Source organism: Streptomyces sp. NPDC001890, assembly GCF_042891445.1.
Lineage (GTDB): Bacteria > Actinomycetota > Actinomycetes > Streptomycetales > Streptomycetaceae > Streptomyces.
Genome location: NZ_JBIATE010000001.1, coordinates 340,620 through 398,290, shown reverse-complemented (window position 1 = coordinate 398,290; position 57,671 = coordinate 340,620). Strand labels below are relative to the sequence as shown.

Below are 57,671 nucleotides of genomic sequence, written 5' to 3'. Positions count from 1 at the left end.
GACCGGTGGCGCGGGCTGTACGACGCGCTTCCCGGGTACCGGGGCGAGCTGACCGCGCTGCTCGCCGAGCAGCCGACGCCCCTGGGGTCCGGTGACGCGCTCCGGGCGCCCGCGCCCCGCAGCGTCCACGCCACGCTCGGGCTGCTCCTGGAGCACGCCGAGCCGGGCGACGCCGCCGCCGCGCTGGCCGCGCTGCCCGAGCGGTTGACGGCGGACCTGCTCGCCGGCGGGGCACCGCCCGCGCCCGCTCTCGTGGCCGCCGTGCTCGGCCACGGCGACAGCCGTTCCCGTACCGCGCTGGCCGGACATCCCCGGCTCGATGCCCGGGTGCTCGCCCGGCTGGCCGCGATCGGCGACGCCCGGGTCTCGGCCGCCGTCTACCGCAACCCGCGCACCACCTCGTCCCTGCGCCGCACCATCGCGCACGGAACCGACACCGTTCCCCTCGACGACGCGCTGCTCGCCGAGCTGACGGCGCCGCACGGCGATGTGCCGCTCTCCTGGCTGGCGCCGCTGCTCGGCTCCGGCGACCCGCAGCTCGTGGGCCTCGCGCTGCGGGTCGGGTTCCGTCAGGTCGCGCAGCAGTACGCGCTGTTGCGGGTCTGGGAGCGGAGCGGCCCGGACGCCGTACGCGCACTGCTCGACGACCCCGCCGCCGCCTGGCTGAGCCAGGCCGTCGTGACCACGGTGACCGAGGCACTGGCCGATGCGGGCGGCGGCGCCCCGCACCGCCTGCGCGCGGAGTGCGAACCGTACGAGGACCCGGCCCGGCTGCCCGCACTGCTGGCCACCGCGCGGGGCACCAGCACCCTGCGCGATCTGCTGGCCGAGCCGTACGCGCACGATCTCGACGCTCTGGCCGCGGCCCATGCCGCGACCCCGTTCATGCCCAAGGCCTGCGAGGAACTGGCCCGCCACGAGGCGGCCGACGACACCCAGCGTCTGGCGTTCCGGCTGAGCGTCCTCAACGAGCCGTGGCGGGCCGGCGGACGCCGTGCGGGCAACAGCACCCCACCCGCGCGACGCCTGGCCGAAGAAGCGCTCGACGACAGCGCGACCCGCTGGGCGGAGGGCATGGCGGGTGCGGGGCTCCTCGATCCCGTCGAGCTGATCCGCACCGCGCGGCCCGCCGTCCACGCCGTGGACGCGCTCGCCCGGCTCGCCGAACGGAACCTGCTGGGCGCGGCGTCCGCCGCCGAGCTCCGCGCGCTGGCCGCGGCCCACCTGGGCGAACGGCCGGACGCCTGGGCGGCGCTCGACACCCTGCTGCCCGAACACGAGGGAACCGTCGCCGAGTTGATCGCCGAGGCGGGCACGGCCGCCGCCAGGGAAACCGAGGAAGCCGGGGAAGCCGGGGAGGCCGTCGAGCCCCGCCCGTCGGCCGCGGTGCCGCCGCCCCGGGCACCCCTGTACCGGATCGACCGGGTCCACGCCCTGCCCGCCCTCGACCTGCTGTACTCCGTCGCCCCCGCCGGCGCACCACGGCCCACGTCCCCCGACGTGCTGCGCGCGCTGTCCGTGTACGACTGGAACGACGCGCCCGGCCTCGCCACCCCGGACTGGTTCGCCGACGCCTGCGCCGCCGAAGGCATCCCCGCGTCCGAGGACGGCTACGTGTACGCCGCGCCCAGCCTCGCCGAGATACGCGCGAAGCTCCCGGAGTCGTACGGATCGAGCACGCACCTCACCGAACACGCTTACCGCCAGGGCGTGTTGCCTGCGGACGAACTGCTCACCATGCTGCCCGCGCACCGACTGCTCCGGCTCCCCCACGACTGGCGGCGGCTGGCGTTCGCGGAGGCATGGCGCTCCGCGCTCGCCCGGCGACTGCGCTCCGAGCTCGGCACCGACGCCGACGCCTGGCTCCGCCTGGCCGCGACGGTGACGGCGTCCGAAGCCGCCGAGGAGGGGCTGAGCTGGGCCCGGTTGCTGGGGCGCGCGCAGTCGCGGACCGGCGGAGTCGCCCCGGCGGCGGGCGGCGGGCCACTCGTGCCGAAGCCCGGACCGGGCACACCCGACGAGGCGATCCACCTCCTGGAGCGCGGCAACCATTTGTGGGCGTGGCCGGTGGGCACCCTGCTCTGCCTGGCCGACGCCGAGGTCGTCGACGCCGTGCTGCCCCGGCTCGGCCCCGACGGGCCCTGGCTCCTGGCCGCGTACCTGCTGCGGTACGACCGCACGCCGCTGCGGGTCCTCGACCGGCTGCTCGCCGGACGCGACCGCGACGCGCTGCGCGTCCTCGCCGCGCAGTCCCGCTGGATGAAGAGGAGCGGAGCGGTGGAGCGCCTCGTCGACCTCGACGACCCCGATGTGGATCTCGCCCTGCTGCGGCACTGGAACCCCCGGCCCCTCGTCCACCGGATCGTGACCCGCTCACGGCCCGTCGCCGGGAGGACGTCGCCGGGCGCCGGGAGGACGTCGCTGGGCGGCCGGGTGCTGGCCGACTGGCGCGCCCGCGGCTCCGCCTACCCGGCCGGGGGCTCGGCGTGGCTCTGCTCCGCCGAGCCCGACCTCGTCGAGGAACTGCTCGCCAAGGAAGGAAAGAAGCTCGGCCTCGGCCATCAACTCCTGGGCTGCCTGAGGCTGTTCGAGCACGGCGGCGCCGACCGGCTGGCCCGCGTCGCGGGCGCGGACCTGCTGGGTCGGGCCGCCACCACCGTGTGCGCGAAGGCCCTGGCCGCCGCCGACCCCGCCGCCGTGCTCCGCGCCCGGCTCGACCGCGAACTGGCTCCGGGCAAGCTCGTCACGAAGCTGCGGCGCGCCCAGCACGCCGCGCAGACGCGTGCGGTCCTCGCGGCGCTCCCGCCGGGCGAGGCCGTGGACTGGGCGGCTCTCGAAGCCGCCCACGCCGAGGACCCGATCCCGTACTGGTCCGACGTGGTCCGCCTCGACGAGGCGCCCGAGGAGCTCCGGCTGCGGCACGCGGCACTGCTGGGCGAGCCGGGTCCCGACGGACTGTCCGGGAACGCGCGGCTGACCCGGGCGCGGGCCCGGCACGGGCTCGGCGGCCTGTACCACTGCACGCCGACCACCCAGCTGGACGGCCTGCTCGCGGCGGGCCTGCTGACCGGCGCGGACCTGCTGAGCCAGGCGGCCCCGGCCGCGCGCATCCTCGCCTACCTCAGCGGCACCGCCCGCCGCGCCGACGCCCCGCCCGAGGCCGCCGCCGCCCGGACGGGCCTCGCCGAGCTCGTACGCTCCCGGCTCGGCACGGACGAGCGGGCCTGGGCCCGCGTCGCCGAGCGGCTGACCGGGCTGGACCCCGCATGGGAGCCCATGTCACCGGTGGCCGCGCTGCTGGACATGGCCGGGCCCGGATGACGCGCCGCTGCGGCGGGCGGTGTGCGGTGTGCGGTCAGTCGAAGATCGGGCCCTGCGTACGGGTCCGCTTGATCTCGTAGAAGCCGGGGATCGACGCCACCAGCAGCGTGCCGTCCCACAGCTTCGCCGCGTCCTCGCCCTTCGGGGCGGGGGTGACGACCGGGCCGAAGAAGGCGATCTGCTCGCCGTCCGCGCCCGGGACGGCGATGACCGGGGTGCCGACGTCCTGGCCGACCTTGTCGATGCCCTCCTTGTGGGAGGCGCGCAGCTCGGTGTCGTACATGTCCGAGTCCACGAAGTCCGCCAGCTCGGCCGGCAGGCCGACGTCCTGGAGCGCGCCCTCGATCGCCTCGCGGGTGGGGCCCTCGCCCTGGTTGTGGAAGCGGGTGCCGAGCGCGGTGTACAGCGGGCCGACGATCTCGTCGCCATGCTTCTGCTGGGCGGCGACGACGACGCGGACCGGGCCCCAGCCCTTCTCCAGCAGCTCGCGGTACTCCTCCGGCAGCTCGTCGATCCGGTCCTCGTTGAGGACGGACAGGCTCATCACGTGCCAGCGGACCTCGACGTCGCGGACCTTCTCCACCTCCAGCATCCAGCGGGAGGTCATCCAGGCCCAGGGGCAGAGCGGGTCGAACCAGAAGTCGACGGGGGTCTTTCCGGTCGTCGCCGTGCTGTTGTCAGACATGTCTCTCCTCATGAGGGCGTTCGCACCTGCTGCGCAGAACGCCCACGGACGCACCCGTCATTCCCGCCTGCCGGGCCGGGTGACGGCATGGGAGGATCAAAGTATTCGAACGTGACACAAAGGAGTGCACCCGTGCCCGGTGAGAACCTGTCCCGCGACGAGGCCCGTGAGCGGGCCGAGCTGCTCAGCGTCGACGGCTACGAGGTCGATCTCGATCTGCGTTCCGCCGTCGGCGGGACCGACGGGGACGGGGACGCCGCCTCCGGTCCGCGGACCTTCCGCTCGGTGACCACGATCCGGTTCCGCAACGCGCGGGCGGGGGCGTCGACCTTCGCGGATCTCGTGGCGCCCGCCGTGAACGCGGTGACGCTCAACGGGCGGCCGCTCGACCCCGCCACCGTCTTCGACGGCACCCGGGTGGCGCTGGACGAGCTGCCGGAGGGCGAGAACGTCCTGGTGGTCGACGCGCAGTGCGCGTACAGCCGGACCGGCGAGGGCATGCACCGGTTCGTGGACCCGGAGGACGGCGAGGTCTACCTCTACACGCAGTACGAGCCGGCCGACTCGCGGCGGGTCTTCACGAACTTCGAGCAGCCCGACCTGAAGGCCCCCTTCCGTTTCCAGGTGACGGCGCCCGAGGGCTGGACGGTCTGGAGCAACGGGGCCGAGGAGTCGCGGGACGGAGAGGTCCGGCGGTTCGCCGAGACGAAGCCGATCTCCACGTACATCACGGCGATCGTCGCCGGCCCGTACCACTACGTGACGGACTCCTACAGCCGCACCTTCGAGGACGGCACGACGCTGGAGATCCCGCTCGGCGCGATGTGCCGCAAGGGACTCGCCCGGCACTTCGACGCGGACGACATCTTCCTGATCACCAAGCAGGGTCTGGACTTCTTCCACGACAACTTCGACTACCCGTACCCGTTCGGGAAGTACGACCAGGCGTTCGTGCCGGAGTACAACCTCGGCGCGATGGAGAACCCGGGCTGTGTCACGTTCCGCGAGGAGTACATCTTCCGCGGCAAGGTGACGCAGGCCGCGTACGAGGGCCGGGCCAACGTCATCCTGCACGAGATGGCGCACATGTGGTTCGGCGACCTCGTCACCATGCAGTGGTGGGACGACCTGTGGCTGAAGGAGTCGTTCGCCGACTTCATGGGCGCGTTCTCCATGGTGGAGTCGACCCGCTTCAAGAACGGCTGGATCACCTTCGCCAACAACCGCAAGTCCTGGGCGTACCGCGCCGATCAGCTGCCCTCCACGCACCCGATCACGGCCGACATCCGTGACCTGGAGGACGCCAAGCTGAACTTCGACGGCATCACGTACGCCAAGGGCGCCTCGGTGCTGAAGCAGCTGGTGGCGTACGTGGGGCGGGACGCGTTCCTGGAGGGAGCCCGGCGCTACTTCAAGAAGCACGCCTACGGCAACACGCAGCTGGGCGATCTGCTGTCGGTGCTGGCCGAGACGTCCGGGCGCGACATGACCGCCTGGTCGCGCTCCTGGCTGCAGACGGCGGGCGTCAACTCGCTGACCCCGGTGGCCACGTACGACGCAGCGGACCGGATCACGGAGCTGGCGGTCCTCCAGGAGGCGGCCGAGTCCCACCCGGAGCTGCGGCCGCACCGGGTCGCGGTCGGCCTGTACCGACGCGCCGCCGACGGCGACCTGGTGCGGTACGCCCGCGCCGAGGTCGACGTGGCCGGGCCGCGCACGGTGGTCGGGGAGCTGGCGGGGGCCGAGCGGCCCGAGCTGATCCTGGTCAACGACGACGACCTCACGTACTGCAAGGTCCGCTTCGACGAGGTGTCCCTGGCCACACTGCGGGCGCACCTCGGCGACATGACCGACCCCCTGGCACGGGCACTGTGCTGGTCCGCGCTGTGGAACATGACCCGGGACGCGCTGATGCCCGCCCGCGACTTCGTCTCCCTGGTGCTGGCCTTCGCCGGCCGGGAGTCCGACATCGGTGTGCTCCAGATGCTGCACGCCTGGACCCGGACCGCGCTCACGCAGTACGCGGCGCACGGGTGGCGCGAGGAGGGCGGCCGGGCGCTGGCCGAGGGCGCGCTGCGGGAGCTGCGGGTCGCCGAGCCGGGCAGCGAGCACCAGTTGGCGTGGGCGCGGTTCTTCGCGTCGGTCGCCGACTCGGAGGCGGACCTCCGGCTGCTGTCGGGGCTGCTGGACGGCTCGGCCCGGATCGACGGACTCGACGTCGACCAGGAGCTGCGGTGGGCGCTGCTGTCCCCGCTCGCCTCGCACGGGGTGGCCGACGAGTCGGTCATCGATGCCGAACTGGCCCGCGACGACACGGCGTCCGGCAAGCGGCACCAGGTGCGGTGCCTGGCGTCGCGGCCCTCCGCCGCGGTCAAGGCGCAGGCGTGGGCGGGCGTGGTGGAGTCGGACGCGCTGTCCAACGCGCTGGTCGAGGCGACGATCGCGGGCTTCGCCCCGTCGTCGCAGCGGGAGCTGCTGGCGCCGTACACGGGCAAGTACTTCGACGCGATCGAGCGGGTCTGGGCCGAGCGGTCGATCCAGATCGGAGTGATCGTGGTCAAGGGCCTGTTCCCGGCGCTCCAGGACGACCCGTCGACGCTGGCCGCGACGGACGCCTGGCTGACCTCCCACGAGGACGCGGCGCCGGCGCTGCGCAGGCTGGTGCTGGAGGCGCGGGACGACCTGGCGCGGGCACTGCGGGCGCAGGCGTGCGACGCGGGCGCGGCGGAGGCCGGGGCCGGGATCTGACGAGTGCGGGGCGGGGCGGGGCGGTGCGTCCGGCCTCGCCCCGCCCCTGCTCGTGCGGCTGCCGGAGGGACACCCCCAGGGGCTGTCCCGCAGTCGGTCGTCGAACGTGCGTACTTTAGGACGGCGTTGTCCCGAATTGCCGACGAGCGTGTAACAGGGGTTAGCGCCGCGCCGGCTTGCGGGATACCCCGGAACATGACCCAGAACACGCCGCTCTCCCCCTGTCACCCCCGCACCACCGGCGACGTCCGCCGATGCGTGCTGTCCGCAGCGCAGTTGAGGGCGCGGGGGGTGCCCGCGTCCGTGGCCGCCGCGCGTTGCGGGGACGGCGGGCCGTGGCAGCAGCCGCTGCCCGGCGTGTACGTACTGCACCCGGAGCCGCCCACCGGCGAGGAGCGGTTGGTCTCCGCACTGCTGTACGCCGGCCGGCCACCGGCCTCCGGCCGTCGGGACGTACCGGCGCAGCCGGGGCGGGAGGCCGGGCCGGAACCCGGGTACGGGGAGGCCATGGTCACCGGGCTCGCCGCACTCGCCCTGCACGGGTTCACCGCCGCCCCGGCGTCCGATTCGGCGGCCGCCATCGACGTACTGGTGCCGCGCACCCGGCGACTGCGTTCGGTCGGGTACGTGCGGCTGGTGCGCTCCGCCGGAACGCCCCGCGCCGAGCAGGTGGGCGGTCTGCCCGTGGCCCCTGTGGAGCGGGCGCTCTCGGACGCGATCGCCGGGCTCCAGGACCCCTTGGCCGTACGCGGGCTGCTCATCGAGGCGGTTCGCGGCGGGTACTGCGAACCGGCCGTCGTGGTACGTGAGTTGAGCCGCGCCAAGCTGCTGGGACGGCCCCAGGTGGTGGCGGCCGTCGACTCGTTCCTCGCCGAGGGGCGGGCGGTGGCGGAGGGCCGCCTCTACGACCTGGTGCGGACGTACGAACTGCCGGAGCCGCTGTGGAACGTGGAGCTGCGCCTGCCCGGCGGCCCCCGGCTCGGCGGCGTGGACGCCTACTGGCCCGAGCAGGCGGTCGCCGTGGAGCTGGACACCAGGGCGCCGCGGCTCGGCGGGTCCGGCGACGGCCGGCACCGGGAGGAGCCCGGGGTCCAGTGGTCCGCGTACGCCGCCCGGCGGGAGCACCTGGAGGGGCTGGGCATCACCGTCGTCCACCTCACGCCGGGGAAGCTCCGCGACGTGAGCGAGCAGCAGGCGGTCGTGGTCCGTACGGCGCTGATGGCGGCGGCCGACCGCGAACCGGCCGCGCAGGTGGTGGTCCTGCCCCGTTGAGAGCGGCAGGACGGGCCACAGGAGCCACTTATCGACCGTTTCGTCCCTGATGGCACATCAGTACCAGTGGCGGGATTCTGCCATGTCCACATCTCGCGCCCGCCAACTCTCCACAAACCCCTGTCATTTACGAAAGGGTGAGCGGTCATCCGGTACCGAATTCCGGACTCTCTCTTTCATATCCAGGGATGCTGATGACCTCCGAATCCCCCAGTTCCATACCCGGGGCGAGACGCGCGGCCCGAGTCGCGGCCGCTGCCGGTCTGGTGGCCGCACTGGCCGCCACCGGCGTCGCCCCCGTCTTCGCCGCCGACGCGCCCGACACCGCTCCCGTCAAGTCGGCCGCCGAGGGCGCCACGGCGAACAAGCTCGGCGCCAATGACGAGCAGTTGCTGGCCAAGGCGAAGACCAAGGGCCAGAAGAACATCACGATGATGGTCGCCACCGCTCCCGGTGCGACCGAGCAGGTCACCAAGCAGCTGGACGCCGTCAAGGGCTCCGTGCTGGGACGCACGTACGACAAGCTCGGCTACGTACGGGTCACCGTGCCCACCGCGACCGCCGACGCGACCATCAAGGCGGCGTCCAAGCTGTCGTCCGTCCAGGGCATCGATCTCAAGCAGGAGATCAAGCTGGACGACCCGACGCCCGCGGCCGACCGGGCCGCCGGCGCCGGGGTGAAGGCCAAGGCCACCGGCTCGTACCCGGCGCCCGGCAAGAAGACCCCGGCGAAGAACCCGTACAACCCGTCCTTCGAGACGGGCGCGGTCGACTTCGTCCAGCAGCACCCGAAGGCCGACGGCCGCGGCGTGACCATCGGCATCCTCGACTCGGGTGTCGACCTCGGCCACCCGGCGCTGCAGAAGACCACCACCGGTGCCCGCAAGATCGTCGACTGGGTGACCGCGACCGACCCGGTCAGCGACGGCGACGGCACCTGGCTGCAGATGACGGACGCCGTGTCCGGCCCGACGTTCACGTACGAGGGCCTCACGTACAAGGCGCCCGCGGGCGACTACCGGATCAAGCTGTTCGCCGAGGCCGCCACCAAGGGCGGCGACATGGCGGGCGACCTGAACCGCGACGGCGACACCACCGATGTCTGGGCCGTGCTCTACGACCCGGTCACCGGCACCACCCGGGTCGACCTGAACAGCAACGCGGACTTCTCCGACGACGCCGCTCTCAAGCCGTACAAGGAGAAGCACCAGGTCTCCTACTTCGGCAAGGACGACCCGCGGACCGAGGTCGCCGAGCGCATCCCGTTCGTCGTCGAGACCCGCAAGGACGTCGTCTACAACGCCGCCGGTGACACCTCCGACTTCGTCAACATCGGTGTCATCGAGAGCGAGCACGGCACCCACGTCGCGGGCATCACCGCCGCGAACGGCCTCTTCGGCGGCAAGATGAACGGTGCCGCGCCGGGCGCGAAGATCGTCTCCTCGCGTGCCTGCACCTGGTCGGGCGGCTGCACCAACATCGCGCTCGTCGAGGGCATGACGGACCTCGTCGTGAACCGCGGTGTCGACGTCGTCAACATGTCGATCGGTGGCCTGCCGCCGCTCAACGACGGCAACAACGCCCGCGCCGCGCTCTACAAGCGGCTCGTCGACATGTACGGCGTCCAGCTGGTCATCTCGGCCGGCAACGACGGTCCGGGCGTCAACACCATCGGTGACCCCGGCCTCGCCGACCACGTGATCTCCGTCGGCGCGTCGATCTCCAAGGAGACCTGGGCCGCCAACTACGGCTCCAACGTCACCAAGAAGTACGACATGCTGCCCTTCTCCTCGCGCGGTCCGCGTGAGGACGGCGGCTTCGCGCCGATCCTGACCGCCCCGGGCGCGTCCATCAACACCACCCAGACCTGGCTGCCCGGCGGCCCGGTCAAGGAGTCGGGCTACTCGCTCCCCGCGGGCTACTCCATGCTCCAGGGCACCTCGATGGCCTCGCCGCAGGCCGCGGGCGCGACCGCGCTGCTGCTGTCCGCCGCGAAGCAGAAGCACATCGAGCTGCCCCCGGCCGACCTGCGCACCGCGCTGACCAGCACCGCCACCCACATCAAGGACGTGCCCGCGCACGCCCAGGGCTCCGGTCTGATCAACATCGTCGGCGCCTGGAAGCAGATCGAGAAGCAGGGCACCCCGGCGCACGAGTACTCGGTGAAGGCGCCGGTCGACACCTCGATCGACTTCGCGCTGGAGACCCCCGGCTTCGGCACCGGCCTGTACGACCGCGAGGGCGGCCTGAAGGCCGGCCAGACCAAGTCGTACGACGTCACGGTCACCCGCACCACGGGCCCGGACAAGGCCGTCAAGCACAAGCTGTCGTGGAAGAACAACGACGGCACCTTCAAGCTGGCCGGTCCGAGCACCGTCTCGCTGCCGCTGGGCGAGCCGGTGACCGTCAAGGTCCAGGCGAAGCCGGGCAGCGCGGGCGTGCACAGCGCGATCCTGAAGGTCGACGACAGCAGGACCGTCGGTGTGGACCAGCAGATCCTCACCACGGTGGTCGTCTCCACGGAGCTCGTGAAGCCCGGCTACGCGTTCAAGGCGTCCGGCTCGGTGCAGCGCAACGGCACCACGTCGTACTTCCTGACCGTGCCGGAGGGCGCCAAGACCCTTGAGGTCGCGATGAGCGCGCTGCGCTCGGGCAGCCAGACCCGCTTCATCTCGCTCCACCCGTACGGGGTGCAGATGGAGGACAGCTCCACGATCTTCTGCTACCCGAACTACGAGAACCCGGCCAACACCTGCCGTCCGGACGTGCGCTCGTACAAGGACCCGCAGCCGGGCGTCTGGGAGATCGAGGTCGAGGCACGGCGTACGTCGCCGCTGCTGGACAACCCGTACAAGCTGGACGTCTCGCTGCTCGGCGCCACCTTCGACCCGGCGGTGCAGACCATCGCCGAGGCGAAGGTCGGCACGCCCGCCGCGGTGGACTGGACGGTCACCAACAACGCGGGCGACCTCCAGGGCACGCTCAAGGGCGGCTCGCTGGGCTCGGCCAAGGTCGACAAGCCGTCGATCAGGACGGGCGACCAGCAGGAGTACACGGTCACCATCGGTGAGGGCGTCGAGAAGCTGGACGTCGCCATCGGCGGCACGGCGGACGCCAACGCGGACCTGGACCTGTACGTCTACCGGGGCGACACCGAGGTCGGGAAGTCGACCACGGCGGGCTCCGAGGAGGCCGTCAGCCTGGCGAAGCCGGCCGCCGGTACGTACACCGTCGTGATCGACGGCTACGACGTCCCGGCCGGCATCACCACGTACGACTACCGCGACGTGTACTACGCACCGTCGCTCGGCACGATCAAGGTCGACGAGTCGAAGGCCGTGAACCTGGCCAACGGCGCCTCGGCGCAGATCGGTGCCGAGGTCTCGGTCGCCGGTGCGGCCCCCGAGGGCCGGCAGTTCTTCGGCGAGGTCCACCTGGTGAACAGCCGCGGCACCGCCGCGGGCACCGGCAGCGTCGTGATCGAGAAGGTCACGCCGTAACGGCCACCATGTGATCCGTACGACATGTACGGCAGTGGGGCGGGCGCTCGGACGAGCTCCCGCCCCACTGCCGTGTGCCCGGCCGGGCGGGGGCTGTCCGTACCCCGGACAATGGATTGGACAAGGAAGCCGTGGACATACGCATCATGGAGCGGCAACCGTGCCAGTTCGTACGTTCGAAGGAGTCCCTGTGAAGGTCGGAATCGTCGGCGCCACCGGTCAGGTCGGCACAGTCATGCGCAGGATCCTGGCCGAGCGGAAGTTCCCGGCCGACGAACTGCGGCTGTTCGCCTCCGCGCGCTCCGCGGGCTCGACGATCGAGTGGCAGGGCCGGGAGATCACCGTCGAGGACGCCTCGACGGCCGACTACACCGGGCTGGACATCGTGCTGTTCTCGGCCGGTGGCGCGACCTCGAAGGCGCTCGCCGAGAAGGTCGCCTCGCAGGGCGCCGTCGTGATCGACAACTCCTCCGCCTGGCGCAAGGACCCCGAGGTCCCGCTGGTCGTCTCCGAGGTCAACCCGCACGCGATCGCCGACCGGCCCAAGGGCATCATCGCCAATCCGAACTGCACCACGATGGCCGCCATGCCCGTGCTGCGCCCGCTGCACGACGAGGCCGGTCTCCAGACGCTGACCGTCGCCACCTACCAGGCGGTGTCCGGCTCCGGTCTGGCCGGTGTCGCCGAGCTGCACGGCCAGGCGTCCAAGGTCGTCGCCGAGGCCGACAGGCTCACCCACGACGGCGAGGCCGTCGAGTTCCCCGAGCCGAACGTCTACAAGCGCCCGATCGCCTTCAACGTGCTGCCGCTGGCCGGCGCGATCGTGGACGACGGCTCCTTCGAGACCGACGAGGAGCAGAAGCTCCGCAACGAGTCCCGCAAGATCCTGGAGATCCCGGAGCTGAAGGTGTCCGGCACCTGCGTCCGGGTCCCGGTCTTCTCCGGTCACTCGCTCCAGGTCAACGCCCGTTTCGCCCGCCCGATCAGCGTGGAGCGCGCGTACGAGCTGCTCAAGGACGCGCCGGGCGTCGAGATCTCCGAGATCCCCACCCCGCTCCAGGCGGCCGGCAAGGACGCCTCGTTCGTCGGCCGGATCCGGGTCGACGAGACCGTGGAGAACGGCCTCGCGCTCTTCGTCTCCAGCGACAACCTGCGCAAGGGCGCGGCGCTGAACGCGGTACAGATCGCGGAGCTGGTCGCGGCGGAGCTGAACGGCTGACGCCGGACGGACACGTACGGAAGGGCGGCCACCGAGGCTCGGTGGCCGCCCTTCCGTGTGCGTGCGGTGTCCGTCGGAGGGCGAGGTGGCGTCGCAGGGCGGCGTCGATCTCGGCCATGCGCCGGCGGGGGACGGTGCCGACGCGTTTCAGCACGCGCTCCGGGGTCACTGCCCGGACCTGCTCGCACTCGACGAGGTGGATGTCACCGCACCTCATCGCTCAGCCCGTCACCCGAGAACGCGTCCTCAGAACGCGGCGTCCTCGCTCGCGTCCCACTCCGCGAACGCCTCCGTGTACTCCGCCTCCAGGCCGGCGGTGCGCAGCAGCCGGCTACTCCGTTCCGGGGCGCGACGTGGAAGGATGACCGGAAACGTCACACACCAAGGAGATGACCGCGTGCCTGGCACGAATCTGACCCGCGAAGAGGCACAGGAGCGGGCGCGCCTGCTGACCGTGGACGCGTACGAGATCGATCTCGACCTCTCCGGAGCGCAGGAGGGCGGCACCTACCGGTCCGTGACCACCGTGCGCTTCGACTCCGCCGAAGCCGGTGCGGCGACCTTCATCGACCTGGTCGCCCCGGCCGTGCACGAGGTCGAGCTGAACGGCAAGTCGCTGGACGTCGCGGCCGTGTTCCGCGACTCGCGCATCGCGCTCCCGCACCTGGTCGCGGGTTCCAACGAGCTGAAGGTCGTCGCCGACTGCGCGTACACCAACACGGGCGAGGGCCTGCACCGCTTCGTCGACCCGGTCGACCAGCAGGCGTACCTCTACACCCAGTTCGAGGTGCCGGACGCCCGCCGCGTCTTCGCGAGCTTCGAGCAGCCGGACCTGAAGGCGACGTTCCGGTTCACCGTGAAGGCGCCGCAGGGCTGGACGGTCATCTCGAACTCGCCGACGCCCGAGCCGAAGGACGACGTCTGGTCCTTCGAGCCGACGCCGCGCATCTCGTCGTACATCACGGCCCTGATCGTCGGCCCGTACCACTCGGTGCACAGCAGCTACGAGAAGGACGGCCAGTCCGTCCCGCTCGGCATCTACTGCCGTCCGTCGCTGGCCGAGTTCCTCGACGCGGACGCGATCTTCGACGTCACGCGGCAGGGCTTCGACTGGTTCCAGGAGAAGTTCGACTACGACTACCCGTTCGCCAAGTACGACCAGCTGTTCGTCCCGGAGTTCAACGCCGGTGCGATGGAGAACGCGGGCGCGGTCACCATCCGCGACCAGTACGTGTTCCGGTCGAAGGTGACGGACGCGGCGTACGAGCGGCGTGCGGAGACCATCCTGCACGAGCTGGCGCACATGTGGTTCGGCGACCTCGTCACCATGGAGTGGTGGAACGACCTGTGGCTGAACGAGTCGTTCGCCACGTACACCTCGGTCGCCTGCCAGGCGTACGCCGAGGGCTCGAAGTGGCCGAACTCCTGGACCACGTTCGCCAACACCGAGAAGACCTGGGCCTACCGCCAGGACCAGCTGCCCTCCACGCACCCGATCATGGCGGACATCCGTGATCTGGACGACGTGCTGGTCAACTTCGACGGGATCACCTACGCCAAGGGCGCCTCGGTCCTGAAGCAGCTGGTGGCGTACGTCGGCATGGACGAGTTCTTCAAGGGTGTCCAGGCGTACTTCAAGGCGCACGCCTTCGGCAACACCCGGCTCCCTGACCTGCTGGGCGCCCTGGAGGAGACCTCCGGCCGCGATCTGAAGACCTGGTCGAAGGCATGGCTGGAGACGGCGGGCATCAACGTGCTGCGTCCCGAGCTCACCACGGACGAGAACGGCCACGTCACCTCGTTCACCGTGCTCCAGGAGGCCCCGGCCCTCCCCGCCGGCGCGAAGGGCGAGCCGACGCTGCGGCCGCACCGCATCGCCATCGGCTGCTACGACCTCGACGCCGCCGGCAAGCTGGTCCGTGCGAACCGCATCGAGCTGGACGTCGACGGCGCGCGCACGACCGTGCCGTTCCCGGCCGGTGCCGCCCGCCCCGCCGTGATCCTGCTCAACGACGACGACCTCTCGTACGCGAAGGTCCGGCTCGACGAGGAGTCGCTGCGCGTCGTCACCGAGCACCTCGGCGACTTCACCGAGTCGCTCCCCCGCGCCCTGTGCTGGGCCTCCGCCTGGGACATGACCCGCGACGGCGAGCTGGCGACCCGCGACTACCTGGCCCTGGTGCTCTCCGGCATCGGCAAGGAGTCGGACATCGGCGTCGTCCAGTCGCTGCACCGCCAGGTGAAGCTGGCGCTGGACCTGTACGCGGCGCCGGAGTGGCGCGAGGCCGGGCTGACCCAGTGGACCGAGGCCACCCTCGCGCACCTGCGCGCGGCGGAGCCGGGCAGCGACCACCAGCTGGCCTGGGCGCGCGCCTTCGCGGCGACGGCCCGTACCCCGCAGCAGACGGACCTGCTCCAGTCGCTGCTGGACGGCCGGGAGGTGATCGAGGGCCTGGCCGTCGACACCGAGCTGCGCTGGGCGTTCGTCGAGCGGCTCGCCGCGACCGGTCTCCTCGACGAGGACGAGATCGCCGGCGAGTACGAGCGGGACAAGACGGCGGCGGGCGAGCGCCACGCGGCGACCGCCCGCGCGGCACGGCCGACCGAGGAGGCGAAGGCGGAGGCGTGGGCCTCGGTCGTCGAGTCCGACAAGCTGCCGAACTCCCTCCAGGAGGCGGTCATCGCCGGCTTCGTCCAGACCGACCAGCGCGAACTGCTGGCCCCGTACACGGAGAAGTTCTTCGCCTCGGTCAAGGACGTCTGGGACTCGCGCAGCCACGAGATGGCCCAGCAGGTCGCGGTCGGCCTCTACCCGGCCCTCCAGGTCTCGCAGGACACCCTGGACGCCACGGACGCCTGGCTCTCCTCGGCGGACCCGAGCGCGGCCCTGCGCCGGCTGATGTCGGAGTCCCGTTCGGGCGTCGAGCGCGCCCTGACGGCCCGCGCCGCGGACGCGGCGGCGGCCACGGCGTAACGCGCCGGATCGGCCCAGCAGGAAGGGGCGCCTCCCGCCACGGCGGGGGGCGCCCCTTCTTCGTGTTCGTCGCGCTCCGGGCCGCGTGATGGGTTCTTCGCGCTCCGGGCCGGGTGACGTGGAAACCGCCCGTCGGACGGGCGCGGTCGCGCAGCCGTCCGACGGGCGGGAGCAGGGAGGTGACCGGCCCCGGTCCGGTTACGCGCCGGCCTCCTCGTAGCGGCGGGCCAGTTCGGCCGTGCCGGACTCCGTCAGGCTGCCGTGCAGGCGCATGCGGGCGACGCCGCCGTCCGGGAAGGCGTCGAGGCGGACGTGGGTGACGATCGCCTGGGCGCGGAGCGGGAAGCGGTGCAGGGCGTCGGGCTGGAGCCGGGTGCGGGGGATGATCTCGAACCACTCGCCGGTCTCGCCGTTGCGGCCCTGGAGGGCGATCCAGCCGGCCGAGTTGCCCTTGAGGTAGGCGGTGTCGATCTCGACCGCGCGGACCGCGCCCTGGGCGGGGAGGCGGAAGCGGACCCAGTCGTTCGTGTCGCGGACCCGGCGGCGGCGGTTCTCCCAGCCGTCGTCCATCTTGCGGGAGGTGCCCGGCAGGATGATCTGGGTCGGCGAGGAGTAGAAGCGGTCGGAGGCGTCCTCGTAGCTGCCGCCGTTCAGGACCGAGATCAGGTCGAACGTGCCGAGCGTGGCGAGCCAGGACGGGTCGGGGAGGACCTCGCCGTGGACACGGAGGCGGGCGATGCCGCCGTCGGGGTGCTGGCACAGGCGGATGTGGGTGTAGCGGCGGCCGTCGGTGATCTCGAAGCCGTTGGCGGCGTGGCCGCGCACGGGGGTCGGCGGGACGATCTCCTCCCACTTCACGTCGTCGGCGAGGAGGTCCTCGGGGCTGGGCGTGCCCTCGACCGCGGTGGCCTGGATCGATACGCGCTGCGGGTAGTTGCCGCGGAAGTGGGCCGTGTCGACGACGATGCCGCGGATGATGCCGGGGGCACCGAGGCGGATCAGGGCCCAGTCGTGCTCGCCGGGGGCCGGGAAGGGGTTGTCGGCGTCCGCGCCGCGTCGGCGGCGGGTCTCCCAGCCGTCCATGATCTTGCCCTTGTGGCCGAAGTGCTCGGGGTCGAAGACCGCGCGCTCGCGGAGCAGCAGGTTCTCGCGCTGGGCGAAGAACTCGTCGTTGGCGGCGATCACGCCCGCGCCGAGACGGCGGTCGGCGAGGTCGACGAGTTCGGTGAAGGGGAGGTCGGTGGTCCGGTAGTCGGCGTACGGGTCACCACCGCTGTACGGGGCCGCGTCGTTGGCGTGGGGGTCCTCGTGCTGGTTCTCATTCTGATCGAAGGTCATGCGTCCACTGTCGCGGTGAACAACCCATCAGGTCCAGCGAAAGTTTTTGCACTGTTCATTCAGCTGAAGTGAACGAATCGGCGGTCGCGGTGAGCGCGACGAGGACCCTGGCCACCGCGGGGCCCCGCTCGGCGCCCTGCCGGACCGCCGCCACCACATGACGGCGCGGCCGGTCGGCGTCGAGTGCGCGCATCACCACGCCGCCCCGGCTGCGGCGTTCCGCCGACGCCATGCGCGGGACCAGGGCCACTCCCATGCCCGCCTCGACCATCGCCAGGATCGCCGTCCAGCCCGAGGCGCTGTGCGCCTGCTCGGGTACGAATCCGGCGGCCTCGCAGGCGGCCGTCGTGATCTGCGACCAGGGCCCCGAGCCGCCGAAGATCCACGGCTCGCCGGAGAGGTCCGCCAGCCGGAGGGCGGGCGTGGCGGCGAGCGGGTGGTCCGCGGGCAGCGCCGCGTCCAGGGGGTCCGCGAGCAGCGGCAGCACCGCGAACCGGGGGTCGCGGGCCGTCGGGGCGTGCGCGGCGAGGGACAGGGCGAGGTCGACGTCACCGGCGGCCAGGAGCTCGTACGCCTGCCCGGCCTCCGCCTCCCGCACCCGCACGTCGGGTCCCGGCCGGTCCTCGGCGCGCAGCCGCTGGACGGCCGGTACGACGAGGGAGGACACCGCGGTGGAGAACGCCGCGATCCGCACCTCGCCGGCCTCGCCGCGCAGATAGCCGGTCAGTTCGGCGTCGGCGCGCTCCAGTTGGGCGAAGACGGCCTCGGCGTGGCGCAGCACGAGGTGCGCGGCGTCGGTGAGCCGGACCCGCCGGCCCTGGGCCTCCAGGAGCGGCACGCCGAGTTGTCTGGACAGGGCGGAGAGCTGCTGCGAGACGCCGGAGGGGGTCATCAGCAGGGCCTGCGCGGTGGCGGTGACCGTGCCCCGGTCGCGCAGGGTACGCAGGATGCGGAGCTTCTTGACGTCCCACTCGATCATGGCCGCAACCTACCCGGCGCCGCGAACGGAGTGCCCGACTCCGCGAGCGGAGTGTCCGGCTCCGGACGGGGTGCCGGGTCGCGGACATGCGTGTGCGCCGCTCGGTACTCGTGGAGTACCTGCGGCGCACTCGGGACGGGTGTGGAGTGTCAGGCCTGCTTCTTGGACTTGTCCAGGACCATGACCAGGCCCGTGATGACCAGGAACAGGACGATGGGTGCCACGACGTAGAGGCCGATGGTCTCCATCGCGCTCAGGCCGGGCCCCGGGTCGTCACCGTCGTCGCGGGTGAGCGCGAGCGCGGGGGACGACATGAGCAGCATCATCAGCGTCGTTCCGGCCGCGACGGCGCCGGCGCGCATAGCGTTCTTCTTGTCCACGGTGCAAACGTAGCGAACGCCCGCGAGGGGCGCGCGCCCGGGGGTGCCGTACGGGGTCGGACCGGGGTCGGGGACAGGGCTCGGGACAGGGTCCGGGGCGGGTCACCCGGTGGGATCCGGGCGCTCCGCGCGCGGCTCGAAGACCTCCATCAGCCGGTGCAGGCGGGGCGCGGCGGCCAGTTCCTCCAGGGTGACCGGGTGGCCCTCCGCATCGGCGACGGGCAGGCGCCAGTTGGGGTACTGGTCCCAGGTGCCGGGCAGGTTCTGCGGGCGGCGGTCCCCGAGCGCGTCGGGCAGCCAGACACCGGTCATGCGGGCGGGAGTGCGCAGCAGGAAGCGGTGCACGGCGCGTACGCAGCCCTCCTCGTCGCCCTCGCCCTCGGGAAGCAGGCCGAGCCTGGAGAGGTACCCGAGCCACTCGGCGGTGTCCGCCGCGTCCGCCGTCAGCTCCTGGGCCAGGGGGCGGGTGAGCAGGCCGAGGCGGTGGCGCAGCGTCACATGGTCGCCGGCCAGCCGGGCCGCGGTGGACGGCAGGTCGTGGGTGGTGACCGTCGCCAGGCAGTCCTCGCGCCACTGCTCGGGGGCCAGCGGGCGGCCGGTGCCCGCCCAGTCCCGTTCGAACCAGAGGACGGAGGTGCCGAGGACCCCGCGCCGGACCAGCGCCTCGCGGACCCCCGGTTCCACGGTGCCGAGGTCCTCCCCCATGACGACCGCGCCCGCCCGGTGCGCCTCCAGGACCAGGACGGCGAGCATCGCCTCGGCGTCGTGGGTGACATAGGTGCCCTCGGTGGGCGGGCGCCCCTCGGGCACCCACCAGAGCCGGAACAGGCCCATGACGTGGTCGATGCGCAGGGCGCCCGCGTGGGCGAGGAGCCCGCGCAGCAGCCCGCGGTACGGGGCGTAGCCGGACGCGGCGAGGACGTCCGGGCGCCAGGGCGGCAGGCCCCAGTCCTGGCCCCGGGCGTTGAAGGCGTCGGGCGGCGCGCCGACGGACATGCCGTGCGCGAAGGCGTCCTGCTGCGCCCAGGCGTCGGCGCCGCCGGGGTGCACGCCGACGGCGAGGTCGTGGACGACGCCGACGGCCATGCCCGCGTCGAGGGCGGCGCGCTGGGCCTCGGCGAGCTGACCGTCGGTCAGCCAGGCGAGCCGGCAGTGGAAGTCGACCCGGTCCAGCAGTCCGGCGCGGGCGCGGGCGGTCTCCTTGGAGCGGGGGTCGCGCAGCCCGGCGGGCCAGGCGTGCCAGTCGGAGCCGTGCACCTCGGCGAGGGCGCACCACAGGGCGTGGTCCTCCAGGGCCTGTCCCTGCGCGGCCAGGAAGTCGCAGTACGCGGCGCGGCGGCCGGGGGTGAGGGGCACCTTCCGTACGAGTTCGAGGGCCTGGCGCTTGAGTTCCCAGACGGCGTCGCGGTCGATCAGGGCGCCCTTGTTCAGGACGGTGTCGCTGAGTGCCGCGGCGTCCTGGCGCAGGTCGTCGAGGGCGGCCCGGTCCGTCACGTGCCCGTACTCGGGGACGGACTCGACGTGCAGATGCACGGGGTCGGGGAAGCGCCGCGACGAGGGGCGGTAGGGGGACGGGTCGGTGGGGCGGCCGGGCACGGCGGCGTGGAGCGGGTTGATCTGGACGAACCCGGCGCCGAGGGTCCGGCCGGACCAGGCGGCGAGGTCGGCGAGATCCCCGAGGTCGCCCATGCCCCAGGAACGGGCGGAGAGCAGGGAGTAGAGCTGGACGAGGAAGCCGTGGGCGCGGGCGGGCGGGCGGGGCGCCCCGGGCGGGGCGACGACGAGCGTGCCGGCCGCGCTCCGGCCGCCGGGCGCCCGTACGGCCAGCCGGTGCACCCCGAGCGGCGGCTCGGTCCACCAGGCGGGGACCGCGGGCGCCCCCGTACCGGCGTCCTGGCCCCCTTCGCCGCCCGGATCCGTGAGCCCGTCAGCGGCGGCGCCCCGTGCCGAAACGGCCGGATCCGGTCGGTCGGCCTGGACGCGCATCCGCGGGGGCGGGTCCGCACCGGGGTCTTCGAGGGCGATGTCCAGCGTGGTGCCGGGCGGCAGGGCGGTCAGCGCCGCCGGCAGCGGCTCACCGGTCCACACCACCAGGGTCGGCGGGAGCAGCCGGGAGCGGGCCGCGGACTCGGCGGCGGCGAGCGAGTGCCGTACCGCCTCGGGCGTGGCGGCGTCCACGCCGAGCGCGGCGAGCACGGCGACGACCGTGTCGTCGGGAACGGACACCGTCACATCGGCGGACGGGGAGTAGGAGGTGGCGACGCCGTGCAGTGCGGCGAGCCGGGACAAGCCCATTCAGACTCCTGGGGACTCCATGCCCCACGCGCCGCCGGACGTGGCCGGCTCGCTGGTCAGCGGGGCGTTTACGGCGAGCGGGGGTTCGCTGGTCAGAGGTGTGGCGTCGGCGAGCGGCGGCTCGCTGGTGAGGGGTATCGCGTCGGCGAGCGGCGGCTCGCTCGTCAGCGGGCCGCTGCGGGGGGCGAGCACCGGGAGCGGGGCGGGCGCGGGGGCCGCGTCGCCCGGCGGGGCGGTGGCGTCCGGCACCTGTCCGGAGAGGGCGGAGAGCAGAAGCTGTGCGGCGGCGGGCATGGCGGCCTCCTGGCCGTGGGGGTGACAGGACACAGCAGACCTACCCGGCGGACTCGACCACAGACGTAGGCGTCATCACAACGAGTCCAACGTGCCCTGGGTCACATTCCGTTCCCCACAGGCCCGTTCCCCGCAAGTTGTCCGCTCTTTTCGGCCATCCGGCGTCATCTTTGGCGTCCGCCGCCGCGCCCCGCCGCCGCTCGCCCCGTCCGCACGATCGGGCATTTCCGGCACACCACCCACGCGCATTGACACCCTCGCGCGCGGGTGGTGGGCTCGGAGCCCACCGGCCGGAACGCCGGAGACCAGCGGTGGGAACGGGAAGCGCCGAGGACCAGCGGCGGGAACGAGGGAGACGGGGATGCGGCTCAGGCGCGGAAAGCAGGCGGCGGCCATCGCGGTCGCGGTGCTCGGCGGACTGCTCTCCACGGGAACCCCGGCCGTCGCGGCCCCTTCGGTGCCCGGCTCCCCCGCCGTCACCACCCCCGACCGCGCGGACGACGGCGGGCTGCCCGCCGTATGGCCCCGGCCGCAGTCCATCGAGGCCGCCGGAGCGTCCGTACCGCTCTCGGCCGAGGTCACCCTGGTCGCCGACGCGCACTCCGATCCGTACGCGGTCGACGCCCTGCGGCGCGTCCTGCGGGACGCGGGTGTGCGGACCGTCCACGAGGCGCTGCCCGGCCGCGGCCCGGTCATCAGGCTCGGCGGCGACGGCGCCCGCGACGCGCTGCGCACCCTGCACGCCCCCGCGCGCGGCGACCTGCCCTCCGGGGGCTACCGGATCGCGGTCGGCCGGGTCGCGGGCCGGGACACCGTCGCGGTGGACGGCGTCGGCGAGGACGGCCTCTTCCACGGCGTGCAGACCCTGCGTCAGCTGATCCGGGACGGAGGCGTCGCCGGAGTCACCGTCAGGGACTGGCCGGGCACCGCCGTGCGCGGGATGACCGAGGGCTTCTACGGGCAGCCGTGGACCCGCGAGGAGCGGCTGGCCCAGATCGGCTTCATGGGGCGCACGAAGCAGAACAGGTATCTGTACGCGGCGGGGGACGACCCGTACCGCCAGGCCCGTTGGCGCGACCCCTACCCGGCCGACCGGCGTGCCGACTTCCGGGCGCTGGCCGAGCGGGCCCGCGCCGAGCACGTGACGCTCGGCTGGGCCGTCGCCCCCGGCCAGGCCATGTGCATGTCGTCGGCCGGCGACATGAAGGCGCTGACGAAGAAGCTCGACGCGATGTGGGCGCTGGGCGTGCGGGTCTTCCAGCTCCAGTTCCAGGACGTCAGCTACAGCGAATGGCACTGCGACGGCGACGCCGACACCTTCGGCAGCGGCCCGCGGGCCGCTGCCAGGGCACAGGCGCGGGTGGCCGGCGAGGTGGCGCGGCACCTCGCGGAGCGGTATCCGGGTTCGCAGCCGCTGTCGGTGATGCCGACGGAGTTCTACCAGGACGGGTCCACCGAGTACCGCGAGGCGCTCGCCGCGGAGCTGGACGACCGGGTCCAGATCGCCTGGACCGGGGTCGGGGTCGTGCCGAGGACCATCACCGGCGGGGAACTGGCCGGTGCCCGCGCCGCGTTCGGGCACCCGCTGGTCACGATGGACAACTACCCGGTCAACGACTACGCCCAGGACCGGATATTCCTCGGCCCGTACACCGGCCGGGACCCGGCGGTGGCCACGGGTTCCGCGGCACTGCTCGCCAACGCGATGGAGCAGCCGTCCGCGTCCCGCATTCCGCTGTTCACCGCCGCCGACTTCGCCTGGAACCCGAAGGGTTACCGGCCGCAGGAGTCCTGGCAGGCGGCGATCGACGACCTGGCGGGCGGTGACGCGCGTACCAGGGAGGCGCTGCGCGCGCTGGCCGGGAACAGCGCGGCGTCGGTGCTGGGCGGTGACGAGTCCGCGTATCTGCGGCCGCTGCTGGCCGCGTTCTGGAAGACCCGTGCGGCGCACGACACCACGGCGCGGGACGACGCGGCGCGCGGGCTGCGGGAGGCGTTCACCGTGATGCGGGAGGCGCCGCAGCGGCTGAAGGGCCTGGCGGACGGGCGCCTGGACGAAGAAGTGCGGCCGTGGACGGAGCAGTTGTCCCGGTACGGCCGGGCGGGTGAGCTGGCGGTGGATCTGCTCCAGGCCCAGTCGCGCGGCGACGGCGCCGCCGCCTGGAAGGCTTCCCTGGCCCTGGAGCCGCTGCGCAAGGCCGCGAAGGCGGACGGCGCGACGGTCGGCAAGGGGGTGCTGGGCCCGTTCCTGGACCGGGTGCGCCGGGAGGCGGACGCCTGGACGGGCGCGGACCGCGACGCCGGTACGGTCACGAAGGCTCCGGGCAGCTACACGGTCCGGCTGGACCGGGCCCGCCCGATGGAGGCCGTGACGGCGATGACCCTGCCCGGCGGCGGCACGGTGGCCGGTGCGGCGCTGGAGGCCCATGTGCCCGGCGAGGGCTGGCGCCGGCTGGGCGCGCTGTCGGAGACCGGCTGGACCCAGACGGCCGGCAAGGGGCTGCTGGCCGACGCGATACGGATCAGCTGGCCCACGGGCGGCCCGGCGATGCCCCCGCTCCTCTCCCGCACGGTGGCGCCGATGGCCCCGGGGGCCGGCGCCCCGGGGAGTGCCCCGCTGCCGGCTCCCCGGGTGCGCGCGCTCGTGCCCTGGTTCGGCGACGAGCCCGCGGCCCGGCTCGATCTGGCGCGCGGTGAGACGGACGCCGAGATCGGTGGCGGGCCGCAGCGGGTCGAGGCGCGCCTCGCCGCCCGGCGCCCCGCCGAGGTGCGGGGCGCGCTCACCGCGAAGGCGCCCGAGGGCATCAAGGTGGACATACCGAAGCAGACGAGGGTGGCGCGCGGTTCCCGTACCGAGGTCCCGGTCGAGATCACGGTCCCGGCGGGCACCCCGGCCGGGGAGTACGAGGTGCCCTTCAGCTTCGGTGACGAGCGCAGCACCCTCACCGTCCGGGCGTTCCCGCGCACCGCGGGCCCCGATCTGCTGCGGGAGGCCACCGCGTCCTCGTCCGGCGACGAGACCGCGGACTTCCCGGCGTCGGCCGCCGCCGACGGCGATCCGGAGACCCGCTGGTCCTCCCCGGTCGAGGACAACGCCTGGTGGCAGGCGGAACTGCCCCGGACCGCCCGGATAGGCCGGGTCGTGCTGCACTGGCAGGACGCGTACGCCACCCGCTACCGGCTCCAGGTCTCCCCGGACGGCCGCAACTGGCGCACGGCGGCGACCGTCCGGGACGGCAGGGGCGGGCGCGAGTCGGTCCGGATGGACGCGAAGGACGCCCGCTACCTCAGGGTCCAGGGCGATGCCCGGGGCAGCGAGTTCGGCTACTCGCTCTGGTCGGTGGAGGCGTACGCCGTCGCCGCAACGGAGTAACGATCCGGGCCTTTTCCGTCCCGGGGACGACAAAGGCCCGGATCCCTAGGCGGAAATGCCGTCGATCCGGGCCATGGCGTCGTCCGCGCCGAACGGTTGCAAGTACGGCAACCAGCGCGGGTCACGGTGTCCCGTGCCGATGATCCGCCAGGCGAGGCCGGTCGGCGGGGCTGGTTGCTGGTGCAGCCGCCAGCCGAGCTCCGGCAGGTGCCGGTCCGCCTTGACGTGGTTGCAGCGGCGGCAGGCCGCCACCACGTTGTCCCAGGCGTGCTGTCCGCCGCGGCTGCGCGGAATCACATGGTCGACGCTGGTCGCGGCGGCGCCGCAGTACATGCAGCGCCCCCCGTCCCGGGCGAACAGCGCCCTGCGGGTCAGCGGTACGGGCCCCCGGTAGGGAACCCGTACGAACCGCTTCAGGCGGACGACGCTGGGGGCCGGGACGGCCCGGGTGGCACTGTGCATGAGGGCGCCGGTCTCCTCCAGGCAGATGGCCTTGTTTTCGAGGACGAGGACGAGCGCGCGGCGGAGCGGTACGACGCCGAGCGGCTCGTACGACGCGTTGAGAACCAGGACATGCGGCACGGTGGATGCCTCCTTGTACGCCGGCGGCGCGTGGCTCGCGCCGGGACGATCCGATCTCAGTCTCTACTCCTGCCTGGTCGGAGCGCCACCACGTGCGGGTAACGGGCCGGGAGGATTTTTCTCCCGTCCACCTGCCGCCGGCGGGCCCGCCGGGTGTGCGATCGGCCACAGAAAGCCGCCGCGGGTACCGCCCCGCCGCCGCTCATCGCCCCCGGTATCCCCCGGTTGAGGCGTTTGTCGCCGCTCTGACGGGGCAACGGAGCATTCCCGATGCCCCGTTAGTGTGGTCGGACGGCCGTCGCCCATCTGGAGGTCCCACCGTGTCCCTGTCCGCCCTGTTGGCCGCAGCCCCGTCACCCGAGCCCGGCAGCTCGTTCGACGAAGCCGCCAAGCAGGCCGGCGACGCCGCGGGCTGGGTGGAGGAGAACTGGTCCACCTGGCTGAACACCGGTCTGCGCATCATCCTCATCGCGGCGATCGCGATCGTGTTGCGGATCGCCATCCGGCGTGCTCTCACCAAGCTCATAGACCGGATGAACCGCAGCGCCCAGGCAGTGGAGGGCACCGCGCTCGGCGGGCTGCTGGTCAACGCCGAACGCCGCCGTCAGCGCTCGGAGGCGATCGGTTCCGTACTCCGCTCGGTCGCGTCGTTCCTGATCCTCGGCACGGCCGCCCTGATGATCCTGGGCGCCTTCCAGATCAACCTGGCCCCGCTGCTGGCCTCCGCCGGTGTGGCCGGTGTGGCGCTCGGTTTCGGTGCGCGCAACCTGGTCACCGACTTCCTCTCCGGTGTCTTCATGATCCTGGAGGACCAGTACGGCGTGGGCGACACCGTCGACGCGGGCGTCGCCTCCGGCGAGGTCATCGAGGTCGGCCTGCGGGTCACGAAGCTGCGCGGCGACAACGGTGAGATCTGGTACGTCCGCAACGGCGAGGTGAAGCGGATCGGCAACCTCAGCCAGGGCTGGTCGACGGCCGGCGTCGACGTGACGGTGCGCCCCACCGAGGACCTCGACAAGGTCCGCACGGTGATCACCGAGGCCGCCGCGGCCATGGCCAAGGAAGACCCCTGGAACGAGCGGCTGTGGGGCCCCGTGGAGATCCTGGGCCTGGACGCCGTGCTCCTGGACTCGATGACGGTCCGGCTGAGCGCGAAGACGATGCCGGGCAAGGCGCTGGGCGTGGAGCGCGAACTGCGCTGGCGGATCAAGCGGGCCTTCGACGAGGCGGGCATCCGCATCGTCGGCGGCGTCCCGGCCCAGGCGGACGAGCCCGCCAAGTCCGACCCGTCGGCCTCCATGGCCGCCCCGTCGGCCTACGCCTCGACCACCTCGCCCCAGTCCCTGGCCACGGCCCCGATCGCCCCGCCGAACATCTCGAAGTAGCGCTCGCCGGGCGGGCCGGCGCATGCCCAACTCGGTCCATCGACGGACGGAGTTGGGCATCGTCACCATGGACCCGGATGTTCCGGAAGTGTTCCGGGTAACGCTTTGGTTGCCACCGCGGCACTTCCCATTGACGGCCAGGTGACACGCGCCATACGGTCCTCCCCGAATAGGAAACTTTCCTAACAGAGGGCAGGTGCAGTGCTCATGGCCGGAACCACACCGGGTACCCCCCGCGTTCTGCGGGCCATGAACGACCGGGCCGCCCTCGATCTGCTGCTGGAGCACGGGCCCCTCTCGCGGACCAGGATCGGGAAGCTGACCGGGCTCTCCAAGCCGACCGCCTCGCAGTTGCTGGCGCGTCTTGAGGCGGCCGGGCTGGTTGTCGCGACCGGGACGGTGGCGGGGCGGCCGGGGCCCAACGCGCAGTTGTACGGGGTGAACGCGCGGGCCGCCCATGTCGCGGGGCTGGATGTGAACGCGCGCCGGATCGTCGCCGCCGTCGCCGATGTGACCGGGGAGACGGTCGGGGAGTTCGAGCTGCGCACCCCGGGGCGGCGGGCCGACAGTGTGGTGCGGCAGGTGGCCGAGGCGCTGGACGGGGCGGTGAAGGACGCCGGGCTGACCCGTTCCGATGTGCACCGGGTCGTCATCGGCACCCCGGGCGCCTTCGACCCCGGTACCGGGCGGCTGCGGTACGCCTCGCACCTGCCGGGCTGGCACTCCCCCACGCTGCTGGAGGAGTTGGCCGCCTTCCTGCCGATGCCGGTGGAGTACGAGAACGACGTGAACCTCGTCGCGGTGGCCGAGCAGCGGCTGGGCGCGGCGCGGGGGCACGACGACTTCGTCCTGCTGTGGAACGAGGAGGGGCTCGGTGCCGCCCTCGTCATCAACGGACGGCTGCACCGCGGCTTCACCGGGGGCGCCGGCGAGGTCGGCTTCCTGCCGGTGCCGGGCGCCCCCCTGGTCCGTCAGGTCACCAAGGTGAACGCGGGCGGCTTCCAGGAACTGGCCGGCGCCCAGGTGCTGTCCCGGCTGGGCCGCGAGCTCGGCATCGACGACGAGCTGATCCGCGGCTCCGGCACCCACCACGAGGTCGCGGCCCGGCTGCTCGCCCGCGCCGCCGAGGTCGCGGAGGCCGGCGAGGACGGCCCGTACGTCCAGCTCCTCGACCGGTTCGCCACCGGGCTCGCGACCGGGCTCGCCTCCCTGGTCGCCGTGCTCGACCCGGAGATCTTCGTGCTGTCCGGCGAGGTCATCGCGGCCGGCGGGGAGCAGCTGCGCTGCCGGGTGGAGTCCGAGCTCACCCAGCTGGCGGCCTCCCGGCCCCGGCTGATCGCCGGGGACGTGACGCACCGCCCCGTACTGCGCGGCGCGTTGGAGAGCGCCCTCGCCACCACCCGCGACGAGGTCTTCGACACGTCCCGCTGACGCCGGCTCCTCGGCCCGTTCCCGTTCTCCTCCTCTTCTTCCGTATCCCCCCGCCCCCATTCCTTCACCGGGAGACCGCCATGTCCGGAAACCGTCGGAAGACAGCCGCCGCGCTCGCCGCGACCGCCGCCATATCCCTGCTCGCCTCGGCCTGTACGGGTCAGAGCAACTCCGGTGCCAGTGATGACCCGTCCAAGGAGACGACCATCAACTTCTGGCACGGCTGGGTCGCCCCGAGCGAGGTCGCGGCGATCCAGGCGTCGGTCGACGCCTTCGAGAAGGCGCACCCCAACATCCATGTGAAGGTCCTCGGCAACATGACCGACGACAAGATCAACCAGGCGCTGCGGGCAGGCGGTTCGAAGGCGCCGGACGTCGTCTCGTCGTTCACCACGAACAACGTCGGCAAGTTCTGCTCGTCGAAGGCGTTCGTCGATCTCAACCCCTTCCTGAAGAAGGACGGGATCGACCCGGAGAAGACCTTCCCCAAGGCGATGAACGAGTACACCCAGTTCGACGGGGTGCGCTGCACGGTGCCGCTGCTCGGTGACGCGTACGGCCTCTACTACAACAAGGACGCGTTCGACGCGGCCGGTATCGAGCGGCCCCCCCATACCTGGTCGGAGCTGGCCGCCGACGCCAAGAAGCTGACGAAGACCAAGGGCGATTCGTACGAGCGGCTCGGCTTCATGCCGAACTACCACGGTTACGAGTCGAAGACCGAGCACTACCTCGGTGGCTGGGACCCGAAGTACTTCGACGCGGACGGCAGGTCGAACATCGCCGAGGACCCGGCGTTCGCCGCCATGCTGACCACCCAGAAGAAGCTGGTCGACGACCTGGGCGGCTACGAGAAGCTGGAGAAGTACCGGACGTCGTTCGGTGACGAGTGGGGCGCCAAGCACCCCTTCCACACCGGCCAGGTGGCGATGCAGCTGGACGGCGAGTGGCGGCTCGCCATGGCCGAGGAGGCCGAGCCCGACTTCGAGATCGGGGTCGCGCCGATGCCCGTCGCCGACGACGAGGCCGACACCTACGGCAAGGGGTATCTGACCGGCACCATCGCCGGGATCGCCGCCACTTCCGAGAAGCAGAACGCTTCCTGGGAGCTGGTGAAGTTCATGACGACCGACACCGACGCCGTCGTGAACTTCGCCAACGCCATCCACAACGTGCCCTCCACCCTGGCGGCGCTGAAGTCGCCGAAGCTGAAGTACGACCCGCGGTTCAAGACCTTCCTGGACATCGCCGCGGACCCGAACAGCACCACCACCCCGCCCTCGGTGAACGGCGGCGCGTACCTGGTGTCCCTGCAGAACCTCGGGTACAAGATCGAGAAGGGCGAGCAGAAGGACATCGCGGCGGGTCTGAAGAAGACCGCCGAGGAGATCGACGCGGACATCGCACAGGCGAAGCGATGACCGCGTACACACTCCGTGCGAAGCGCCGCCGGTCGGCGCTTCGGACAGCGGTCTTCATGTCGCCGTGGCTGATCGGGTTCTGCGTCTTCTTCGCCTACCCGCTGATCTCCACCGTCTATTTCTCCTTCACCTCCTACGACGGTTTCACGGCCCCCGAGTTCAGCGGGCTGAAGAACTGGTCGTTCGTCCTCGACGACTACCCGCTGTTCTGGCCGGCGCTGCGCAACACGCTCTGGCTGGTCGTGGTCATGGTCAGCTGCCGGGTGGTGTTCGGCCTCGGCGTCGGGCTGCTGATCACGAAAATCAAGACGGGTGCCGGGGTCTTCCGCACCCTGTTCTACCTGCCGTACCTGGCCCCGCCGGTCGCGGCGACCCTCGGCTTCGTCTTCCTGCTCAACCCCGGGACCGGGCCGGTGAATTCTTTCCTCGGCGAGCTGGGACTGCCCACGCCCGGCTGGTTCACCGACGCCACCTGGTCCAAGCCGGCCCTCACCGCGCTCGCGGTCTGGGGGGTGGGCGACCTGATGGTGATCTTCATGGCCGCGCTGCTCGACGTACCGAAGGAGCAGTACGAGGCGGCGGAGCTGGACGGGGCGGGCTCGTTCCAGCGGTTCCGCTTCGTCACGCTGCCGAACATCTCGCCGATCATCATGTTCGCGGTGGTCACCGGGATCATCCAGACGATGCAGTACTACACCCAGCCGCTCGTGGCCGGGAAGGTCGCCTCGGGCGTGATGGGCGGCTCCGGGCAGCAGTTCGAACCGGGCTATCCCGACAAATCGACGCTGACGCTCCCGCAGCTCGTCTACAACCTCGGCTTCCAGCGCTTCGACTACGGCTCCGCCTGCGTGGTCGCGCTCGTTCTGTTCGTACTCGCCATGGCGTTCACCGCACTGCTGATGCGGCGCCGCAGCGGGCTGATCCAGGCAGGTGAGTGACGTGGCGCAGGTTGTCGACACCGTGAAGACCGCCGGCCCCGCGACCGGTCCGGCCACCCCGGCCGAACGCGTCGCGCGCCGCAAGTCGCTGCTGAACTGGATCGCCGTGCACGCGCTCGGCGTCGCCGCCGCGCTCTTCTTCGTGCTGCCGTTCGTCTTCCTGCTGCTCACCTCGCTGATGAGCGACCAGCAGGCGCTGACCCGCGATCTGTGGCCGCACCCCTTCGAGTGGAGCAACTACCGGCGGGTCTTCGAGACCGACGGCTTCTTGACCTGGTGGCGCAACACCCTGCTGTACGCGGGACTCGGCACCGTCCTGACCGTCGTCTCGTCGCTGCCCGTGGCGTACGCGCTCGCCAAGTTCCGCTTCCGCGGCCGGCATCTGTCGCTGATGCTGGTCATCTCGATGATGATGCTGCCGCCGCAGGTCGTCGTCATCCCGATGTATCTGTTCTGGGCCAAGCAGCTGGACATGTCCGGCACGCTCTGGCCGCTGATCATCCCGATGGCCTTCGGTGACGCGTTCTCCATCTTCCTGCTGCGGCAGTTCCTGCTGACCATCCCGGACGAGTACCTCGACGCGGCGAAGGTCGACGGCTGCGGCGAGCTGCGCACCCTGCTCAGGGTCGTCGTGCCGATGGCGAAGCCGGGCATCGCCGCCGTCGCCCTCTTCCAGTTCTTCTACGCCTGGAACGACTACTTCGGCCCGCAGATCTACGCCTCGGAGAACCCGGGTGCCTGGACGCTCAGTTACGGACTGGAGTCCTTCAAGGGCGCGCACCACACCGACTGGAACCTGACCATGGCCGCGACCGTACTGGTCATGGCCCCCGTGATCCTCGTCTTCTTCTTCGCCCAGAAGGCATTCGTCGAGGGCGTCACACTGACCGGAGTGAAGGGCTGACCATGAAGCTCGCAGTAGTTGGTGGCGGGTCCACCTACACACCTGAACTGATCGACGGTTTCGCCCGGTTGCGGGACACGCTGCCCATCGAGGAGCTGGTGCTCGTCGACCCGGCGGCCGACCGCCTGGAGCTCGTCGGCGGCCTCGCCCGGCGGATCTTCGCCAAGCAGGGCCACCCGGGCCGGATCGTCACCACCGCCGACCTCGACGCGGGCGTCGCCGACGCCGACGCGGTCCTGCTCCAGCTGCGCGTCGGCGGCCAGGCCGCCCGCAACCAGGACGAGACCTGGCCGCTGGAGTGCGGCTGCGTCGGCCAGGAGACCACCGGCGCCGGCGGCCTCGCCAAGGCGATGCGCACCGTGCCGGTCGTCCTGGACATCGCCGAGCGGGTCCGCCGCACCAACCCCGACGCCTGGATCATCGACTTCACCAACCCGGTCGGCATCGTCACCCGGGCACTGCTCCAGGCCGGCCACAAGGCCGTCGGCCTGTGCAACGTGGCGATCGGCTTCCAGCGGAAGTTCGCCCGGCTGCTCGACGTCACCCCCGGCGAGGTGCACCTCGACCATGTCGGGCTCAACCACCTGACCTGGGAGCTCGGGGTGCGTCTCGGCGGCCCGGACGGCGAGAACGTGCTGCCGAAGCTGCTCGCCGAGCACGGCGACACGATCGCGGACGACCTGCGCATGCCGCGGGCGATCACCGACCGGCTCGGCGTCGTCCCCTCGTACTACCTGCGCTACTTCTACGCGCACGACGCGGTCGTGCGGGAGCTCGGCACCAAGCCGTCCCGGGCCGCCGAGGTCGCCGCGATGGAGAAGGAACTGCTCGCCATGTACGGCGACCCGGCGCTGGACGAGAAGCCCGCGCTGCTCGCCAAGCGCGGTGGCGCCTTCTACTCGGAGGCGGCCGTGGACCTGGCGTCCTCGCTGCTCGGCTCGGGCGGCTCGGCGGTGCAGGTGGTCAACACGTACAACCGGGGCACCCTGCCGTTCCTGCCGGACGACGCGGTGATCGAGGTGCAGGCCCGGGTCGACGGCACGGGCGCGACGCCGCTCGCCGTGCCCGAGCTGGACCCGCTGTACGCCGGTCTGATCGCCAACGTGACGGCGTACGAGGACCTCGCCCTGGAGGCCGCGCTGCTCGGCGGCCGGTCCACCGGGCGGGCGGACGGGAGGAACGCGGTGTTCAAGGCGCTGCTCGCGCACCCGTTGATCGGCCAGTTCGAGTACGCCGAGGCGCTCACCGACAAGCTGATCGCGCACAACCGGGAGCACCTGGCGTGGGCGTGAACGCTTCGGTCCTCGCGATCGACGCGGGGAACAGCAAGACCGACGTGGCACTGATCGGCGCGGACGGAACGGTGCTGTCGACGGCCCGGGGCGGTGGCTTCCAGCCGCCGGCGGTGGGTGTCGAGGCGGCCGTCGACGTCCTGGCCTCGGCGATCGGCGAGGCGCTGGCGAAAGCTCGGGCGTTCAGCGAGCCGGTGGACTCCGTCGCGCATGTGTCGGCGTGTCTGGCCAATGCCGATCTCCCGGTCGAGGAGCAGGCACTCGCCGCGGCGCTGCGGGCCCGTGACTGGGGTCGCACGGTGGAGGTCCACAACGACACCTTCGCGATACTGCGCGCCGGGGTCGACGAGCCCCGGGGCGTGGCCGTGGTCTGCGGCGCGGGGATCAACTGTGTCGGCATGGTGCCGGACGGGCGGACCGCGCGGTTCCCCGCCATAGGCCGGATCTCCGGTGACTGGGGCGGCGGCGCGGGGCTGGCCGAGGAGGCGATGTGGTTCGCCGCGCGGGCCGAGGACGGGCGCGGTGAGCCGACCGAGCTGGTCCGCACGCTGCCGGGGCACTTCGGGCTCGGCTCGATGTACGCGCTGATCGAGGCGCTGCATCTGGGCCGGGTCGAGTTCGAGCGCCGGCACGAGCTGGCCCCGGTGCTCTTCGCGACCGCGGTGGCCGGGGACCCGGTGGCGGGGGCGCTGGTCGACCGGCTGGCCGAGGAGGTCGTCGCGATGGCCTCGGTCGCGCTGGGCCGGCTCGATCTGCTGGACGAGGAGGCGCCGGTGGTGCTGGGCGGCAGCGTACTGGCGGCCCGCCACCCGCAGTTGGACGCGCGGATCGCCGAACTCCTTGCGGTGCGGGCCCCGAAGGCGGTGCTCCGGGTGGTGACCCAGCCGCCGGTGCTGGGGGCCGGGCTGCTCGGCCTGGACCGCACCGGCGCGGCCGCCGCGGTGCACGAGAGGCTGCGCGCGCAGTACGGCTGACGTGGTGTTCGCGTTCCAAGGGGCGTTCCGCGGTGCTCTCGCGCCGCAGGCGCCCCTTGTCGCGTACGGGAACCGATCAGTTTCACCGGACGTGTTCATGAGTGGGGAGATCGGCCCGCATCGGGTACTGGTCCGCCGATCGTCTTGATCGACGGCGCCGGCCTTGATCGAATGCAGGTGACCGCGATCGGATGTGTGTGATCACCTCGCATCCGTGGGCCGATGCAGGATCCGGACGTTCCAGGTGTGGATGCCCGTCCCTGCGGCCATACTTCATGGCCGGGCACCAGTCCCCGATCGGCCGGGGGCCGGGCCACCGTCAGTGACCGAGGGGGAGGTCGAGTGACATACCCGCCGCGTGTACGCACGGCGCCGGAGCACGAGCAGGCGCAGCCGTCCGCGACCGTACCCGCTCCGCAGCAGCGCGGTGTGCTGGCCATGACGGCCGACCGGGTGCGGGCCGCGGCCACCACCGAGCCCGGCAGGCTCCGGATCATCGGGGCCGTACTGGCCCTGCTCGTCGTCGCGTTCGGGGCCGTGACGGCGTTCGAGGTCGCCGACCGCGAGTCCGCCGCCGGTGACGTGGTGGGCCGCAGCCAGCCGCTGAGCGCCGACGCGGCGGCCGTCTACCGCTCGCTGGCCGATGCCGACACCGCAGCGGCGAGCGGCTTCCTGGCGGGGGCGCAGGAGCCGCGCGATGTCCACGACCAGTACGAGCGGGACATCGAGGAGGCGTCCCGGCTGCTGGTGAAGGCCGCCGCCAACACGGACGCGGCGACGAAGTCCGGTCAGGAGATCACCACGCTCAACGTGGAACTCCCCCGCTACACGGGCCTGATCGAGCGGGCCCGCGCCAACAACCGGCAGGGCCTGCCGCTGGGCGGCGCCTATCTCCGGTACGCCAACCAGAAGATGAGCAACGTGCTGCTGCCGGCCGCCGAGCGGCTGTACGCGGCGGAGACCGGCCGGCTCGGTGAGGACAACGACTCGGCGCGGACCCTGCCCTTCCTCTCGCTGGGGCTCGGCGTGGTGGCCCTGGCCGGGCTCGTCTGGGCGCAGCGGCGCAACTACCGCAGGACGAACCGGGTCTTCAACCACGGGCTGCTCGTGGCGACCGCCGCGTCCACCGTGATCCTGCTGTGGCTGGCCGTGGGGCACACGGTGGCCCGGTCCCAGCTGAATGCCGCGGATGTGAACGGGCAGCAGTCCCTCGATGTGCTCAACCACGCTCGGATCGACTCGCTGAAGGCCCGCGCCAATGAGAACCTCACGCTGGTCGCCCGTGGTGCGGTGCTCACCCCGGACGGCAAGAACGACAAGTACGAGACGGACTACAACACGGGCATGAAGGCACTCGGCGAGGAGCTGGCGAAGGCCGGGGGCCTCGCGGACGACGCCCGGGGAAGCGAGCCGGTGAAGGCCGCCTCCGCCGCCGTCGCACAGTGGCAGGAACGTCACCGGGCCGCCCGCACCACCGACGACAACGGTGACTACGAGGGTGCCCTGGAGCAGATCGTGGGGCCCGAGGAGTCGACGGGGCAGTCGTTCCAGCAGGTGGACGACGCGCTGGCGAAGGCGCTCGCCCACGAGCAGGACCAGTTCACCCGGGCCGCCGAGGACGGGCGCGGGGCGCTGTGGGGCCTGTCGGCCGGGGCGGCGGTGCTGGCCGTGCTGGGCGCCGCCGCGGCGATCATCGGGGTCAACCGCAGGCTCTCGGAGTACCGATGAGCGGGGGAGCGATGAAAGGAGGAGCGATGACCAGGAAGCGCACGGGCGGGTGGTCGGCCCGGGTCAGGCTGCGCGGCTGGGGCGGAGTGACGGCCATGGCCGCGGCCTGCGCCGTGACGGCCTCGCTCACCCTGCTGCCGCTCTCCCACGGCGGCGCCGACGCCTTCGGGGGCCTCGCGGGCCGGGGCACCGCGCAGGCCGTCCAGGCCAAGGCCGACGACTGCACGGACCCGGAGGCGAGCCTGCCGCCCTCGTCCGCCGACGGTCCGAGCATCGAGAAGATCAAGAAGCGCGGGAAGCTGATCGCGGGGGTCGACCAGAACAGCTTCCGCTGGGGGTACCGCAACCCCGAGAACCGCCAGATCGAGGGCTTCGACATCGATCTGGTGCGGGCCATCGCCGAGAACATCCTGAACGACCGCGACGCGGTGATCTTCCGGGCCATTCCCACCAACAAGCGGGCCGAGCTCCTGGCGAACGGCAAGGTCGACGTCGTCGTCCGCACGATGACGATCAACTGCAAGCAGGCCCGGAAGGTCTCGTTCTCCACCGCCTACTTCCAGGCCGGGCAGCAGGTCCTCGCGCCGAAGGAATCGTCGATCACCGGGTACGACAAGTCCCTGGCCGGCAAGCGGGTCTGCAGCGCCAACGGCTCCACCGCCTACGACGCGCTGAAGAAGCAGTCGTTCGGCGCGGTCTTCGAGGACCCGCACGACGGCACCGCCGCGGACGAGAACCAGCTCACCGTCCCCAACCAGCTGGACTGCCTGGTGCGGTTGCAGATGGGCGAGGTCGACGCGGTGGTCACGGACAACGCCCTGGCGGCCGGGCAGGCGGCCCAGGACCCGGCGGTCGAGCTGAAGGGCGACCAGCCGTTCACCACCGAGTACTACGGTGTGGCGGCGAAGCTCGGGGCGGACGATCTGGTGGCCCGGGTCAACCAGGTGCTGGTCGACTACCGCAGTGGTGGTGCGAGGAGCGACTGGATGCAGTCGTACCACGATTGGTTGGAGGCCGGGCTGCCGGGGATAAAGGGACCGCCGGCCCCCAAGTACCGGAGCAACTGACGGCCGGCCCGTCCGGGTGTGCGCGACGGCGCGGACCCCGGCCGGTGAGGCAGTGGCACTGACCCTGCCGGGTACGTCCCGGCGGCGAGAGCGGAGAGGTGATCGATGGGCGCGGGCCCCTTCCCCGGCTATGCGGCCAGGCCCCCCGGCCCGGTCATGGACCGGGACGAGGCGGACCGCGCGCTGGCCCGGCTCGGCGCGGAGCACGAGGCGATCGAGACCTCGCTGCTCGCCCTGCAGGACCACGCGGGCCGACGGCTCCTGGAGGGCGCCGAGCTGACCGGCGTCACCAGGGAACGCTGGGCCTCCACCGAGCAGTCGATCACGCTGCTGTGGAGCTATTTCGACGCCTACGCGGGGGCGCTCGCCCAGGCCCGTTCGGTGCGGGCCCGCCGCCGCTATCCCAACCGGGACGATCTGCTGGCCCTCACCGAACTGCTGCGCGGCCAGGGCGTCACCGTGGCGCACGCGGCGGCCCGCCCGGATCCCGCGGTCAACGGTCCGGCCAAGCTCTCCGAGCGGTTCACGCTGGAGGAGCTGGTCGCCCGGATGAACGAGCTGTACGCCCGCTCGCTGGACATGGTCGTCGCCTCCGACTCCGTGTGGTCCGCGCTGCCCGCCCGGATAGATCTGCTCGCCGCCGAGCTGCACCGCACCCGCTCGCTGGCGCACTCCGTGGGGGTGCGGCCCGGTGAGCACCCGGCGGGCGACGACCTGGCGGCGATCACCCAGGAGCTGACCACGCTGCGGGCGCAGGTGATCTCCGATCCCCTGTCGTTCTGGCTGCCGGGGCCCGGCAGTTCGGCACCGGGCGGCGGCCGCCCCGACACGGCGCGCTACGACCGGGCGGCCCGTGCCCTGGACGACGTACGCCGGGAGATCGAGGCGGTGCTCGCGGTCCGGCAGGACGCCGAACAGCGCCTGGTCCAGCTGCGCGACGTGCTCTCCCGCGCGGACCGCACCCTGACCGAGGCCCGGTCGGCGCGCGGCGAGGTGCTGGCGAAGATCGCGGCCTCCGAGGTGCCCGCGGTCAGCGGCCCGGCGACGGTGCTCCAGGAACGGCTGGCCGCCGCTTCGGAGTACCGCAGGCATGCCCAGTGGCACCGGCTGTCCCCGCTCCTGGAGACGCTGGAGCGGGAGGCGGAGGAGGAACTGCTGCGGGCCCGTGAGTCGTTGACCGCGGTCACCGCCCCGCTGGCGGTGCGGGCGGAGCTGCGCGGCCGGCTCGACGCGTACAAGGCGAAGGTCGCCCGGCACGGGCTGGCCGAGGACCCGCTGCTGATCGAGCGGTACGACGCGGCGCGCCGGATGCTGTGGAGCGCGCCGTGCGATCTGCGGGTCGCCGGGCAGGCGGTGCTGCGCTACCAGGAGGCGGCGGCCGAGCTGCTGTCCCAGCGCCGGGCACCGGGGCCGGAGGAGCGACGATGACCACGGATGTGTGCAAGGTGGCAGGGCCGCCCAGGGCGTGTTTCGAAAGTAACGTCGTCTGCCGGGCAGACGGGACTTTCGAAACACGCCCTGGGCGGCGGGGCGATCAGGGGGACCGACCATGAGTACGCAGTGCCAGCGCCCCGCGTGCGAGGGCAGTTACGAGGACATGGGCGGCGGTGAGTTGTACTGCGACACCTGCGGTCTGGCTCCGGTCGTGTCGCCGAACGGGATGGTGAGCTCGCCGCCCACCGGGATCGCGGGCGGCGGCGCGAACAGCCGGGGCAGCAGCAGCGGTTCGCGGTCCTCGTCCCGGGCGTCCTCGCGTTCGTCCCGTTCCTCCCGCTCGTCGACCTCGCGGCGCTCGGTGTCGGGGCGGCTGTCGCGTTCGCTGTCCTCCGGCGCCACCTCCCGCTCGGTCTCGGTCCGTTCCTCCGGTTCGGCCTCCGGCGCGTCCGCCCGGGGCAGGCTGGGCGTGGGCCTGGTCGAGGTGCCGGACGTGCCGCGTCACGACCCGCGCTCGGCGGTGATGGAGAACCCCGAGGTACCGGAGCGGAAGCGTTTCTGTTCGCGTTCCGACTGCGGGGCCCAGGTCGGCCGGTCGCGCGGCGGACGGGCCGGCCGCACGGAGGGGTTCTGCACCAAGTGCGGTCACCCCTACTCCTTCGTGCCCAAGCTCCGGGCGGGCGACATCGTGCACGGCCAGTACGAGGTCGCCGGCTGTCTGGCACATGGCGGGCTCGGCTGGGTCTACCTCGCGGTGGACCGTGCGGTCTCGGACCGCTGGGTGGTCCTCAAGGGCCTGCTCGACACCGGCGACCAGGACGCCATGGCGGCCGCGATCTCCGAGCGCCGCTTCCTCGCCGAGATCGAGCACTCCAACATCGTCCGGATCTACAACTTCGTCGAGCACCTCGACCAGCGCACCGGCTCGCTCGACGGCTACATCGTGATGGAGTACGTCGGCGGCAAGGCGCTCAAGGACATCGCCAACGAGCGCCGCACCCCCACCGGGAAGCGCGACCCGCTGCCGGTCGAGCAGGCGTGCGCGTACGGCATCGAGGCGCTGGAGGCGCTCGGTCATCTGCACAGCCGCAACCTGCTGTACTGCGACTTCAAGGTCGACAACGCGATCCAGACCGAGGACCAGCTGAAGCTGATCGACATGGGCGCGGTGCGCCGGATGGACGACGAGGAGTCGGCCATCTACGGCACGGTGGGGTACCAGGCGCCGGAGGTCGCGGAGATCGGTCCGTCGGTCGCCTCCGACCTGTACACGGTCGCGCGGACGCTCGCGGTGCTCACGTTCGACTTCCAGGGCTACACCAACGTCTTCGTGGACTCGCTCCCGGATCCGGACAACATCGAGGTGTTCCGGACCTACGAGTCGTTCTACCGGCTGCTGGTGCGGGCCACCGATCCGGATCCGGCGCGGCGGTTCGCCTCGGCCGCGGAGATGGCGGAGCAGCTGACGGGTGTGCTGCGCGAGGTGGTGTCGCTGCAGACGGGGCGGCCGCGCCCGGCGCTCTCGACGCTGTTCGGCACCGAAGTACGGGTCACCGACACGCAGTTGTTCCCGGAGTCGATGGGCGATGTGTCGCGGCTGGGGAGCCGGGCGACCGCCCCGGCCCGGTCCGGCCGCCGCGGGCGGCGCGGCGCGGCGGGCACCGCGCCCCGGGCCGCGGCTCCGCTCCCGCCCGCCGCACCGGCACCCGGCGCGCCGCCCGGGTACGCCCCACCCGCTCCGGGGTACGCCGCGCCCGGGGCCGCTCCGCTGACCGCGCCGCCCACCCATGTACGGGCGGGCAACGCACCGGGCGGGAACGGCGGGGCCGTCGCGTACGGGCAGCCGCAGGCCGCGATTCCGGCCCCCCGGGTCCCGGCCGCCGGTCCGGCGGTGCTCCTTCCCGCGCCGGACGGCCCGCTCCTGGCCGAGCTCGACGTACGGTCCACCTCGCTCGCGCTGCCGGTGCCCCGGGTCGACGTGAGCGACCCCAACGCGGGTTTCCTCGCCGGACTGATGACCACCGCCCCGGCCGAGCTGATCTCCGCGCTGGGCGCGGTGCCGGCGGCCTCGCTGGAGACCCGGCTGCGCGAGCTGCGCGCCCGCCTGGAGCTGAACGACCTCGGTGCCGCCGGGCAGACCCTGACCGCGCTGGAGGGCCGGTACCCGGACGACTGGCGGGTGGTCTGGTACCGCGGCATCACCTCGCTGGTGACCGGCGACAACGAGAACGCGGCGCTGTCCTTCGACGCGGTGTACGACGCGTTCCCCGGCGAGCCGGCGCCCAAGCTGGCGCTGGGGATCTGTGCGGAGGTCCTGGGCCAGTTGGACAACGCCGCCGAGTACTACCGGCTGGTGTGGACGACCGACCCGAGCTTCGTCAGCGCCGCCTTCGGGCTGGCCCGGGTGCAGATAGCCGCCGGGGACCGGGCCGGGGCCGTCAGCGCCCTGGAGTCGGTGCCCGAGGCGTCGATCCACTACACGGCGGCACGGGTCGCCGCGGTGCGTGCCCGGCTGCGCGGGAGGTCCCCGGACGAGCCGCTGATCAACGACCTGACGGCCGCCTCGGCCCAGGTCTCGGGACTGGCCGGTTTCGGTCTGGACGCGGTGCGCCGGGAGCAGCTTTCCACCGAGGTGCTGGGGACGGCGCTCGACTGGGTACTCTCCGGTAGCCCCTCGGCGCAGCCCCCTGCGCCTGCCGGACCGGCCGGGCCGGGAACGCTGCTGGGCAGTGAGCTGGACGAGCGGGGCCTGCGCTTCGGGCTGGAACGTTCGTACCGGATGCTCGCCAGGCTTGCGGAGCCCGGCGATGAGAGGATCGAACTGGTGGAGCGGGCCAACCGTTTCCGCCCCCGGACGTGGGTGTGAAAATGTCGCAGAAGCCCCAGGAGCAGAAGCCCCAGGAGACGGCCCTGTCGGAGTGCCCCGGCTGCGAGGAGCCGCTGGAGCCGGGGGACCTGTACTGCGGTGCGTGCGGGTACGACCTGTCGGCCGTGCCCGCCGTCGCCCAGGACCACCCGACGATCGCCATGACCGTGCCCGCGGACGGCTCGGCGGTCCGCTACGACCGGCGGCGTGGATCGGACGGACCGGACGGACCGGACGCATCGAATGTGTCGAGCGCGTCGAGCGGGCCGAGTACGCCGAGTACGCCGAGTACGCCGAGTACGCCGAGCGGATCGGACGACTTCGAGCTGCCCGCGCCCGCTCCGACGGCCGCACCCGACCCCCGTACCCCCGCCGTGGATCCGGTGGCTGCCACGCCGCCGGCCGGTGCCAAGCGCTGTGTGGCCTGCCGGGCGGGCAGCGTCGACACCGACGGGTACTGCGAGAACTGCGGTCACGCCCAGCCGCGCGAGCGTGACCACATGGAGCAGGAGCTCGGTTCGGTGGCCGCCGTCAGCGACCGGGGGCTGCGCCATCACCGCAACGAGGACTCGTTCGCGGTGTCGACCACCGCCCTGCCCGACGGTTCACCGGCCGTCGTCGCGATCGTCTGCGACGGCGTCTCGTCGGCCAGCCGCCCGGACGAGGCGTCGGCGGCCGCCGCGAGCGCGGCCAACGAGGCGCTCCTGGAGTCGCTGCCGCGCGGCACCCACCCGCAGCAGGCGATGCACGAGGCGATCCTCGCGGCCGGCGAGGCGGTCAACTCCCTGGCCCAGGAGCCCGGCCGGGCCATGGAGCACGACCAGCACCGCCACCAGAACGCCCCGGCGTGCACCCTGGTCGGCTCGATCATGGCGGGCGGTCTGCTGATCGTCGGCTGGGTCGGCGACAGCCGCGTGTACTGGGTGCCCGACGACCGCACCAACCCGCCCGCCCGGCTGACCGAGGACGACTCGTGGGCCGCGCAGATGGTGGCGGCGGGCCTGATGAACGAGGCGGAGGCGTACGCGGACGAGCGGGCCCACGCGATCACGGGGTGGCTCGGCGCCGACGCGTACGAGCTGGAACCGCACACCGCGTCCTTCAAGCCGGACCGGCCCGGTCTGGTGGTCGTGTGCACGGACGGCCTGTGGAACTACGCGGAGTCGGCGGCCGAGATGGCCGCTGCGGTGCCGGCCGACGCGCACCAACGGCCGCTGCACGGCGCCCAGGTGCTGGTGGGGCACGCGCTCGACGGCGGGGGCCACGACAACGTAACAGTGGCTCTGCTGCCGTTCGCCGTGGAGCCGCAGGGGGCAGGATCGGCGTGCGGTACCCCGTGAGTCCCGTTCCGTAACGCTTGGTTCCAGTTCCGACCGTCCGCCCGTCACCGCCGCCTTCGCCCGTTTTTCTTCGCTCGCAGCTGTCTTCATCCGACACCTGGAGTCCCAAGGAGCCGACCAGATGGCCAACTTCTCCAAGTCGAACGTGCCGCAGTTCTCCGTCGAGGTGTACCAGAACGAATATCTGCCGGAAGGCGGCCGCGAGGTCAACGCGATCGTCACCGTCACCTCGACCGGGGGCGGCACCACCGGCGGCGTCCCGCTGTCCGGTGCGGCCGGGTCGCCCGCGCACGTTCCCGGGCGGGGGCCGAACGCCGCCGTGGTGATCATGGTCGACTGCTCCGGCTCGATGGACTATCCGCCGACGAAGATGCGCAACGCCCGCGACGCGACGGCCGCGGCCATCGACACCCTGCGCGACGGCACCTCGTTCGCCGTCGTCGGCGGTACGCACGTCGCCAAGGAGGTCTACCCGGGCAACGGCAGGCTCGCCGTGGCCGACGCGCGGACCAAGGCCCAGGCGAAGGAGGCCCTGCGCGCGCTCAGCGCCGGTGGCGGTACGGCGATCGGCACCTGGCTGCGGCTGGCCGACCGGCTGCTCGGCGCGGCCGATGTGGACATCCGGCACGGCATCCTGCTCACCGACGGCCGCAACGAGCACGAGGCCCCGGAGGACCTGCGGGCCGCGCTCGACTCCTGCGCGGGCCGTTTCACCTGTGACGCCCGCGGTGTCGGCACCGACTGGGAGGTGAAAGAGGTCACAGCGATCGCCTCCGCGCTGCTCGGCACGGCCGACATCGTCGCCGACCCCGCGGGGCTGGCCGCGGACTTCACGCAGATGATGGAGAACGCGATGGGCAAGGAGGTCGCGGATGTCGCGCTGCGGCTCTGGACGCCCGTCGGGGTCGAGATCAAGTTTGTGAAACAGGTCGCACCGACGGTCGTCGATCTGACCGGCCGGCGCACCGAGGCGGGTCCCCGCGCCGGGGACTACCCCACGGGCTCCTGGGGCGACGAGTCCCGCGACTACCACGTGTGCGTGATCGTTCCGCAGGCCGGAATCGGGCAGGAGATGCTGGCGTCCCGGGTCTCGCTGGTCCTCCCCGACCCGTCGGGCGGGACCCCGCAGACGCTCTCGCAGGGCCTGGTCAGGGCGGTGTGGACCGAGGACATGGTGGCCTCCACCTCGATCAATCCACAGGTCGCGCACTACACCGGCCAGGCGGAACTGGCCCAGGTCATCCAGCAGGGACTCGACGCCCGCAAGTCGGGCGACTTCGACGGCGCGACCGCGAAACTGGGCCGCGCGGTGCAGCTGGCGTCGGCCTCCGGGAACGAGGACACTGCGAAACTGCTTTCGAAGGTGGTGGACGTCGTGGACGCGGCGACCGGTACTGTGCGACTGAAGGCGAAGGTCGCGGACGCCGACGAGATGACACTCGAAACGCGCTCGACCAAGACCGTTCGCGTCAAGAAGTAGAAACGATCAATAAACAGCAAACAGTAGGCACAGAGCCACACAGTCGAGCCGCCCGGCCGGAATCATCCGCCGGGAGGCGAAGAGCAGAAAAATACGCCGGCCCCGGGGCCGGCCCAGGAGAGGGGGAAGCGCCGACATGCCGACCTGCCCGAACGGACACCAGTCGGGTTCCGACGACTGGTGCGAGGTCTGCGGCCATCGCATGACCGGCGCGGGCGCGCCCGCGGGTGCGGTTCCCCCGCCGCCGCCCCCGCCGCCCGCCGCCGGTTACGGCTACCCGCCGGGTCCGGGTTCCGATGCGACCCAGGCCGCCGAGCTCTGCCCGCAGTGCCGCACGCCGCGTGAGGCGATGGCGCCGTTCTGCGAGGAGTGCCGCTGGAACTTCCTCACGAACACCGCGACGTCGTACACGCCGCTGGCCCCGGCCCAGGGCGTTCCCGGCCCGCCGCCCGGCCTCAACCTGCCGCCCGGCTTCCAGGCGCAGCAGCCGCCGGCCCCGCCGCAGCAGCAGCGCGACCCGTTCGAGTACCAGGGTTCGCGGCCCTCGCAGATGAACCGCCCGGCCGAGCCGCTCTCCGCCGAGCGGGGCAACCAGCCCGGCCCGCCGGCCCCCGGTCCGGGCCCGCAGTCGCCCCCGGCCCCCGGACCCGGTCCGCAGTCGCCCCCGCCGCCGTTCCAGCAGGGTCCGCCGCCTCCGCCGTCCTTCCAGCAGCAGTCCGCGCCGCCCGCGCCGTTCCAGCAGCAGTCCGCGCCGCCGCCGTTCCAGCAGCAGTTGGCCCCGCCCGCGCCGTTCCAGCAGCAGTCCGCGCCGCCCGCGTTCCCGCAGCCCGGTCCGCCCGGTCCGCCGGCTCCGCAGCCGCCCGCGCCGCAGCAACAGCAGGGACCGCAGAGCAGCGGCAGCGACGACGACTGGATGCTGTCGCCGCCGTCCCGCACCCAGGGCCCGCAGCAGTCGGCCCCGGCACCGCAGCAGCCGCCGTTCCCGGGGCAGAACCAGAACCAGCCGCCCGCGAGCTGGACCGCGGTCATCGCCCCGGACCGGGAGTACTTCCTGGCGATGATGCAGCGCAGCGGCCCCGAGGCGACCGGGCTGAACCTGCCCGCCTACTCCCCGGAGCAGCAGCTTCCGCTGGCCGGCAACCAGATCACCATCGGTCGCCGCAGGCACAGCACCGGCGAGTCGCCCGACATCGATCTGTCCGTGCCGCCGGAGGACCCGGGCGTCTCGCACCAGCACGCGGTACTGGTGCAGCAGCCGGACGGCGGCTGGGCCGTGGTCGACCAGAACTCCACCAACGGCACCACGCTCAACGGCGCCGAGGACCCGATCCAGCCCTATGTGCCCGTCCCGCTCCAGGACGGCGACAAGGTGCACGTCGGGGCGTGGACGACGATCACGATCCGCCGCGGCTGATCCACGTCGCACGCGTCGCGGAAGCAACAAAGGCCATAGAGGCAACAGAGGTCACACGGTCGGCAGTGGCCAGACGTACGGTCCCTCGGGGTCGTCCAGCCAGGCCCACTGCCGCCCGCCCCTGACCGTGATGCCGAACCTCTCCCGCTCGGGGCGCTTCTCGCGCTCCCAGAGGGAGAGGGCCTCGCGCGGGTCGAGGGAGCCCTCGGTCAGCGCCAGCAGGAACCGGAAGAGGTCGTTGTCGCCGAAGCGCCTCGGCAGCGCGCGGGGGTGCGGGCGCCGGGCGGGCGGCACCGGGCTGCCGCGCAGCGGTACGAAGTAGGCGGCCGTGTGCAGGAACCGGCCCTCGGCGTACTTCCCGTGCGCCGCTTCCCGCACCCGCAGCATGATCAGTCCGGTGGCGAACGGGGCCAGTATCAGGGCGCCCGGTACGCACTGCTCCAGCCAGGACTGCGGTACGCACGGCAGGGTGCAGGTCGCGATGATCCGGTCGTACGGGCTCCGGCGGGGCCAGCCCCGGGTCCCGTCCCCGGTGATCACCGCCGGGTGGTACCCGGCCGCGTCCAGGTGTCGGCGGGCCGACTCGGTGATCTCCGGGTCGAGGTCGACGGTGGTCACGGCGTCGTCGCCGAGCCGGTGGGCGAGCAGCGCCGCGTTGTAGCCGCTGCCCGCGCCGATCTCCAGGACCCGGTGCCCGTCCCGTACGTCCAGCTCTTCGAGCATCCGGGCCATCAGTGAGGGCTGGCTGCTCGACGAGATCAGTTCGCCGTCCTTGATGCGGGTGGCCAGGGCCCCGTCCTCGTATGCCCCGCGCAGCCACTGGGCCCGCCGGACCGGGTCGGGGTCCTCGCACCACAGGCGGTCGTAGCCGCCGGCCACGTAGTAGTAGGGCACGAACAGATGCCGCGGCACCTCCTCGAAGGCGGCCCGCCAGCCCGGGTCGCCCAGCGCCCCGCCGGCCACGATGGAGCGCACCATCGCCCACCGCTCCTCGGCGGCGGCCGCGGCGAACCGGTCGGTGTGCGGTTCCATACCTCCACCTTCCTGCGCCGGGGGCCCGGGGGCCAGGAACCCGGGCCGGTCCTAGGTCCCCGGTCCTCGGCCGGTGCGTCTGCGACGATGGACGGGTGACAGAGAATCCGCACGACACGCTTCAGGAGCAGACCTTCTACGAGCAGGTCGGCGGCGAGGAGACCTTCCGGCGCCTGGTGCACCGCTTCTACCAGGGAGTCGCAGAGGACCCGCTGCTCCGGCCGATGTACCCGGAAGAGGATCTGGGCCCGGCCGAGGACCGGTTCGCGCTGTTCCTGATCCAGTACTGGGGCGGGCCCCGTACCTACAGCGAGCGGCGCGGGCACCCCCGGCTGCGGATGCGGCACGTCCCGTTCCGGGTGGACCGGGCGGCGCACGACGCCTGGCTGGGCCATATGCGGGTGGCCCTGGACGGACTCGGGCTGGCGCCGGAGCACGAGCGGCAGTTGTGGGACTACCTGACCTACGCGGCCGCCTCGATGGTGAACACCCAGGGCTGAGCCCCGCCCCCACCCCCGGCTCCTCACTCCTCCCCCGCCCCAAGAGCGGAATTCGGTCTTCCGACACCGATAAACGGTCACAATCGGATCAAGTACTCACGCAAGCGGTTTCCAAGAGCGCAGGCCCTTGAAAACATCCGTGGAACGCCGGGGGGCGTGTGTGGCGTTGAGGGCCCAGGGGGGCGTGAGTGACGGGGTTCGTCTTTCTCCGGGTACGGGCCCATCGGCTCCTGCTCTCCGCGGCGGTTCTCGCCGTTCTGCTGACCACCTCGGTGCTGGCCGCGCTCACCGCTTTCTCCGGTTCCGTCGGTGACGCGGCGCTCCGCCACGCCCTCACCCACCGTTCGGCGGCCGACGCCTCCCTGGTGATGTCCGCGCAGGTGGCGCCCGCACAGCGGGACGCGGCCGACGCGGTCGCCCGGAAGGCCGCCCGCGAGGCCTTCGACGGGCTTCCGGTGACCGTCCGGACGCTGGAGACGTCGGGGGCGTACGCGCTGCCGCGCGAGCTTCGGGCCCCGGAGGCCCGGGACGGCGAGCCCGACCTCGCCCATTTCGCCTCGCTCGACCGCAGCCGGGTCAGGATCGCCGCGGGCCGCGTCCCGGCGGCGGGCGGCGGGAAGTCCGGTGCACCCGTCCAGGTCGCCCTGCCCCGCCCGGCCGCCAAGGCGCTGAAGCTGAAGCCCGGTTCGCGGTTCACCGTCACCGACCGGCTGACCGACAAGCCGCTGCCCGTCCTGGTCACGGGCGTGTACGAGGTGTCCGACCCGGCCGATCCGTACTGGCAGCTGGACGAACTCGGCGGGCGCGGCGTCCGCAAGGTCGCCTTCACCACCTACGGTCCGCTGCTCACCGACCCTGCCGCGGCGCGCTCCGGACGGCTCAGTCCCGGGACGATGTCCTGGCTGGCGGCCGCCGATTTCCGCACCGTCACCACGGGGCGCATCGACGCACTGCACGGCGCCGCCACCGCCGCTCCGAAGGCGCTGCTGGCCGCCCCCGAGTTCAAGAGCGGTGCCACCGCACGGACTTCGCTCCCCCGGGTGCTGGAGCAGATCGACCGGGCGCTGCTGGTCTCCCGCTCGACGCTGATGATCGTGGCCGTCCAGCTGGTGCTGCTCGCGGGGTACGCGCTGCTGCTGGTGGCCCGGCTGCTGAGCAGCGAGCGCGACGGCGAGACCCGGTTGCTGCGGGCCCGGGGCGGATCGCGCGGCCGCATCACGGCACTCGCCGCGATCGAGGCGCTGCTGCTCGCGCTGCCCGCCGCGCTGGTGGCCCCGCTGCTCGCCGGGCCGCTGACCCGGCTGCTCGCGGGGCGCGGCGCGCTGTCCCGGATCGGGCTGCGGATCGACGGCGGCGCCACCGCCACGGTGTGGCTGGTCGCCGTCGTCACCGCGCTCGCCTGCGCGCTCGCCGTCGTGGCGCCCGCGCTGGCGGCGGGTGCCGCAGAGCGCCGGGCGGGCCGGACCACGGCGCTGCCCGCGCCGCTGCGGGCGGGTGCCGACATCGGCCTGCTGGTGATCGCCGCGGTGGCGTACTGGCAGCTCGACCGGCGGGCCACGGGGGTCGGCGGCGGTGTGCTGAGCGGGGACCGGCAGGGGCGGCTCGGCGTCGATCCGCTGCTGGTCGCGGCTCCCGCCCTGCTGCTGCTCGCGGGCACCGTACTGACGCTGCGGCTGCTGCCGCCCGCGGCCCGGCTCGCGGAGCGCGGCGCGGCGGGCGGCCGGGGGCTGATCGCGGCCCTGTCCGGCTGGCAGTTCAGCCGGCGCCCGCTGCGCAACGCCGGGCCCGTGCTGCTGCTGGTCCTCGCGGTGGCGATGGGCATGCTGGCCGTCGGGCAGCGCGCCTCCTGGGACCGTTCGCAGAGCGACCAGGCGGACTTCAGGGCCGGTGCCTCGCTGCGCGTGATCACCGGCACCGAGGACGATCCGGTGAAGTCGGGCGCGTACACGCGGCTGCCGGGTGTCCGGGACGCGGCGCCCGCGTTCCGCACCACCACCGAACTCTCGGGCAACCGCACCGCCTCGGTGCTCGCCCTGGACACCGCCCATGCCACCGAGCGGATGCTGATCCGCGACGATCTCGGCGACCGGCCGCGGGAGCGGCTGTTCGACCCGCTCGGCCCGCCGAGTGCCGCACGGGCCGGGCTGGTGCTGCCGAGGAAGAGCGAGCGGATCGGGTTCGACGTGCGGATCACGGCGGTCGGGGCGCAGGAGCGGCCGGACGACGAGCCGGCTCTCGCCGTGCTGCTGGAGGACCGCTACGGCCTGCCCTACCGGGTGCCGGCCGGATCCCTGCCCGCCGACGGCCGGGCCCATCCGTTCACCGTCGCGGTGTCGGCCGCGGGTGACCTGGCAGTGACCGGGTTCGAGCTGAGCGGCAACCGGCCGACCGGCCCGAGCGAAACGTACCGGCTCGACGTCGGCGCCCTGCGGACCGTGACGGCCGACGGCACCGAGCGGCCGGTCCCGGTCCCCGCGGGCTTCCGCTGGAACGCCGAACTGACCGGCTCCGGCTCCGGCTCCGAGACGCAGGCCGGCGAACCGGTGGACGCGACGGCCTCCGCGAAGAGCCCGCTGGCCTTCACGTACGACACCGGCTCCGCCCCCGACATGTGGCAATGGACGCCCGCCTACTCCGTACGGGCCACCGTGCCCCGCCCGAAGGCTCCGGCGCCGAAGGCCATCGTCACCGACGCGTATCTGAAGGCCGCCGGGGCGAAGAAGGGACAGCACGTCGATGTCACGCTGGCCGGCGAGACGGTCCGGGTGAAGATCGTGGACTCGGTGCGCCGACTGCCGACCACCGGCGAGGGTTCGGACGGTGCCGGGTCCAAGGACCGGAGCCGCGACGGCGGAGCCGTGCTGCTCGACCTCGGGGCCGTCGGCCAGGTCTTCGCGCAGCGTCCGGGCGCCGTGCTCGACGCCAACGAGTGGTGGCTGAGCACCGCCCCCGGCCGGGCCGCGGAGGCGGCCGCCACGCTGCGGGCGCAGCCGGACACCGATCCGTCCCAGGTCCTGGTGCGGGACGAGATCGCGCGGGAACTGGTCGGCGACCCGCTGGGCGCCGGGCCGCAGTCCGCGCTGCCCGCGGTGGCGGTGGTCGCCGCGGCCCTGGCGGCGGTCGGCTTCGCGGTGAGCGCCGTCGGCGCGCAGCGGGAACGGTCCGGCGAGTTCGCCGTCCTGCGGGCGCTGGGCACCCCGCGCCGCCGGCTGACCAGGATGATCGCCGCCGAGCAGGGCGTGCTGATCGCGATCGCGCTGCTGGTCGGGACCGTGCTCGGGGCGGTGCTGAACCGCGCCGTCGTACCGCTCGTCGTACTGACCGGGCAGGCCACCGCGCCGGTGCCCGGGGTGCTGGTGCAACTGCCGGCCGGGCAGATCGCGGCCCTGCTGGCGGGCGTCGCCGCGCTGCCGCTGCTGATCGTCGTGTCCCTCGCCCTGCGCGGTGCCGACCCCGCGGCCTCACTGCGTGTCCAGGGGGACAACTGACATGACTCCGCGTTCCGTTCGAGACGACCACTCCCATCGGGACGGCGGCTCCCCGCAGGACGGCGGCACCGTCCGGGACCGCGGTTCCGTCCGGGACCGCGGCACCCCCGCCAGTGCGCCCTGGGTCCGCACCCGGCTGCGCACCGCACCCGGCACGGCCTGGGCGCTGGGGCTGCTGGTGCTGCTGACCTCGTTCCTCGCGGCCGCCTTCCCGCGCGCCGTCGAGCGCTACGAGAACGACGGGCTGCGCCACGACATCACCGCCGCCGACCCCCGGCGCAGCGTTCTGGAGCTGAGTGCACCGGAGCCCGAGCTCCAGCTGCCGACGGCGGAGCGCGAGGCGGCCGTCCGCGACGCGGCGCTGGCCTCCGTCCACCGCAAGGCACGGTCCCTGCTGCCCGGCCCGGTGGTGCCGGACACCGTCGATTCCTCGTACGGCTTCCGCACCGGGAAGCCGATCGTCGCGCAGGAGCGCTGGCTGCCGCGGCCGGACCTCGTCGACCCGCAGCTGACCTACTCCACGCTGTCCGCCCTCCCGGACCACGCCACCCTGCGCGCCGGGAAGTGGCCCGCCGTGCACGGCCAGGTCTCCGAGGACACGACCGAGGTGGAGGCCGCGGTCACCGAGGAGACGGCCAAGACCCTGAAGGCGACGACCGGTTCGGTCATCTCCGTACCGGCCCACAGCGGGAAGCGACTGACCGTACGGATCACCGGCATCGTCGCCCCGACCGACCCCCGGTCCGCCTACTGGTCGGCCCAGCCGCTGCTGCGGACCCCGGCCCTGGTCCCCGAACCGGTTCCGTCCCCCCCGACTCTGTCCCCTCCGCGCTACTACTGGACCGCGGCCGTGCTGCTGCCCCCGGACGCCGCGCCCGCGCTGCTCGCCACGACGGGCCGGCCGGAGGCGTTCTGGCGGTTCCCGCCGGACGCCTCCCGCCTCACCGCCCCCGATGTGGCGGGGCTGCGCTCGTCGATCGCCTCCCTGGAGGGCGGCCCCGGGCTGGTACGGCTGCGCGGGGTGGCCGGTGTCAACGCCACCTTTACGACCGGCCTGGACGAGATCCTCACCGGGTACGGATCGCTGCGTACGGCGATCGGCCCGGTCGTCACGGTCGCCGCTGTGGGCGCCGGGGCCGTCGCCGCCGTGGTGCTGCTGATGACCGTCGGGCTGATCGGCGGGCGGCGCCGCGCCGAACTCGCGCTGCTGCGGGCGCGCGGCGGGTCGCTGCGCGGGATCGGCGGCCGGCTGTTGGCCGAGACGGCGGTGATCGCGCTGCCCGCGGCGGTGCTGGGTCTACTGATCGCCGTGTCGCTCCTCGACCGGGCCCGGCTGTGGCCCTCCGTCGTCGGGCCGGCCGCCGTCGCCGCGCTGGTCTGCCTCGCCCTGCCGCTGGGCGCGGTGCTGCCGCACCGCAGGCCGCAGCTGCCCGGGGCCCGCGACGACCTGATGGACGCCCGCCCGTCGCGGCGGCGCACGGTCGCCGAACTCACCGTGCTGGTGCTGGCCGTCGGCGCGGTCGCGGGCCTGCGCCGACGCGGTACGGGAGGCGAGGGCGGAAGCGACCTGCTGGTCAGCGCCGCCCCCGTGCTGGTCGGGCTGATCGCCGCCCTGGTCCTGGTGCGGCTCCTGCCGCTGCCGCTGCGGCTCGCCTCGCGGGCCGTGGCCCGGCGGCGCGGTGCGGTCGGCTTCCTGTCGCTGGCGCGGGCCGGGCGGAGTTCGGCGGGCGGCGCCCTGCCGCTGCTGGCGCTGCTGCTCGCGCTGACCACGGCGGCGTTCGGCGGCTCGGTGCTCGCGGGTGTCGCGGACGCGCGGGACCGGGCGGCTGTGCACACGGTCGGCGCCGACGCCCGGATCAGCGGCATGTACGACGCCGTACCACTGCCGGACCGCCTGATCCGGCAGGTGCGGGAGGCGGACGGGGTGCGGGAGGCGACGGCGGTGCAGGTCGTGTACGGCGTGCCGCTGCCCGCCGACCCGGCCGGGAACAACCGGATGAAGAGCGCCGTCCTGCTGGGTGTCGACCCGGCGGCGTACGCCCGGCTGGCCCGTACGACGGGCCTCGGCCCGTTCCCCGCCGACCGGCTGCGCGCCCCGGGGCGTACGGCTGCGAAGGGGGCTGCCCCGTCGAAGGACGCGGTGGTGCCCGTGATCGTGTCGCCGTCGGTCGCCAGGGAGCTCGGCGACCGGCCGCGCGAGCTGCCCACGGCGGCCGGGGACCTGACGGTGCGGGTGGCGGGCATCCTCCCGCGCACCGCCGCCGTCCCCGACAGCGACTTCCTGATCGTCGACGCCGCCTCGCTCACCCGCCGGCAGACCACCACCCTGCTGGTCACCGGCGACTCCCCGGACGCGAAGGCGCTGCGGGCGGCGGCCGAGGACGCGGGCCAGGGCTTCTCCGTACGGCTGCGCTCCGAGGAACGCGCGGCGTTCGTCGACGCCCCCATGCAGCTGGGCGCCCGGGGGATCTACGCGGCGGCGATCGCGGCCGGTGCGGGCTACGCCCTGCTCGCCGTCCTGCTGTCGCTGCTGCGGACCGCGCCGGAGCGCACGGCCCTGCTGGCCCGGCTGCGGACCATGGGGCTCACCTCCCGGCAGGGCAGGCGGCTGCTCGGCCTCGAAGCGCTGCCGCAGGCGCTGCTGGCGGCCGTCGGCGGGGTGCTCGTCGGCTGGACGACGATCGCGCTGCTGGCACCGGGCGTCGACCTGGTGGGCCTGTCGCTCTCCGCCGGGCCCACCCCCACCGCACTCGACACCGCCGTGCTGCGGGCCGACCCGTGGTCGCTGACGCTCCCGGCGCTCGGCGTGGTCGTCCTCACCGCCGCGGTGACCGCCGTCCAGGCCCGGTGGGCCGGCCGTCGCGGACCGAACACCGAACTCAGGGCAGGAGACCCCCGATGACGCCGACATCGGCCGACACCACACTCGCCGAGCTCGAACAGCGCGCCACCGCGCGCCGCGACCGGCCCTCGTACGGGCACGACGCGCTGATCGCCTGCGACCGGCTGGTCCGCATCTTCTCGGCGGACGGGGTGGAGGTGCAGGCCCTGCAGGGACTGGATCTCCTGGTCACCGAGGGCGAGTTGATGGCCCTGGTCGGCGCGTCGGGCAGCGGCAAGTCGACCCTGATGAACATCCTGGCGGGGCTCGACGTGCCGACGGCCGGGTCGGCGAAGGTCGCGGGCTGCGACCTGCTGTCGATGGGGCCGAAGGAACGGCTCCGCTACCGGCGGGACGTCGTCGGGTTCGTCTGGCAGCAGACCGCCCGCAACCTGCTCCCGTACCTCACCGCCGTCCAGAACGTCACCCTGCCGATGCAGCTGCGCGGCCGGGGCCGGATCCGGGGCGCCGAACGGGCCGCCCGCGCCGAGTCGCTGCTTCGCATCCTGGAGGTCGAGGACTGCCGCGACCGGCGCCCGCAACAGCTCTCCGGCGGCCAGCAGCAGCGGGTGGCGATCGCGGTCGCGCTCGCCAACAACCCGTCGGTGCTGCTCGCCGACGAACCGACCGGCGAGCTCGACTCGGCCACCGGCGAGCAGGTCTTCGCGGCCTTCCGCCGCGCCAACGAGGAGCTCGGCACCACGATCGTGATCGTCACGCACGACCAGGCGGTGGCCGACGAGGTCCGCCGCACGGTCGCCATCCGGGACGGCCGTACGTCCTCCGAGGTGCTGCGCCGCACCGAGGTCGACGCCGCCACGGGCCTGGAGTCCCAGGTGGCCCGGGAGTACGCGATGCTCGACCGCGCGGGCCGGCTGCAACTGCCCGCCGACTACACGGAGGCGCTCGGGATGGAGCACCGGGTGATGCTGGAGCTGGAGCGCGACCACATCGGGGTCTGGCCGGACGACCAACCGCGCCCATGACGGGTGTTGGTGGTGCTGGCCCCAGGCCGCTTCGGCCGGGTGGCCCGATGTTCCCGCGCCGCGTACGCCCATAGCGTCGTGCGGGAGTCATCCACCTGATCCCGAGGAGCACCATGCGCGTCGCCACGTCGGCCGCCGTTGGCCTGGGCCTGACCTGTTTACTCGCGGGCGGCATGCCCGCATCGGCCACCCCCGCCGCACCCGCCGCACCCGCACATCAGCGGCTCGTCTGGGGCCCCTGCTCACCGCAGCAGAAGGAGCTGAACGAGGCGGGTGCGCAGTGCACGGAGGTGACCGTCCCGCTCGACTACTCCGACCCCGGCGGCCGGACCATCCGGATCGCCGTCTCCCGTATCAAGGCCACCGCGAAGCACGGGCAGCGGCGGGGCGTCCTGCTGTCGAACCCGGGCGGTCCGGGCGGCACCGGACTCGCCAACACCCTGTACCTGCGTCCCGCGTTGAAGGACGCCGCCGACCGCTACGACCTGATCGGCTTCGATCCCCGCTTCCTCGGCGAGTCCACCCCCGTCGCCTGCGACCCGGCCGCCCCGGCGCCCGCGCCCGGCCCGGTCACGACCCGTCGCGAGGACTTCGAGCGGTCGGTACGATCCGCCCGCGACACCGCACGCCGCTGCCAGGAGCACGGGGACAACGCCCGGCTCCTCCCCCACGCCACGTCCCGGAACGTCGCCCGCGACATGGACGCGATCCGCGCGGCACTGGGTGAGCGCAGACTGTCGTACTACGGCGTCTCGTACGGCGCCGATCTGGGCGCCGTCTACACCCAGATGTTCCCGCGCCGCGCCGACCGCGTCGTCATCGACTCCTCCACCGACCCGTCGGCCGGTCAGTACGAACTCTTCCAGCGGGCGGGCAGACCGCTCGAAGAGGCGCTGGACGCCTGGGCCGGCTGGACCGCCCGGCACGACGGCACCTACCGGCTCGGCGACACGCCCGCCCGTGTGCGGTCGAGCGTCCAACGGCTGCTCGACGGGGCCGAGCGGCGCCCGGTGACCGTCTCCGGCGTCCGGCTCGACGCGCCGCTGCTGCGGCTGGTGCTGCGGCAGCTCATCCAGCACGAGGAGTACGACCCGGCGCTCGCCGCCACGGTGCGGGACCTGGCCGACGCCGCGGCGGGCAGGCCGGTCGAGCCCGGCCCGGAGCTCGCCGCCATGCTGGAGCTGCTCGCCTCGCCCGAACTGACGGACAGCATGCTGGGCGGGGCCCTCTTCATGTGCGGCGACAGCGGCTGGCCGGCCGGCGGCTGGCCGCGGGACCCGGAGACGTACTGGAAGAACATGGAGGCCGTCCGCGCCACCCAGCCCGTCTTCGGCCCCCTCGTCAACAGCATGATCGCCCCGTGCGCGTTCTGGACGAGCACGTCCCGCGAGCCCGCCACGGTGATCGGCAACGACGTACCCGTCCTGATGCTCCAGGCCCGGCGCGACAACAACGTCCCGTACGAAGGGGCGTTGGCCCTGCACCGCCGCCTGACCGGCTCCCGGCTGGTGACGGCGGACATCCGCTCGCACGGGGTGTACGGGCGCGGACTCGGCGGTCTCACTCCCGTCCCCTGCGCCGACCGAGCCGTCGACGACTACCTGCGCGACGGCACGCTCCCCGCCGCCGACCTGACCTGCCCGCGCACCGGGGAGGACCGGTGATCAGCAGACGTACGGGCCTGGCGGCCACGGCGGCGGCCCTGCTCACCGGGGCATCCGGCCCCTCTGCGACGGCCGCGCCCCGCCACCGTCCCGGGCTCGGCAAGCGTCTCCAGGAGGACGTGGACGCGATCGTGGCCACCGGCGCCACCGGCGTACTGGCCGAGGTCCAGAGCGCCCGCGGCCGCACCACGGCCCGCGCCGGTTTTGCCGACCCGGCAGCCGGGCCCCACCCCGTCCCCCGGGACGCCTACTACCGGATCGGCAGCGACACCAAGACCTTCACGGCCACGCTCGCCCTCCAACTGGTGGGCGAGGGACGGCTCGCGCTCACGGACACCGTCGAGCGGTGGCTGCCCGGCGCGGTCCGGGGCAACGGCAACGACGGCCGCAGGATCACGGTCGCCGACCTGCTGCGCCAGACCAGCGGCCTGAACGACTACCTGGCCGTCTCGCCCGACGCGGCCGACGCGTTCACCCCGGCCGGGTACCTCCGTTCCCGGTTTCGCACCACCACCCCCGAGGACCAGCTGAAGGCAGCCCTGAGCCGACCGCCCCTGTGGGTGCCGGACGCCGGAGCGCCGGTCCCTGGGCGGCGCTGGGGCTACTCCAACACCAACTACGTGGTGGCGGGCCTGATCATCGAGCGGGTGACCGGCAACTCCTGGGCCCGGGAGATCCACGACCGGATCGTCGAACCCCTGGGTCTGCGCCACACCTTCACCCCGGGCACCTCCCCGTACCTGCCCCGGCCCTCGGCCACCGCGCACACCTGGTTCCCCGGCCGCACCCGGCCGACCGACACGACGCTGGCCTCCGGCGGCGGGGCGGACGGCTCCGTCATCAGCACGACCCACGACCACGGGGTCTTCCTGCGCGCCCTGATGAGCGGCCGGCTGCTGCGCCCGGCCGAGCTGGCTGCGATGAAGGAGACGGTCGTGGCCGAGGACTGGATCGCGGCGCCGGGAGTCCGTTACGGGCTGGGCATCGCCTGGCGCCCGGTGGCCGGGAGCGACGGCGGGATCTGGTTCCACGGCGGAACCCATCTGGGGATCGTCTCCGAGAGCGGGGTGACACCGGACGGCTCACGGGCCGCGACCAGCGCCACGTTCACCCTGCGGATGGGCGACCCGGCCCAGGACGCCCAGGACGCGGCCGCGCGGCGGCTGGTGGACAGGGCCCTGACCGGCTAGACCCGGTCGCTCAGCTTGTGCCCACCGACAGGTTGAGCGAGCCGAGCCCGCTGCCCGGGCCGCGCAGGGCGATCGAGCCGAACGGGGTGCGCAGCCGGAGCCAGGACCCGGCCGTGAGCAGGGCGACGGGAAAGTCCGGCGCGGGGCGGAGGAATCCCAGCGACTGGGCGGCGTGGACGGCCCGCAGCGGAAGCCCGGTACCGGCGACCGTGCGCGACCAGATCTCGCGGCCGATCAGGTCCCGCTCCGCCCGGGTACGGCGCTCCTCGGGCAACGCCTCGTCGCGGGAGCGGAACTCCGCCACCGCGGCGGTGACCGCCGCGCGCAGGGAGACCGGGTCGGGCAGGCCCGGCAGTTCGCGCCAGCCGCCGCGGGGCGGGAGGACCCCCGTCCACGGCGGTCCGGTGACGGGTGCCGGGACGGCGCCGGTACCGGTGGACTCCCCGAGGGATTCGAGGAGTTCACCGGCGGACACCGTGACGTCGAAGCCGTCGTCCGGCCCGGCCAGCCGCGCCGTCCGGATCGCCAGGACCTCGAACGACGGCGGCCTGCCGAACACGGCCAGCGCACCGCCGCCCGCCTGCATCCGCACCGCGGCGGCCCGGTCGTAGTGGAGCAGCCGGCCGAGGAAGGCCGCGAGATCCGCGGCCTCCCTCGGGTCGGCGAACTCCAGCGACCGTACGGGCACCGTCATGCTGCGGCAGGCTCCTCGGCCAGGTACTGCTGGAGGAAGAGCTTCTCCTCGGCGGAGATCCGCCGGGGCCGCTCCTCCGCCAGGTCGTACGGAACGACGACGGTCGAGGCCCGGACGTACACCTGGTCCGGGTCCTTGATCTCGTACGCGATCGTCAGCGACGCGGCGCCGATCTTCGTGACCCACGACTCGACGGTCACCGGCTCGTGCCGGTGGACCAGCGGCCGTACGTAGTCGATCTCGTGCCGGGCCACGACGGAGCCGCCCGCGAAGGACGGCGAACCGTCCCCCGGCGCCAGCCGGAACATGAAGTCGATGCGCGCCTCCTCCAGGTAGCGGAGGAAGACCACGTTGTTCACATGGCCGAAGGCGTCCATGTCCGACCAGCGCAGCGGGCAGTTGTAGATGTGACGAGCCAAGACGATCAGCCTCGCGTGAGCTTCTTGTACGTGGCACGGTGCGGGCGGGCCGCGTCCGCGCCGAGGCGCTCGACCTTGTTCTTCTCGTACGACTCGAAGTTGCCCTCGAACCAGTACCACTTGGAGTCGCCCTCGTACGCCAGGATGTGCGTGGCGACGCGGTCCAGGAACCAGCGGTCGTGG

General features: G+C 73.0%; 39 protein-coding genes and 1 pseudogene (2 of these 40 cut by a window edge). 27 read left to right on the top strand and 13 right to left on the bottom strand.

Going from position 1 to position 57,671, the window contains the following annotated elements:
- On the top strand, window positions 1-3,321 hold the 3' portion of the coding sequence (locus tag ACFYY1_RS01675) for a hypothetical protein (protein ID WP_388579421.1). Its footprint begins 240 nt before the window's first position; the window shows 3,321 of its 3,561 coding nt (coding positions 241-3,561); the start codon falls outside the window, past its left edge; its stop codon occupies window positions 3,319-3,321.
- Between the two features lie 34 nt (window positions 3,322-3,355).
- Here the strand turns inward: ACFYY1_RS01675 and ACFYY1_RS01670 are convergent, their stop codons facing one another.
- Complete coding sequence (locus ACFYY1_RS01670; RefSeq protein ID WP_388579419.1) at window positions 3,356-4,006, bottom strand: disulfide bond formation protein DsbA; 651 nt, start codon at window positions 4,004-4,006, stop codon at window positions 3,356-3,358.
- 132 nt (window positions 4,007-4,138) lie between these two features.
- Here ACFYY1_RS01670 and pepN (ACFYY1_RS01665) point away from each other — a divergent pair, with 132 nt between their 5' ends.
- From pepN (ACFYY1_RS01665) to ACFYY1_RS01650, 4 genes are all read left to right on the top strand, one after another.
- Window positions 4,139-6,754 carry an aminopeptidase N gene (gene pepN, locus ACFYY1_RS01665; RefSeq protein ID WP_388579417.1) on the top strand — a complete coding sequence of 872 codons (2,616 nt, stop codon included), beginning with the start codon at window positions 4,139-4,141 and terminating at the stop codon, window positions 6,752-6,754.
- A gap of 195 nt (window positions 6,755-6,949) precedes the next feature.
- Window positions 6,950-8,026, top strand: coding sequence for a hypothetical protein (locus ACFYY1_RS01660; protein ID WP_388579415.1), 1,077 nt, complete (start codon window positions 6,950-6,952; stop codon window positions 8,024-8,026).
- A 188-nt stretch (window positions 8,027-8,214) separates the two neighbouring features.
- Entirely contained in the window at window positions 8,215-11,526 is a 3,312-nt protein-coding gene (locus ACFYY1_RS01655; protein WP_388579412.1) for a S8 family serine peptidase, read from the top strand.
- 190 nt (window positions 11,527-11,716) lie between these two features.
- A complete protein-coding gene (locus ACFYY1_RS01650) occupies window positions 11,717-12,745 on the top strand; it encodes an aspartate-semialdehyde dehydrogenase (RefSeq protein ID WP_388579409.1) in 1,029 nt (342 codons plus the stop codon).
- A gap of 97 nt (window positions 12,746-12,842) precedes the next feature.
- Here ACFYY1_RS01650 and ACFYY1_RS01645 read toward each other — a convergent pair.
- A pseudogene (locus tag ACFYY1_RS01645) lies at window positions 12,843-12,962 on the bottom strand (type II toxin-antitoxin system PemK/MazF family toxin); the annotation flags it as partial.
- 29 nt (window positions 12,963-12,991) lie between these two features.
- A complete protein-coding gene (locus ACFYY1_RS01640) occupies window positions 12,992-13,123 on the bottom strand; it encodes a hypothetical protein (protein ID WP_388579406.1) in 132 nt (43 codons plus the stop codon).
- 19 nt (window positions 13,124-13,142) lie between these two features.
- On the opposite strand from ACFYY1_RS01640, the gene pepN (ACFYY1_RS01635) reads away from it, so the two are divergent.
- Window positions 13,143-15,719, top strand: coding sequence for an aminopeptidase N (pepN, locus tag ACFYY1_RS01635; protein WP_388579404.1), 2,577 nt, complete (start codon window positions 13,143-13,145; stop codon window positions 15,717-15,719).
- A 198-nt stretch (window positions 15,720-15,917) separates the two neighbouring features.
- Here pepN (ACFYY1_RS01635) and alc read toward each other — a convergent pair whose 3' ends face one another.
- The 5 genes from alc to ACFYY1_RS01610 form a co-directional block, all read right to left on the bottom strand.
- Entirely contained in the window at window positions 15,918-17,057 is a 1,140-nt protein-coding gene (gene alc, locus ACFYY1_RS01630) for an allantoicase (protein ID WP_388579402.1), read from the bottom strand.
- Window positions 17,058-17,112: 55 nt separating this feature from the next.
- On the bottom strand, window positions 17,113-18,036 hold the full coding sequence (locus tag ACFYY1_RS01625; protein WP_388579399.1) for a LysR family transcriptional regulator: 924 nt from the start codon (window positions 18,034-18,036) through the stop codon (window positions 17,113-17,115).
- Window positions 18,037-18,185: 149 nt separating this feature from the next.
- Window positions 18,186-18,416, bottom strand: coding sequence for a hypothetical protein (locus ACFYY1_RS01620; RefSeq protein WP_124717671.1), 231 nt, complete (start codon window positions 18,414-18,416; stop codon window positions 18,186-18,188).
- 102 nt (window positions 18,417-18,518) lie between these two features.
- The gene (gene malQ / locus ACFYY1_RS01615) at window positions 18,519-20,711 is read right to left on the bottom strand and encodes a 4-alpha-glucanotransferase (protein ID WP_388579396.1); all 2,193 of its coding nucleotides are present in this window, start codon (window positions 20,709-20,711) and stop codon (window positions 18,519-18,521) included.
- Window positions 20,712-21,005 (bottom strand): hypothetical protein, encoded by a 294-nt coding sequence (locus tag ACFYY1_RS01610; protein WP_388579393.1) that lies wholly within the window; start codon window positions 21,003-21,005, stop codon window positions 20,712-20,714.
- Window positions 21,006-21,366: 361 nt separating this feature from the next.
- On the opposite strand from ACFYY1_RS01610, the gene ACFYY1_RS01605 reads away from it, so the two are divergent.
- Entirely contained in the window at window positions 21,367-24,378 is a 3,012-nt protein-coding gene (locus ACFYY1_RS01605) for a beta-N-acetylglucosaminidase domain-containing protein (RefSeq protein ID WP_388579390.1), read from the top strand.
- A gap of 45 nt (window positions 24,379-24,423) precedes the next feature.
- On the opposite strand, the gene ACFYY1_RS01600 is transcribed toward ACFYY1_RS01605, so the two are convergent.
- Entirely contained in the window at window positions 24,424-24,960 is a 537-nt protein-coding gene (locus tag ACFYY1_RS01600) for an HNH endonuclease (protein ID WP_266732969.1), read from the bottom strand.
- A gap of 320 nt (window positions 24,961-25,280) precedes the next feature.
- On the opposite strand from ACFYY1_RS01600, the gene ACFYY1_RS01595 reads away from it, so the two are divergent.
- The 14 genes from ACFYY1_RS01595 (at window position 25,281) to ACFYY1_RS01530 (ending at window position 44,634) form a co-directional block, all read left to right on the top strand.
- The gene (locus ACFYY1_RS01595; RefSeq protein WP_388579387.1) at window positions 25,281-26,345 is read left to right on the top strand and encodes a mechanosensitive ion channel family protein; all 1,065 of its coding nucleotides are present in this window, start codon (window positions 25,281-25,283) and stop codon (window positions 26,343-26,345) included.
- A gap of 207 nt (window positions 26,346-26,552) precedes the next feature.
- Window positions 26,553-27,776 carry an ROK family transcriptional regulator gene (locus ACFYY1_RS01590; protein WP_388579385.1) on the top strand — a complete coding sequence of 408 codons (1,224 nt, stop codon included), beginning with the start codon at window positions 26,553-26,555 and terminating at the stop codon, window positions 27,774-27,776.
- Between the two features lie 80 nt (window positions 27,777-27,856).
- Window positions 27,857-29,197 carry an ABC transporter substrate-binding protein gene (locus tag ACFYY1_RS01585; protein WP_388579383.1) on the top strand — a complete coding sequence of 447 codons (1,341 nt, stop codon included), beginning with the start codon at window positions 27,857-27,859 and terminating at the stop codon, window positions 29,195-29,197.
- Complete coding sequence (locus ACFYY1_RS01580; protein ID WP_388579380.1) at window positions 29,194-30,135, top strand: carbohydrate ABC transporter permease; 942 nt, start codon at window positions 29,194-29,196, stop codon at window positions 30,133-30,135. Before ACFYY1_RS01585 ends, ACFYY1_RS01580 begins: the two co-directional genes overlap by 4 nt.
- A 1-nt stretch (window position 30,136) precedes the next feature.
- Window positions 30,137-31,039 (top strand): carbohydrate ABC transporter permease, encoded by a 903-nt coding sequence (locus tag ACFYY1_RS01575; RefSeq protein WP_388579378.1) that lies wholly within the window; start codon window positions 30,137-30,139, stop codon window positions 31,037-31,039.
- 2 nt (window positions 31,040-31,041) lie between these two features.
- Entirely contained in the window at window positions 31,042-32,331 is a 1,290-nt protein-coding gene (locus tag ACFYY1_RS01570; protein ID WP_388579376.1) for a 6-phospho-beta-glucosidase, read from the top strand.
- A complete protein-coding gene (locus tag ACFYY1_RS01565; RefSeq protein WP_388579374.1) occupies window positions 32,322-33,305 on the top strand; it encodes an N-acetylglucosamine kinase in 984 nt (327 codons plus the stop codon). The genes ACFYY1_RS01570 and ACFYY1_RS01565 overlap by 10 nt, the downstream gene beginning before the upstream one ends.
- A gap of 342 nt (window positions 33,306-33,647) precedes the next feature.
- Window positions 33,648-35,033 carry a hypothetical protein gene (locus ACFYY1_RS01560; protein ID WP_388579372.1) on the top strand — a complete coding sequence of 462 codons (1,386 nt, stop codon included), beginning with the start codon at window positions 33,648-33,650 and terminating at the stop codon, window positions 35,031-35,033.
- A gap of 26 nt (window positions 35,034-35,059) precedes the next feature.
- The gene (locus ACFYY1_RS01555; protein ID WP_388579371.1) at window positions 35,060-36,100 is read left to right on the top strand and encodes a glutamate ABC transporter substrate-binding protein; all 1,041 of its coding nucleotides are present in this window, start codon (window positions 35,060-35,062) and stop codon (window positions 36,098-36,100) included.
- Window positions 36,101-36,205: 105 nt separating this feature from the next.
- Window positions 36,206-37,528 (top strand): hypothetical protein, encoded by a 1,323-nt coding sequence (locus tag ACFYY1_RS01550; protein ID WP_388579369.1) that lies wholly within the window; start codon window positions 36,206-36,208, stop codon window positions 37,526-37,528.
- Between the two features lie 121 nt (window positions 37,529-37,649).
- Window positions 37,650-40,400 carry a tetratricopeptide repeat protein gene (locus ACFYY1_RS01545; RefSeq protein WP_388579367.1) on the top strand — a complete coding sequence of 917 codons (2,751 nt, stop codon included), beginning with the start codon at window positions 37,650-37,652 and terminating at the stop codon, window positions 40,398-40,400.
- Window positions 40,401-40,402: 2 nt separating this feature from the next.
- Window positions 40,403-41,740 (top strand): PP2C family protein-serine/threonine phosphatase, encoded by a 1,338-nt coding sequence (locus tag ACFYY1_RS01540; RefSeq protein ID WP_388579365.1) that lies wholly within the window; start codon window positions 40,403-40,405, stop codon window positions 41,738-41,740.
- Window positions 41,741-41,861: 121 nt separating this feature from the next.
- Entirely contained in the window at window positions 41,862-43,220 is a 1,359-nt protein-coding gene (locus ACFYY1_RS01535) for a VWA domain-containing protein (RefSeq protein WP_388579363.1), read from the top strand.
- Between the two features lie 136 nt (window positions 43,221-43,356).
- Entirely contained in the window at window positions 43,357-44,634 is a 1,278-nt protein-coding gene (locus ACFYY1_RS01530) for an FHA domain-containing protein (protein WP_388579361.1), read from the top strand.
- Window positions 44,635-44,685: 51 nt separating this feature from the next.
- Here ACFYY1_RS01530 and ACFYY1_RS01525 read toward each other — a convergent pair whose 3' ends face one another.
- Window positions 44,686-45,666: a methyltransferase domain-containing protein gene (locus tag ACFYY1_RS01525; RefSeq protein WP_388579359.1), complete on the bottom strand. Its 981-nt coding sequence runs from the start codon at window positions 45,664-45,666 to the stop codon at window positions 44,686-44,688.
- A gap of 95 nt (window positions 45,667-45,761) precedes the next feature.
- Here ACFYY1_RS01525 and ACFYY1_RS01520 point away from each other — a divergent pair, with 95 nt between their 5' ends.
- The 6 genes from ACFYY1_RS01520 to ACFYY1_RS01495 all read left to right on the top strand — a co-directional run bounded on the left by ACFYY1_RS01520 (window position 45,762) and on the right by ACFYY1_RS01495 (window position 56,375).
- The gene (locus ACFYY1_RS01520; protein ID WP_388579356.1) at window positions 45,762-46,166 is read left to right on the top strand and encodes a globin; all 405 of its coding nucleotides are present in this window, start codon (window positions 45,762-45,764) and stop codon (window positions 46,164-46,166) included.
- A gap of 188 nt (window positions 46,167-46,354) precedes the next feature.
- Complete coding sequence (locus ACFYY1_RS01515) at window positions 46,355-49,654, top strand: FtsX-like permease family protein (RefSeq protein ID WP_388579353.1); 3,300 nt, start codon at window positions 46,355-46,357, stop codon at window positions 49,652-49,654.
- Between the two features lies 1 nt (window position 49,655).
- A complete protein-coding gene (locus tag ACFYY1_RS01510; protein ID WP_388579352.1) occupies window positions 49,656-52,556 on the top strand; it encodes an FtsX-like permease family protein in 2,901 nt (966 codons plus the stop codon).
- Window positions 52,553-53,521: an ABC transporter ATP-binding protein gene (locus tag ACFYY1_RS01505; protein ID WP_388579349.1), complete on the top strand. Its 969-nt coding sequence runs from the start codon at window positions 52,553-52,555 to the stop codon at window positions 53,519-53,521. Before ACFYY1_RS01510 ends, ACFYY1_RS01505 begins: the two co-directional genes overlap by 4 nt.
- A gap of 113 nt (window positions 53,522-53,634) precedes the next feature.
- A complete protein-coding gene (locus ACFYY1_RS01500; RefSeq protein WP_388579347.1) occupies window positions 53,635-55,185 on the top strand; it encodes an alpha/beta hydrolase in 1,551 nt (516 codons plus the stop codon).
- Window positions 55,182-56,375, top strand: a complete 1,194-nt coding sequence (locus ACFYY1_RS01495; protein ID WP_388579344.1) for a serine hydrolase domain-containing protein — start codon at window positions 55,182-55,184, stop codon at window positions 56,373-56,375. The genes ACFYY1_RS01500 and ACFYY1_RS01495 overlap by 4 nt, the downstream gene beginning before the upstream one ends.
- Window positions 56,376-56,385: 10 nt before the next feature.
- On the opposite strand, the gene ACFYY1_RS01490 is transcribed toward ACFYY1_RS01495, so the two are convergent.
- The 3 genes in view from ACFYY1_RS01490 to ettA are tightly spaced (at most 5 nt apart) and all read right to left on the bottom strand, a layout consistent with a single transcriptional unit that may run on beyond the window.
- On the bottom strand, window positions 56,386-57,069 hold the full coding sequence (locus tag ACFYY1_RS01490; protein WP_388579343.1) for a hypothetical protein: 684 nt from the start codon (window positions 57,067-57,069) through the stop codon (window positions 56,386-56,388).
- Window positions 57,066-57,488 (bottom strand): thioesterase family protein, encoded by a 423-nt coding sequence (locus ACFYY1_RS01485; protein ID WP_124717647.1) that lies wholly within the window; start codon window positions 57,486-57,488, stop codon window positions 57,066-57,068. Before ACFYY1_RS01485 ends, ACFYY1_RS01490 begins: the two co-directional genes overlap by 4 nt.
- A 5-nt stretch (window positions 57,489-57,493) precedes the next feature.
- On the bottom strand, window positions 57,494-57,671 hold the end of the coding sequence (ettA, locus tag ACFYY1_RS01480; protein ID WP_388579339.1) for an energy-dependent translational throttle protein EttA. The gene runs 1,487 nt beyond the window's last position; only the last 178 of its 1,665 coding nucleotides appear in the window; the start codon falls outside the window, past its right edge — the gene reads right to left on this strand; its stop codon occupies window positions 57,494-57,496.

Bases quoted from the DNA above. Each gene is read 5' to 3' on its own strand.
- ACFYY1_RS01670 (WP_388579419.1), bottom strand. From the start codon at position 4,006: ATGTCTGACAACAGCACGGCGACGACCGGAAAGACCCCCGTCGACTTC.
- ACFYY1_RS01660 (WP_388579415.1), top strand. From the start codon at position 6,950: ATGACCCAGAACACGCCGCTCTCCCCCTGTCACCCCCGCACCACCGGC.
- ACFYY1_RS01655 (WP_388579412.1), top strand. From the start codon at position 8,215: ATGCTGATGACCTCCGAATCCCCCAGTTCCATACCCGGGGCGAGACGC.
- alc (WP_388579402.1), bottom strand. From the start codon at position 17,057: ATGACCTTCGATCAGAATGAGAACCAGCACGAGGACCCCCACGCCAAC.
- ACFYY1_RS01625 (WP_388579399.1), bottom strand. From the start codon at position 18,036: ATGATCGAGTGGGACGTCAAGAAGCTCCGCATCCTGCGTACCCTGCGC.
- malQ (WP_388579396.1), bottom strand. From the start codon at position 20,711: ATGGGCTTGTCCCGGCTCGCCGCACTGCACGGCGTCGCCACCTCCTAC.
- ACFYY1_RS01610 (WP_388579393.1), bottom strand. From the start codon at position 21,005: ATGCCCGCCGCCGCACAGCTTCTGCTCTCCGCCCTCTCCGGACAGGTG.
- ACFYY1_RS01605 (WP_388579390.1), top strand. From the start codon at position 21,367: ATGCGGCTCAGGCGCGGAAAGCAGGCGGCGGCCATCGCGGTCGCGGTG.
- ACFYY1_RS01590 (WP_388579385.1), top strand. From the start codon at position 26,553: ATGGCCGGAACCACACCGGGTACCCCCCGCGTTCTGCGGGCCATGAAC.
- ACFYY1_RS01585 (WP_388579383.1), top strand. From the start codon at position 27,857: ATGTCCGGAAACCGTCGGAAGACAGCCGCCGCGCTCGCCGCGACCGCC.
- ACFYY1_RS01580 (WP_388579380.1), top strand. From the start codon at position 29,194: ATGACCGCGTACACACTCCGTGCGAAGCGCCGCCGGTCGGCGCTTCGG.
- ACFYY1_RS01570 (WP_388579376.1), top strand. From the start codon at position 31,042: ATGAAGCTCGCAGTAGTTGGTGGCGGGTCCACCTACACACCTGAACTG.
- ACFYY1_RS01555 (WP_388579371.1), top strand. From the start codon at position 35,060: ATGACCAGGAAGCGCACGGGCGGGTGGTCGGCCCGGGTCAGGCTGCGC.
- ACFYY1_RS01550 (WP_388579369.1), top strand. From the start codon at position 36,206: ATGGGCGCGGGCCCCTTCCCCGGCTATGCGGCCAGGCCCCCCGGCCCG.
- ACFYY1_RS01545 (WP_388579367.1), top strand. From the start codon at position 37,650: ATGAGTACGCAGTGCCAGCGCCCCGCGTGCGAGGGCAGTTACGAGGAC.
- ACFYY1_RS01540 (WP_388579365.1), top strand. From the start codon at position 40,403: ATGTCGCAGAAGCCCCAGGAGCAGAAGCCCCAGGAGACGGCCCTGTCG.
- ACFYY1_RS01535 (WP_388579363.1), top strand. From the start codon at position 41,862: ATGGCCAACTTCTCCAAGTCGAACGTGCCGCAGTTCTCCGTCGAGGTG.
- ACFYY1_RS01530 (WP_388579361.1), top strand. From the start codon at position 43,357: ATGCCGACCTGCCCGAACGGACACCAGTCGGGTTCCGACGACTGGTGC.
- ACFYY1_RS01525 (WP_388579359.1), bottom strand. From the start codon at position 45,666: ATGGAACCGCACACCGACCGGTTCGCCGCGGCCGCCGCCGAGGAGCGG.
- ACFYY1_RS01510 (WP_388579352.1), top strand. From the start codon at position 49,656: ATGACTCCGCGTTCCGTTCGAGACGACCACTCCCATCGGGACGGCGGC.
- ACFYY1_RS01505 (WP_388579349.1), top strand. From the start codon at position 52,553: ATGACGCCGACATCGGCCGACACCACACTCGCCGAGCTCGAACAGCGC.
- ACFYY1_RS01500 (WP_388579347.1), top strand. From the start codon at position 53,635: ATGCGCGTCGCCACGTCGGCCGCCGTTGGCCTGGGCCTGACCTGTTTA.
- ACFYY1_RS01490 (WP_388579343.1), bottom strand. From the start codon at position 57,069: ATGACGGTGCCCGTACGGTCGCTGGAGTTCGCCGACCCGAGGGAGGCC.